Below are 55,527 nucleotides of genomic sequence, written 5' to 3'. Positions count from 1 at the left end.
CCCGATTTCGGGGTGGACGACTACGATTTCGACGGTTACCCCGATTTCGCAATCAGCGTGCCCGCAGGGATGGTTAACTCGGTCTACCACCTGTATCTCTATCGCCCCGCCCTGCAACGTTTCGAGCGACTGCGCATGCCTGCAGCCCTGACTCAGCGAGCCAACTGCAGCCAGCTGTCGGAGCTTGAGCCGAAGGCGAATGAGCGTGCGCTGTACAGCCGCTGCCGCAGCGGGCCGCGCTGGTATTTCGACGCTTACCGCTTCGACGTATCGGGCACGCCCTGGCTGTATAAAACGCTGCAGGTGCGTCACGACTACGACCCGGAAGCTCCCGTATTTTTCCCGGTCTTCGAAAAGACCTTCGACCTGCAGGGCGAGATCATCGCCAGCCGAGCGCTCGATGACGACGATCGGGCGCAAACCTGGACGGTTCCGAACGCGCGCCTGTATCTCCACAGACAGCCTAACGACGCCAGCAGAAGCAACGCCTACCTGATCGAGGGCGACGTCTGCGAAGTGCTCGATCAACAGGACAACTGGCTGTTGATTCGTTACCTCTCACGCAAAGGCCCACTGGAGCGTTGGGTATCGCTCGACGAGGCATACAGCCATCAACCTTGAACCTGCCTCCTTCTTTTTTATTACCTGAACATGATCCAGCAGGCGCGCTGGCGGGTATAAGCTGCATGAGGATTTCTCAGGCCGGCGGATGATCCATGGCAGTTCGCGATTTCGACTATGAAAGCACCCTGGAAGCCTGTGCTCGCCAGGACGAGCGAGCCTTTCAGGCGCTCTATCGGCAGGAGGCCGGGCAACTGCTGGGCCTGGCCATCAGCATGCTGGGCCGGCGCGATATTGCCGAGGATTGCCTGCATGACGCCTTCGTGCGCATCTGGCAGCACGCCGCACGCTACCACCGTGAATTGGGCAGCGGCCGAGCCTGGGTACACAGCATCCTGCGCTACCGCGTGCTCAATGCCCTGCGCAGTGGCGTGCGTCATGTCGATGTCGACGACGACTTCATCGAGCGCATGCTGGACGACAGTCCGCAGGCTGAAGCCCAGGCGCTGGAACGATCCGAACGGCGCCTGCTACGCACCTGCCTGCAGCAACTGGAAAGACCACGTCGTCACCCGATCCTGCTGGCCTTCTATCGTGGCCTGACCCACGAACAGATCGCCAGCCGCCTGAGCACTCCGCTGGGCACCATCAAAGGCCGTATCCGCGCCGGCCTGCGCGCGCTGCAGGAGTGTCTGCAAGCATGATTCCGCACAACCCAGAAGAACGCCGCGCCCTGATTGGCGAATACCTGCTCGGTCTGCTCGACGAACCTGAAGCGACCGAGGTGCGCCAGTTACTGGAAGAAGATCAGGACGCCGCTCGCATGGCCCTGGAGTGGGAGCAGCACTTTCTCGACCTGAGCGACCAGCTGCCGGCTCAGGCGCCTTCTCCAGCAGTCTGGAAACGCATCCGCCAGAGCCTGGGGCTTGCCCCTGACGTTCCGGCAGGCGACGCCAACGGCTGGTGGAACAACCTGCTGACCTGGCGCCTGACCAGCGCTGCGTTGGCGTTGGCCCTGCTGGTGGCGGTGCTGATGCCGATCATGCGCACGCCGGACCTCGGCGGCGAACGCTACACGGTGGTCCTGCAGCACCCTGGCGAGGCCGCCAAACCTGGCTGGGTCATCCAGATCGGCAGCGATGGCAGCCTGCTGCTCGACCCGCTGATCGCCGATCAGATCCCCGAGGGTCGCACCTTGCAGTTCTGGACGCTGATCGATCCAGCCGACGGCCCGCGCTCGCTGGGCCTGGTAGAAGCTGGCCAGGCGTTGCGCCTGCCCGCCGAGCAGATCGGCGCCGTCCAGGCCGGCCAGCTGTTCGAGCTGACCCTGGAACCTGCCGGTGGCTCGCCGTACGACAGACCGAGCGGGCCGGTCCAGTACATTGGTCGCGCCGTGCTGGCAAGCACCGATTGAGCCGCTCGCCGGCCCACCGGCCGGCGGTCTCCTCAACGTCTGACAGTGCGCCATAAAAATATTTTCATTCCCCGACATCCAACCTCATTGCTCGCGGGTATCGCTTACAGGTGTTTCGTCGAGGCACCTGCGAAGCCGGACAACCGGCTTCGTCTCGATGCTGAAACCGTATATGAGGAACAACCATGAAACGCATCACTACCCTCTGCACTGCCAGCCTGCTGACCCTTAGTGCCGGCATTGCCAGCGCCACCGAACTGCTGGCGCTGAGCGCCGATGGCAAACTGTTCAAGGTCGATGTTGCCAGCCTCAAGGTCACCGCCAACATGGCTGTCAGTGGCGCCAGCAACCTGCGCGGCATCGATGTGCGTCCGGCCAATGGCCAGATTTACGCACTTGGCGGCACCGATCAGCTCTACACCCTGGACGCCGCCAGCGGCAAGGCGACTGCGGCCAGCATGCTGAAGAGCGCCCTGCCCGGCAGTGGTCAGGCAGTGGTCGACTTCAATCCGGTCGCGGACCGTCTGCGCCTGATGAGCCAGGACGGCACCAATCTGCGGGTCAATGTCGACACCGGCGAAGCGGTGGTGGACGGCAAGCAAGCCTACGCAGCCGATGGGCCCTACGCCGGCAAGCAACCACAGATCGTTGCCGGGGCCTACACCAATTCCTATGCAGGCACGCAGAGCACTGCACTGTATAACGTCGATCTGGCCAGCAGCAGCCTGATGCTGCAAAACCCGCCAAACGATGGCGTACAGCAACAGGTCGGCATGATCGTAGAGGGTCTCAAGGCGGCCGCCATCGATATCGCCAGCGATGGCAAAGGCGGCAACAGCGCCTATGTGCTGACCGGCAAGACCCTGCACCAGCTGGATCTGGCCAGTGGCAAGCCCACCACGCTGGGCGAGGTTGCCGGCCTGACGGACGGAATCATCGATATCGCCGTGCTACCGGCAAAGTAAGCTAAAAAAGGCTGCGCCTGATGGGCGCAGCCTCTAGTTCGAAGCGATTACTGCTCGGCGAAAACTTCATCGAAAAGATCGTTCATCGCCTTGAACGCTCGTGCAGCCACCACAGGATGGTATTCGTTGCGCCCCGGCACGTTGGCTTTGGGGTTGGTAAACGAGTGCACGGCACCGCCATAGCTCACCAACTGCCAGTCAGTTTTGGCGGCCTTCATCTCTGCAATGAAACCGTCCACCTGCTCCTGCGGCACTGCGGGATCGTCCGCACCGTGCAGCACCAGAACCGGCGCCTTGATGTTCTTCGCGTCGTCCGGATTTGGGGTGTCCAGATTGCCATGGAAGGATACGAAACCCTTCAGTGGCGCGCCCGAACGGGCCAGTTCCAGTACCGTGCCGCCGCCAAAACAAAAGCCGATGGCGCCCAGCCTGCTGGTATCCAGCGCCACCTCCCCGCTCTGTGCCTTGAGCACCTCTACAGCCGCCTGGGCGCGTTTACGCATCAGTGGCCGATCGGCGCGTACCGCACCGGCCGCAGCGCCTGCCTCCTCGGCATTGCTGGGGCGAATGGCTTTGCCGTACATATCGGCAACGAACACCACATATTTGTCGCCTGCCGCACGAGCAGCCTTGGCTACGGTGTCTTCGTTTACCCCCATCCAGTTGGGAACGGCAAGCAGTCCCGGGCGTGGCGCGGTCACCGAGTCGTCATACACCAGTACGCCTTCGAAGGCTTCGCCATCGATATCGTAGGTAATGCTCTTGGTCACCACAGCCGCATCGGCCAGGCCGGCGAAAGCGGCGCAAAACAGGGGAGCCAGTGTCTTCTTCTGCATGGATAAGGCCTGCGTTTGAGGAAGGAAGACCCCAAACAATAGCGCTCTCGCGCGCCAATGGCCAAACCATGGGGCGATAGTTTCACACTGGAGATTTCATTCAGACTGCTGGCTGTTCGGCCCAGCGCTCCTTGATCTGCAGAATCTCCGGCATGCAACCGATGAACAGCTCAACCAGACGTGGATCGAAGTGGCGGCCACTCTGCTCACGCAACAGCCCCAGCGCCTCATCAACCGACCAGGCCCGCTTGTAAGGACGCACGCTGGTCAGTGCATCGAACACATCGGCAATCGCCACGATGCGGCCTTCCAGAGGAATCTGCTCGCCACTGAGCCCGTTGGGGTAGCCGCTGCCATCCCATTTTTCATGGTGCGACAGTGCAACCAGACGAGCCGTTCTGAGCAATCCGGAACTGTGCTCGCCGATGATTCTCGCGCCAATCTCCACATGTTGGCGCATCACCTGCCACTCGGCGTCATCGAGCTTGCCCGGTTTGCGCAGTACTGCATCGGGAATGCCGATCTTGCCGACATCGTGCATCGGCGCCGCGTGCAGCAGCTCCTCGGCGGCACTCTCGGAAAAACCCGCTGCCAGCGCCAACACCTTGGAAAAATGGCTCATGCGAATAACGTGCAGGCCCGTTTCGTTGTCCTTGTACTCAGCCGCCATGCCCAGACGCTGGACGATCTGCAGGCGGGTCTGTTTCAACTCGTCGACCCTGACCAACGACAGGTGAGTACGCACCCGGGCACGCACGATAGGCGGGCTGACGGGTTTGGTAATGTAGTCCACGGCGCCGACCTCGAACCCCCGCGCCTCGTCGTCCACATCCCCCAGCGCGGTCACGAAAATCACCGGAATTGCCTGCAATGCCGGGCTGGCCTTGAGCGCCCCGCACACCTCGTATCCGGTCATGCCCGGCATCATCACATCGAGCAGGATCAGATCAGGCCGTTCACGCTCGACCATTTCCAGGGCGCGTGCCCCCTCCTTGGCGAACAACAGCCGATAGTCGTCCTGCAGGATATGCCGCAATACCTGAAGGTTGGTCGGTTCGTCATCGACCAGCAAGAGCAGCGGACGAGTATCGGCAGCCTGAGTCATGATGGAGTCGTTTCCTCGTCTTGCAGCTGCAGCAACAGCTGATCCAAAGCCACCAGCGCCTGATCGAAATCGAAATCATCGAGCGCCTGGCGCATGTCGTTCAGGGCCGCAGCGTAAGGCGTACCGCTCACCGCGTGTTCCATCTCGGCCAGCGCCTCATCATCCAGGGCACCACGTTCCAGTGCACTGCGCAGCTGGCTTGCCTGCCGGCGCAGCTGCACCGGGTCGGCGGCCGAGGATACGACACTAGACGAATCGACCGGCACTTGAGGCACCACTTCGTTGACGGCCTGCAAGGCTTGCTCAAGTTCACCCAGCAGCCCACGCAATGCATCCTCATCCTGCCTCTCGAACGCCTGCTCGATGGTCTGTCCCAGCCGGATCAGATGAGTCAGTGCCAGATTACCCGCAGCCCCACGCAGGCGATGCGCCAGCGCGCGGCCTTCGTCCCAGTCATGCGCCCCCGCCAGCTGACTCAAGCGCGCCACGAGTGTCTGCTGCTCGCCGATAAAGCTGCTGATAGCCTGCGCCATACGCAGCGGGCCGCCCCACAGGTGACTACCGCGTACCCAGTCGAACAAGCCGTCCTCTGTAGTCCTGGACGCATTGACGACAGCACTGGGTATGTCGGTCAGCCCCAGCAATCTGGCCATTTCCCATAGCAGCGCCGTCATATCCAGCGGTTTCGACGCGAAGGCATTCATCCCGGAGTCCAGGGCCGCCTGCCGGTCATGATCGAGGACGCTTGCGGTCAAGGCGATGATAGGCACGGCCTCGCGCTGCTCCATGGCCTCCAGCTGACGAATCCGTCGTGAGGCCTCCAGACCATCGACACCAGGCATCTGGACGTCCATCAGGATCATGTCGAAGCGCTCCTCGCCGAAGGCCTGCAGCGCACTTTCACCGTCAGCGACACAGCGCACCCGGTGCCCGAAACGCTGCAGGTTCAGTTGCAGCAGTTCGAGATTCTGCGGCACGTCATCTGCTGCAAGGATGTTCAGCTTGCCGAGATCCGGCAGCTCTGTGCGCTGTTGCGGAGCCAGCTGCCTGCCAGCCTGCAGCGGTAACTCGACACTGAAGCAGCTGCCCTGCCCTTCGCGGCTTTCCACCTTCAGGCGACCGCCCATCAACTCCACCAACTGGCGCGAGATGGTCGTTCCCAGCCCCGTACCGCCGAAGCGTCTGCTCATCGAGGCGTCGGCCTGGGCGAAAGGCTCGAAGATCTTCTCCAAGCGATCAGCGGCAATGCCGATACCCGTATCGATTACCGCCAGACGCATCGCCCCAGGCTCACCAGAAATTTTCAGGCGAACCTCGCCCTGCTGCGTGAACTTGACGGCGTTACCCAGCAGATTGGTCAACACCTGCTGTAAACGCAGCGGGTCACCACAGAAGAAATCACCGATCTCGGCGGGATAATCCAGATGCAGCTGCAGCCCCTTGCTCGCCGCGCTCAACTGCTGGGTCGCGCAGACCTGCTCACAGAGTTCGCGCAGGGAAAAGTCCAACTGTTCCAGTTCGATCGCTCCGCGGTCGAGCTTGGCGGTATCGAGGATGTCATTGAGCAACCCCAGCAGTGATCGTGAAGAGCGCTGCACCGTGGTCAGATGACGCCTCTGCTCGCTGGAAAGCGTCGTTTCCAGCAACAGGTCGGTGAAACCGATAATCGCATTCATCGGCGTACGGATTTCATGGCTCATATTGGCCAGGAAACTGCTGCGTGCCGCTGCCGCCGCCTCAGCGCGATCGCGCGCCGAGCGTAACTCCTGCTCCATCAAGCGCCGCGGGGTCAGATCGGTGGCCAACTTGACCACCTTGAACGGCTTGCCGTCTGTATCGAGAATCGGGTTGTAGCTGGCTTGAATCCAGACCTCACCGCCCCCTTTGCTGATGCGGCGGTACTCACCCGTGCGGAAATGCCCGGCACGCAACTCCTCCCACACCTGGCGATAGGCGTCACTGGCAACCAGTTCGGGGTCGCAAAACATGGCGTGATGGTGTCCAACCACCTCATCCTTGCGATAGCCGAACATTGCCAGGGCGTTGTCGTTCATATCGAGGATGTTGCCGTCGAGATCGAACTCGATCAGCGCCATCGCCTTGCTGATCGCAGTGACCTTGCCCTCATACTCGGCATTGCGCAGCTTGGTCTCGGTCTGGTCGAGCAATACACCATCGATCCAGTGCGGCACACCATTCTCATCGCAGACAGCGCTACCGCTTTCCCAAATCCAATGCTCGTTGCCGCTACGATCGAACAGGCGGTACTCGACCGTGTAGTTGTGCCCCTGCTCGATGGCCGCCACCACCTCATTAGCCACTCGCTGATAGTCATCAGGGTGATACATGTCAGCAATCGAGCAACGGCGGTTGATGAAGTCGTCGGCGCTCCACCCCGTCAGTACCTCGGCAGCATCGCTGATGAACAGCATGGTCCAGTCACGATCCAGCAGACAACGGAATGACACCCCAGGAATATTGCTGATCAGGGAGCGATATTGCAGTTCGCTGTCACGCAGCGCTTTTTCCATGCGCTGCCGCTCGCTGATATCGGCGATGAAAACCACGAACAACGGGCGACTTCCGCTATGGGTGATGCCGATGCTGATACGTATGGGCTTCTCGTCGCCATCGCGTGTCAGCCCCGTCAGTTCCAGCTCACCGTTGGGCAAGGAAAGACGGCCTGTCCTGAGATAGTCCGCCAGCCTCCCCTCTACATCAGCGACAAGACGTGTTGGCACCAATGAGCGGATATGCATCCCCACCATCGCCTCCGGCTCCCAACCGAAAAGGCGGGTTACCGCCCGGTTGGCCGAACGCACCATGCCCTCATGATCGATGGTCACGATGGCGTCCAAAGCGGTATCGAAGATCGAGCGCAGATGTTGCTCACTGGCCTTGAGCTGGTGGCTCATACGCCGGTACCGCAGGAGCGTATTGACTGCGACCACGAATACGGTCAGCGCAACGGTCAGCAGTGTGATGGCAGTGGCGATATAGCCGTTATCGACAACCGCCATGGGCACAGCCGATTCGGGTGTGCCGACGAAACGCGCAGCAGCCATACCGGTGTAATGCATGCCACTGATGGCCAGTCCCATGACCAGTGCACTGATCAGCAGAGCCCAGAGTGCAGGCAGGCGCCCCTCGAGGCCAAAGCGCACCCATAGGGCAATGATTGCGAGCACCACAGCCACGATTATGGACAAGGCAAACATCCAGGGGTCATGGCGCAACAACGGCGCCATCTGCATGGCCTCCATGCCGCAATAGTGCATGGCTCCGATTCCTGCGCCCACCAGCACGCCACCGACGCTCAACTGCAGCAGGCTCAGATTGCGCCGCGCCAGCAAACTCAGAGCCACCCAGGATGCGCCCAGACTGGGTAGCATCGACAACAAAGTGATGCCCAGATCGAAACGCACGGCAGCGCACAGCTTGAACGCCAGCATGCCAAGAAAATGCATCGCCCATATACCGCCACCCAGGGCAAAAGAACCGGTGGCGATGGTGATCTGCCGGGCAATCGGATGGTCGCTGTTGCGCGCCTCACCTGCGAGCTGCAACGCCATGCCTGCGGCGAATACGGATATGGCCAACGAAAGCAACACCAGCACGGGATCGTAACTGCTGAGTATCAGGACAGCGGGGTCTGCACCCATGACGAAGAACAGTTCGAGAATCGACATACAACCCCAGGAGCGCCAACAGACCACGGGCGAAATGCCATCATCTGAAACGACGGGATAGCGCTTGTCAATTGCAGTCGGTCTATCGCGTCCATAAAAAAGCCCGCCGAAGCGGGCTTTCCACAAGCGTAGCCGGTCAGGCGGACAATTCCACCAACAGCTTGTTCAGGCGCTGCACGTATGCGGCAGGATCCTTGAGGCTGTCACCCGCCGCCAGCGCAGCCTGGTCGAAGAGGATGTGCGAGAGATCGGCGAAGCGATCTTCGTCCGGCTCGGCATCCAGGCGCTCGATCAGCGGGTGCCCCGGGTTGAACTCGAAGATCGGCTTGGAATCCGGCACCTTCTGCCCGCTGGCTTCGAGAATCTGGCGCATCTGCAGCCCCAGGTCCTGCTCGCCGATGGCCAGAATCGCCGGCGAATCGGTCAGACGGTGCGACACGCGCACCTCGGCGACCTGCTCACCGAGCGCGCCCTTGAGGCGCTCTACCAACCCCTCCTTGGCCTTGGCGACTTCTTCCTGGGCCTTCTTGTCCTCTTCCGAGTCCAGCGTGCCCAGGTCCAGATCACCGCGTGCCACGTCGACGAACTGCTTGCCGTCGAACTCGGTCAGGTAGCTCATCAGCCACTCGTCGATGCGGTCGGTGAGCAGCAGCACTTCGATGCCTTTCTTGCGGAAGACTTCCAGATGCGGGCTGTTCTTGATCTGCGCGTAGGATTCGCCAGTGAGGTAGTAAATCTTGTCCTGGCCGTCCTTGGTACGGGACAGGTAATCGGCCAGCGATACCGACTGCTCGTCGCCCTCACCAGTGGTAGAGGCGAAACGCAGCAGACCGGCAATCTTTTCCTTGTTGGCGAAGTCTTCTGCCGGGCCTTCCTTGAGTACCTGGCCGAAGGTCTTCCAGAAGCCCTTGTAGTCGTCCGGCTTGTCCTTGGCCAGCTTCTCCAGCATGTCCAGTACGCGCTTGGTCAGTGCCGACTTCATCGAGTCGATGACCGGGCCGGACTGCAGGATCTCACGAGAGACGTTGAGTGACAGGTCGTTGGAGTCGACCACGCCCTTGATGAAGCGCAGGTACAGCGGCAGGAACTGATCGGCCTGGTCCATGATGAACACGCGCTGCACATAGAGCTTGAGACCCTTGGGCGCTTCGCGCTGGTACAGATCGAACGGCGCGCGCGCCGGCACGTACAGCAGCGAGGTGTACTCCAGCTTGCCTTCGACCTTGTTGTGGCTCCAGCTCAGCGGATTCTCGAAGTCATGGCCGACGTGCTTGTAGAACTCCTGGTACTCCTCGTCCTTGATCTCGGTACGCGGACGCGTCCACAGCGCGCTGGCGCGGTTGACGGTTTCCCACTCCACTTCGGCCGCGGCTTCTTCGCCTTGCTGCTCCTTGGGCAACTCGATCGGCAGCGCGATGTGGTCGGAGTATTTCTTGACCACGTTACGCAGGCGCCAGCCGTCGGCGAACTCTTCTTCACCGCTCTTGAGGTGCAGCACGATGCGTGTACCGCGCTCGGCTTTTTCCACGGTCGCGATGTCGAACTCACCCTCGCCTTGCGACGCCCAGTGCACACCTTCAGCGGCGGGCAGGCCAGCACGGCGGGTAAACACCTCGACCTTGTCAGCGACGATGAACGCCGAGTAGAAGCCCACACCGAACTGACCGATCAGGTGCGAATCCTTCCTCTGGTCGCCGGAGAGGTTCTTCAGGAAGTCGGCGGTGCCGGACTTGGCGATGGTGCCGAGGTGGGCGATGACTTCATCGCGGCTCATGCCGATACCGTTGTCCTCGAGGGTAACGGTCTTGGCTTCCTTGTCGAAGGACAGGCGAATCTTCAGTTCGGCGCCGCCCTCGAGCAGCTCGGGCTTGGCCAGCGCCTCGAAACGCAGCTTGTCGGCCGCGTCGGAGGCGTTGGAAATCAACTCGCGCAGGAAGATTTCCTTGTTCGAGTACAGGGAATGGATCATCAGGTGCAGCAGCTGCTTCACCTCGGTCTGGAAGCCCAGGGTTTCTTTTTGAGTTTCCACACTCATGCTCTTCTACTCCATCTGCAGGACAGGAACCGCTTCAGCGGCGGATGTCATGCAGATGGGGGCAATCCGATGGATTTCAAGGGCCTAGGCTGTGCCGGCGTTTGCCACGCTGCAGCGTCGCTGCCTAGGGCTCGAGCAACTCCAGGCGAGCAATTTCCTGCGGCAGGAAACTGAAGCTGGCTTGACCGCCGCCGCTTCCCAACTGCTGATTGAGGCGGATGCTGCCATCGTCATCGACACCGACGAAGCGTCCTTCGACTGTGCCACCGTTGGCTCGGCTGAGGCGCATACTGAGGTTGCGATACTGCTCCGGATTGCGCTGCAGACGCGCCAGGCTGAAGCGCTGACGACGGTCAACCGGTCGACTGATGCGCTCCTCTCTGGGCGCGACTTCGGGCCGTTGCTGCGACTGCTCGGCAACTTTGGGCAGCGGAGGGAAGCGATCGCCCTCAACGACCCAGCCCTGGCTGGAGCGCTTGTGCAGGCGGATGGGCAGACGCTCGTCACGTTGATCAATCCGCGCCTCTAGCGCTAACTCCAGAGTGTCGCCCTGGAAAGTGAGTGGTGGCAACGTCAGGTTCTGTACATCACGACTGGCAAAGCGTCGCTGCAGATAGTCGTGCAGGACATAGGCAATGGTATCGCGCGAGTCGAAACGCAGATCGACCTGACCATCGGCGTAGCGCAGCCGGTCGCGATAAAGCTCTACCCTGCCACTCAGGCTGGTTTTGAAACGCGGCGGCAGTACCAGGTGGAAGTCCCCCACCAGGCGGTTCGGAGCCTGAGGCTGCAGATCCAGATGCAAGGTATAACCACGGCTCAGGCGGCGCGCCTCAGGCAAATCCTGCTCCGGAAGCAGCCAGCTCAGCTCGACTTCCGGCAAGTCGCCACTGTCCTGCGGCAGGACATCGACACGCACCGGGCCATCCACGGGCTGAGGCAGACGAATGCTCAACTCGCGCAACGCGAAAAAATCGAGCCCTTCACGAAGACTCAGCACGCCGTCGATCAGTTCGCCCTGCTGCGGACGGAATGGCTGACCATTGAGCTCCCCGGCCAGATCGATTGCCAGCTCGGCCGGAACCTGCACTTCAGGCTTCAGCCAGTCGAGGCTAGCGATTGCGGCAAGCCGCTCGGCATCCTTGCTGGCCAGCAGCGTCAGCCCGACTACCAGCGGGATCACACCCAGCCCGATCAGCATCATCGCGCTGCGCGCCCGCGCCCAGTGGCGCACGATATAGATCAGTGTGATCGGCGGCAGCAGGCTTCCCCAACCCCACAGCAGGCTGGTGGCAAATGCCCGCATCACCAGCCAGACCAGACCGGCCAGCATCAACAGCAGACCACCGATTATCAGCAACGCATCCATCTACAGATTCCTTGTCGTCATTTAGCTGCGCTGCCGATCAATCGTGCCGAGCAAGATCATCTCGACTGGCTCAGGGCTCGTCGACCTTGAAATGGGCTCGGGCGGTGGCAATCGGCTCGGTCTGGCTGGTCTGCCAGGCGTTGATCGCTACGTTGGCGACCCATCGCCCCTGGCGCCAGACCTGGCACTGCGCATAGGTGTCACGATAATGGCCGGCGCGCAGGTAATCTATCGAGAAGTCGATGATTTTCGGCAAATGTGGAATTCCCATGAACATCAGCAGATGCAACATCGCGGCATGCTCCATGAAGCCGGCGATCACCCCGCCATGCAAGGCCGGCAAGACCGGGTTGCCGATGCAGTCGTGATTGGCCGGCAAGCGAAACACCATGTCATCGCCCAGGCGCAGGCACTCGATGCCCAGCAGCTTGGCGTAGGGAATCAGATTGATCAGCGGATCGTAGTCATTTTGCTGATGCGCACGTGCCACCAGCTGTTCCAGGTTCAGCTCCGTCATGCCGCACCACCTTGCTGAGCGCTTTGCTGCAACTCGCCGCCAGCCTGCACAGACTTGCCCATGCGCATGAAGGCGCCGACTACATGGGCGATGGGTTGCGCCGGATCATCCTGATAGGCGTAACCACGCGTGAAGATCACATTGGGCGTCACACGATAACACTCGGCAAATCCGAACACGTCCTTGCCCGGCTCGGCCGGATGCATGTAGTCGATGCGCAGATCCAAGGTTGGGCAAATCTCGAATTCCGGCAATACGCAGACAGTTGAAATCCCACAAGTGGTGTCCATCAGCGTGGTGATCGCGCCGCCATGAACAACGCCCGTGTCGGGATTGCCGACAATATGCGCTGCATAAGGCAAACGCAGGATCAGCCCCTCGCCATCTGCCGACTCGACACTCATGCCGAGCACCTGACAATGGCGCAACGCAGAGAGAAACCGCTGCGCTCGCGCCAGGATCGATTGTTCACTCATTTTTCTACTCCCGACGCCGCCACCCTGAAATCGCAAAACAGCCCTGACCGCTCTGGAAGACAGCCGGGCGAAGCTTGGGCGAATGATTGGTTGGCTATGAAAAGGCTGCGCATCATAGCGTCTTGCACCTGGACTCTCACTCGTTCTGCCTCGCCGATTTACGGCGAAGGGAACTTGCACAGGGATTCGATGCTCAGAATGGGTGTGCGCTTTTGGGGTCAGCCCAGGCACCTAATAACTTTCACACATGGAGTGAAGACTGTGAACAAACCTCTGACTTATGCCCTTCTGCTTGCCACTGCCCTGGGTCTTGCTGCCTGCGAGAAAACCCCGGAAGACAAGATGGAGTCAGCCAAGGAGTCAGTCTCCGAAGCCATGGACAACTTGGGCGATGCCGCCAGCGAGACGGGTGAAGCCATCGAACAGAAAACCGACGAGGCCCTGGGCAACGAGCCCACTACCGGCGAAAAAATCGAAGATGCGGCCAGCGATGCGGCCGACGCCATCGAAGATGCTGGTGACGAGGCCAAAGACGCCGTTGACGGCCAGTAAAGCCTCAGCCGCAAACGAAAAGGCCCGCTATGCGGGCCTTTTTCATTTCAGGGCGGGGCTGATCATCAGCAACAGGCTGCAGGCCAGGCCAACCACCCAGACCAGACTGCGTTGCCAGTGCATATCCCACCAGTAGAACAGCATGTACAGCACACGACTGACGACGAAGGTCACCGCCAGAACATCGATCAGAAAACCATAGGTCTGCGTGACATGCGCCATCAGCACACCCACAGCGAACAGCGGAAAGGCCTCGATGCTGTTCAGATGCGCAGCCAGCGCACGCGCACCGAAACCGGTGAGTCGGGCCTGCTGAGCACGCGGATGACGGTTGTCATAGCGCCCACCGCCTTCCTCGGCCATGGCCTTGGCCACTGGTGCCTTGGCAATGAAGATCAACAAGGCGCTGATGAACACGCACCAGAATGGCAGGCTCATTCACTCTTCTCCTTGGCCACTTCAGCGGCCGGTGTCGGGGTATAGACCATCACTTCCAGCACATCCGAATGGAACTCGCGGCGGTAAAGAATCAACACCACCCCAGCGGTAATCAGCATGAAGAACCAGGGATTGATGAACCAGGCCAGTGTCGACATGCCGAAATAATAGGCGCGCAAACCGAAGTTGAACTGGTTGGCGGCCATCGAGATGACCCGCGCCGTACGCTCGGCGAACGCCTTGCGCTCCTGCTCGGTGACATGTCGTTCACCCACCATCGGCGCGGAACCCACCAGCACCGCGGCGAAGTTGTACTGGCGCATGCACCAGCTGAAGGTGAAGAAGGCGTAGACGAAAATCACCCCCAGGCACAGCAGCTTGATCTCGGACAGGCCGCGGCTGGCCTGTTGCACGAAGGGAATGTCGGCCAGCAGCGACAGCGCTCGATCCGAGGCACCAAGTACGGTGAGGATACCGGCCAGGATGATCAGCGTACTGGAGGCAAAGAACGAGGCATTGCGCTCCAGGTTGCCGATCACGTTGGCATCGGCAATGCGGTTTTCACGCAGCAACATGCGGCGCATCCAGTCTTCACGATACAGATGCAGCACGCTGGCCAGGCATGGCGTGGTGCGCCCCTTCCATGAAGCGTAACGGGTATAACCGCCCCAGCACAGAACGAACCAGAGCACCGCGAGAAGATGGGGCAGATAGGGATAGCTGTCGAACATGCCAACTCCTTGTATGACTGCCGCGAATTATAGCCAGAGCGCTGGATGACTTGTTCGACAAAAAGGCCGCCTCGTGGGCGGCCTTGCTTTGCTTGCAGTACGGCTCAGGCTGTCGCGCTCTGGCGCAGACCGAGAATACGATCCAGCAGTGCCACCAGTGCCAGCGTAATCGCGACCGGCACCAGCCAGCCGAGGCTCTGCCCGGCGAGCGGCAGTTGGCCGAACCATGCCGGAACCTTGTCGGCCCAAGGCGTGGCGGCAATACCATCGGCCACCCCGAAAATCAGCGTTACCGCCATCACGGGCACGAACACCAGGCGCTGAGAAACCCAGAGCCGATTGGCCAGGCTCAAAGCCACCAGCACGATCGCCAGTGGGTACAACCCCACCAATACCGGAATCGAAAAGCTGATCAGCTGGGTCAGGCCCTGATTGGCCACGATGAGGCTGAACAGGCCGAAGACGATGACCACGCTGCGATATGAGACCGGCAGCAGCTTGCTGAAGAACTCACCACAGGCGGTCAACAGACCGACTGCAGTGGTCAGGCAGGCCAGTGTGATGACCACCGCCAGCAGCAGGCTACCCGTGGTGCCGAACGTGTGCTGAACATAGGTAGTCAGCACCTGCACGCCGTTTTCTGCGTCGCCCGCGATGCCCTGGCTGGTGGCGCCCAGATAGAACAACGCCAGATACACCAGAGACAGGCCGATAGCAGCGATAACGCCGGCAATCACGGAATAACGCGTGACCAGGCCGGCATCGCTGACACCACGATCGCGAATGGCACTGGCGATGACGATGCCGAACACCAGCGCACCCAGGGTATCCATGGTCAGATAGCCCTGCAGAAAGCCCTGCACCAACGGCGCGTCACGATAGCTGTCCGCCACCACGCCAATCTCGCCAGCCGGCGCGAACAGCGCAGCGCCGCCCAGAACCAGCAGCGCGGCCAGCAGTACCGGCGTGATGAACTTGCCGATGCGGTCGACCAGTTGACCGGGGTTGAGCGAGAGGAAAAGCACAGCAGAGAAATAGGCCAGGGTGTAGATCAGCAGTGGTGTGCCTTCGTTACCGGCGAACGGCGCGATACCCATCTCGAATGACACCACCGCTGTACGTGGCGTGGCGAACAGTGGCCCGATAGCCAGATATACCGCCACTGCCAGAACTGCACCAGCGACCTTACCCAAGGGTGCAGTGAGCAGATCCATACCGCCACCGACACGGGCCAGGGCCACAACGGTCAGCAAGGGCAGGCCTACACCGGTCAGGAGAAAGCCGAGAGCGGCGGGCAACAGATTCGCACCGGCTGCCAGACCGGCGCTAGGGGGGAAAATGATGTTGCCAGCGCCGAGGAACAGCGCAAAAGTCATGAAACCAAGGGCCAGGAGATCCGAGCCTTTCAAACGAGTCATAGAGAGGAGTACCACAGGCAGAAAATCGAAGAGTTGCGGGGGTTTCCTGAAGGATCTGGGAAACGTCGCCCGAGCGTTTGGCTCGAACCACTGCGGGTATCGCCAGGCGCTTGTGGCACCACGGACACGATAAGGCGCGAATACTAACGAAAACGACGTAGCAGCAGCACAGTTGCCAGACAAGCTGTCGAACTGGCGTAACTGCCTGTCGCCTGAACAAAAGTTGCCGTGCCCCCCTGGCATCACACTTCACCCGCCGCGCGCTCTGGTGCTTCGTGCTCTTGTACAGAAAAGCATCGCCGCCAAAACAAAAAGGCCACCCGAAGGTGGCCTTTTTGCGAGAGTCAGCAACGCTTAGGCGTTTTTGACTTCCCAACCGGTCAGCTCGGCCAGGGCCTTGCCGATGTCGGCCAGGGAACGCACGGTTTTCACACCAGCGTCCTGCAGCGCAGCGAATTTCTCGTCTGCAGTGCCTTTGCCGCCGGAGATGATGGCGCCAGCGTGGCCCATGCGCTTGCCGGGAGGCGCAGTCACACCCGCGATGTAGGAAACTACAGGCTTGGTGACGTTGGCCTTGATGAAGGCAGCGGCTTCTTCTTCAGCGGAACCGCCGATCTCACCGATCATGACGATCGCTTCGGTCTTCGGATCGTCCTGGAACAGTTTCAGGATGTCGATGAAGTTGGAGCCCGGGATGGGGTCGCCACCGATGCCCACGCAGGTGGACTGGCCGAAGCCGGCGTCGGTGGTCTGCTTCACGGCTTCATAGGTCAGGGTGCCCGAACGGGACACGATGCCGACTTTGCCTGGCAGGTGAATGTGACCCGGCATGATGCCGATCTTGCACTCGCCGGGAGTGATCACGCCCGGGCAGTTCGGGCCGATCAGACGTACGCCCAGCTCGTCGCACTTGACCTTGGCTTCCAGCATGTCGATGGTCGGAATGCCTTCGGTGATGCAGACGATCAGCTTGATGCCGCCGTTGGCAGCTTCCAGGATCGAGTCCTTGCAGAACGGAGCCGGAACGTAGATCACGGACGCTTCAGCGCCGGTGGCTTCTACAGCTTCCTTGACGGTGTTGAACACCGGCAGGCCCAGGTGAGTGCTACCACCCTTGCCCGGAGTCACGCCGCCGACCATCTTGGTGCCGTAGGCGATCGCTTGTTCGCTGTGGAAGGTGCCCTGCGAGCCGGTGAAGCCCTGGCAGATGACCTTGGTGTCTTTATTGATCAGGATGCTCATTACTTACCCTCCGCGGCCTTGACGACTTGCTGGGCAGCGTCGGTCAGGCTGGTTGCCGCGATGATGTTCAGACCGCTGTCGGCCAGGACCTTGGCGCCCAGGTCAGCGTTGTTGCCTTCCAGACGGACGACCACCGGGATCTTCACGCCGACTTCTTTCACGGCGCCGATGATGCCTTCGGCAATCATGTCGCAACGAACGATACCGCCGAAGATGTTCACCAGAACGGCTTTGACGTTGTCATCGGAGAGGATGATCTTGAACGCTTCGGTCACGCGCTCTTTGGTCGCGCCACCACCTACGTCGAGGAAGTTGGCCGGCTGACCGCCGTGCAGGTTGACGATGTCCATGGTGCCCATGGCCAGGCCAGCGCCGTTGACCATGCAGCCAATGTTGCCTTCCAGCGCGACGTAGTTCAGTTCCCACTTCTGTGCATGGGCTTCACGTGGATCGTCCTGGGACGGATCGTGCATGGCGCGCAGCTTGGGCTGACGGTACATGGCGTTGGAGTCGATGTTGATCTTGGCGTCCAGGCAGTGCAGGTTGCCATCAGCCTTGATCACCAGCGGGTTCACTTCCAGCAGTGCCAGGTCGTAGTCCTGGAACAGTTTGGCCAGGCCAACGAAGATGTGGGTGAACTGCTTGATCTGATCGCCTTCCAGGCCCAGCTGGAATGCCAGCTCGCGACCCTGGTACGGCTGAGCGCCAACCAGCGGATCGATGGTGGCCTTGAGGATCTTCTCAGGGGTTTCGTGAGCCACTTTCTCGATGTCCACGCCACCTTCGGTGGAAGCCATGAACACGATGCGACGGCTGGAGCGGTCCACTACAGCGCCCAGGTACAGTTCCTTGGCGATGTCGGTGCAGGATTCGACCAGGATTTTGCTGACCGGCTGACCGTTGGCGTCAGTCTGGTAAGTCACCAGACGCTTGCCCAGCCAGTTGGCAGCGAAGGCCTTGGCGTCTTCTTTGCTCTTGACCAGCTTAACGCCACCGGCCTTACCGCGGCCACCAGCGTGGACCTGAGCCTTGACGACCCACTCGCTGCCACCGATTTTTTCGCAGGCTTCTGCGGCTTCTTCCGGGGTGTCTACCGCGAAGCCCTTGGATACAGGCAGGCCGTATTCAGCGAACAGCTGCTTACCCTGATACTCGTGAAGATTCATGCTTGTCTACCGTCTTCGTTTAGGTATTGCGCATTCGGCGCTGTACTTGTGATACCGCGCCACCTGTGACTGCCGAGGCAGTCCGCCAGGCATTCCGCAGCGAGTCGAGCTCGATGCGGGCCACCTGACGTGGTTCTGCTTGCAAACACCACCGCAGCGATGAGGCGATTACGCGACGCCCCGTCTACTGCAGCGGCTTACAACAACTACTCAGGTGGCCAGCCGCTGCCGGCCACCTTGCACGCTTAGCGCTTCTTGCGGTTGGCGATGTGGATCGCGCCACCGTTCACTGCCAGAGCCGCTTCATGCAGCGCTTCGGACAGAGTCGGGTGGGAGAAGACCATCATGCCTAGGTCTTCGGCGCTGGTGCCGAATTCCATACCGATGGCGCCCTGCTGAACCAGTTCAGCAGCGCTTGGGCCAATCACGTGAACGCCCAGTACGCGGTCGGTATTGGCATCGGCGATGACCTTGACCAGGCCGCCGGTGTCGTTGGCTGCCATGGCGCGGCCGCTGGCAGCGAACGGGAAGGTACCGATGTTGACGGCAACGCCCTCGCCTTTCAGCTGCTGCTCGGTCTTGCCGACCCATGCAATTTCCGGATGGGTGTAGATCACGGATGGGATCAGGTCGTAGTTCATCTGAGCCTTGTGGCCAGCGATGCGCTCGGCAACCATCACGCCCTCTTCCGAGGCCTTGTGCGCGAGCATCGCGCCACGTACCACGTCACCGATGGCATAGACGCCCGGAACGCTGGTTTCGCACTGATCGTTGACGTAGATGAAACCACGCTCGTCCAGATCGACGCCACTGTCGGCGGCCAGCAGATCGGTGGTCACCGGGCGGCGGCCCACGGCCACGATCAGCTTGTCGAACACCATCTTCTGCTCGCCATTGGCGTCAGTGAAGTTGACGGTGACCTGCTTCTTCTTGACTTCCGAACCGGTGACGCGAGCGCCCAGGCGGATATCCAGGCCCTGCTTGGTCAGGGTCTTCTGCGCTTCTTTGGCGATCTGCTCGTCGGCAGCGGCGAGGAACTTGTCCATCGCTTCCAGCACGGTGACTTCAGCACCCAGGCGAGCCCATACCGAGCCCAGTTCCAGGCCGATCACACCAGCGCCGATAACGCCCAGTTTCTTCGGTACGCTCTGGAATTCCAGGGCGCCAGTGGAGTCGACGATGACGTCCTGATCGACCGGAGCTGGCGGGATTTCGACCGGCTTGGAGCCCGAAGCGATGATCACGTGAGCCGCTTCAACCACCTGGCTTTTGCCGTCGCTGCCGGTGACTTCAACCTGCTTGCCGGCCAGCAGTTTGCCGTGGCCTTCGAGCAGGGTCACGCCATTGGCCTTGAACAGGCCGGCAACACCACCAGTGAGGTTCTTGATGATGGTGTTCTTGCGCGCCACCATGGCCGGAACGTCGATGGTCACGCCCTTGGCTTCGATCCCGTGTACGGCAAAGCCTTCTTTCGCTTCATGGTACTTCCAGGAGCTGTCCAGCAGCGCCTTGGACGGAATGCAACCGACGTTCAGGCAAGTGCCGCCGAGAGCGACCTTGCCGTCCTTGCCCTGGTACTTCTCGATGCAGGCAGTCTTCAGGCCGAGTTGCGCTGCTTTGATGGCGGCTACATAGCCACCAGGGCCGGCACCGATGACTACCACGTCGAATTTCTGGGTCATAACGTATTCCTTCTCGAATAAACCGGACGGCCCTGAGAACAGGGCCGCCGTGGAGGAGACTGGCTTTTAGATTTCCAGCAGCAGGCGAGCCGGGTCTTCAAGCAAGTTTTTGATGGTCACCAGGAAGGTCACGGCTTCCTTACCATCGATCAGGCGGTGGTCGTAAGACAGCGCCAGGTACATCATCGGACGGATCACCACCTGACCGTTGATGGCCATCGGACGCTGAACGATGTTGTGCATGCCCAGGATCGCAGCCTGCGGCGGGTTGACGATCGGGGTCGACATCATCGAACCGAAGGTACCACCGTTGGTGATGGTGAAGGTGCCACCGGTCATTTCTTCGATCGACAGTTTGCCGTCTTTGGCTTTCTTGCCGAAGGTGGCGATGCCGCTTTCGATTTCAGCCAGGCTCATTTGCTCGGCGTTGCGCAGTACCGGCACCACCAGGCCACGATCGCTGGACACGGCAACACCGATGTCGGCGTAGCCGTGGTAAACGATGTCGTTGCCGTCGATGGAGGCGTTGACTGCCGGGAAACGCTTCAGCGCTTCGGTAGCCGCCTTGACGAAGAACGACATGAAGCCCAGACGCACGCCGTTGTGGGACTTCTCGAACAGGTCCTTGTACTTCGAACGCAGCGCCATAACTTCGGTCATGTCGACTTCGTTGAAGGTGGTCAGCATGGCCATGGTGGACTGAGCTTCGACCAGGCGCTCGGCAATCTTGGCGCGCAGGCGGGTCATCGGCACACGCTTCTCGGTACGATCACCGGTAGCAACTACAGCAGCGGCAGCGGCCGGGGCGGCGGCTGGCTTGGCAGCAGCAGCTGGGGCGTTTTTCTTGGCTTCAACAGCGGCGACCACGTCTTCCTTGGTCACACGACCACCTTTACCGGTGCCGGCGATGCTGTTCGGGTCGATACCGTTTTCTTCGGCCAGCTTGCGCGCGGCCGGCGAAAGGATGGCGTCGTCACCAGCGGCGGCAGCCGGCGCGGCGGCTTGAGCCGGTGCAGCAGCGGCCGGAGCGGCAGCCGGAGCAGCGGCAGCAGCGCCACCTTCGGTCAGCTTGCCCAGCAGCTCGTTGGAAAGAACGGTGTCGCCTTCGTTCTTGATGATTTCAGCCAGGACACCATCGGCCTCGGCCAGGACTTCGATCACCACCTTGTCGGTTTCGATGTCAACGATCAGCTCATCGCGCTTGACCGCTTCGCCCGGCTTCTTGTGCCAGGTGGCCACGGTGCCGTCGGCAACCGATTCCGGGAAGGTTGGGGCTTTGATCTCGATAGCCATTGTATGCGTTTCCTTAAATTCGGTTTACCGGTAGGCGGCACCTGCCACCTACCGGATGAAGGCGTTAAACAGTAAAGGCGTCCTGCAGCAGTTTTTCCTGCTGCTCGGCGTGCATCGAGGCGTAACCGCAAGCCGGCGCTGCCGAGGCATCACGGCCAGCGTACTCGAGGAACAGAGCCTTCTTGTGCGCAGTGGCGACGCGACGCATGTGATGCTGACTGCAGTACCAGGCGCCCTGGTTCATCGGCTCTTCCTGACACCAGACGATGTGCTTGAGGTTCTTGTACTGCGACAGAACTTCGGCCAGATCGTCTTCCGGGAACGGATAGAGCTGCTCGATACGCACGATGGCGATGTCTTCGCGGTTCTCGGCACGGCGCTTCTCCAGCAGGTCGTAGTAGACCTTGCCGCTGCACAACACCACGCGCTCGACCTTCTTCGGATCGAGAGCGTCGATTTCTGGAATAACGGTCTGGAACGAGCCTTCGGCCAGATCGTCCAGAGTCGAGATGGCCAGCTTGTGGCGCAGCAGCGACTTCGGCGTCAGCACGACCAGCGGCTTACGCAGCGGACGGATCACCTGACGGCGCAGCATGTGGTAGACCTGAGCCGGGGTGGTCGGCACGCACACCTGCATGTTGTGCTCTGCGCACAGCTGCAGATAACGCTCCAGACGCGCCGAGCTGTGCTCAGGCCCCTGCCCTTCATAGCCATGCGGCAACAGAACGGTCAGACCACAGAGGCGGCCCCACTTGGTTTCACCACTGGAGATGAACTGGTCGAACACCACCTGGGCACCGTTGGCGAAGTCACCGAACTGCGCTTCCCAGATCACCAGCGCATTCGGCGTGGTGGTGGAGTAACCGTACTCGAAGGCCAGTACTGCTTCCTCGGAGAGGTAGGAGTCGTACAGCTCGAACTGCGGCTGACCCTCGTACAGGTTCTTCAGCGGAACGTAGGCGCTGGCGTCCTTCTGGTTGTGCAGCACCGCGTGGCGGTGCGAGAAGGTGCCACGACCGATGTCCTGACCGGTCATACGGATCGGGTGACCTTCGACCAGCAGGGTGGCGTAAGCCATGGTCTCGGCGAAGCCCCAGTTGATCGGCAAGCCACCGGCGCCCATCTTCTGACGATCTTCGAGAATCTTCGAGACCTGACGCTGAACGACGAAGCCTTCTGGAATTTCCAGCAGCTTGGAGGACAGATCCTGCAGGGTCTTCAGATCGAAGCGGGTGTCGTGACGCGCGGTCCAGGCGTGGCCCAGATACGGACGCCAGTCGACGAACAGCTCCTTGTTGGGTTCCTTGACCAGGCTCTTGACCACGTGCTGACCGTTATCCAGCGCAGTACGGTAATCGTCGATCTTGGCCTGCACCTCATCACTGCTCTGTGCCCCGGCCGCGACCAGGGAGTCGGCATACAGTTCACGGGTGGTGCGCTGCTTGGAGATCTGCTGATACATCAGCGGCTGAGTACCACTCGGCTCGTCGGCCTCGTTGTGGCCGCGACGACGGTAGCAGACCAGGTCGATGACCACATCGCGCTTGTACTGCATGCGGTAGTCGACAGCCAGCTGGGTGACGAACAGTACGGCTTCCGGATCATCGCCATTCACATGGAAGATCGGCGCCTGGATCATCTTCGCCACGTCGGTAGCGTACTCGGTGGAGCGCGCATCTTCCGGACGGCTGGTGGTGAAGCCTACCTGGTTGTTGATCACGATATGGATGGTGCCGCCAGTCTTGTAGCCGCGGGTCTGCGACATCTGGAAGGTTTCCATGACCACACCCTGACCGGCGAAGGCCGCGTCACCGTGGATGGAAATCGGCAGTACCTTGTCACCCGAAGCGTCGCTGCGACGGTCCTGACGAGCACGTACCGAACCCTCGACCACTGGAGAGACGATTTCCAGGTGCGACGGGTTGAACGCCAACGCCAGGTGCACTTCGCCACCCTGGGTCATCACGTTGGACGAGAAGCCCTGGTGATATTTCACGTCACCGGAGGACAGGCCCTCGGTCTTCTTGCCTTCGAACTCGTCGAACAGGTCGCGCGGGTTCTTGCCGAAGGTGTTGACCAGAACGTTGAGGCGGCCGCGGTGGGCCATGCCGATAACGATTTCCTTGGTGCCGTAGGACCCGGAACGCTGGATGATTTCGTCCAGCAGCGGGATCAGACTCTCGCCGCCTTCCAGACCGAAACGCTTGGTGCCCGGGTACTTGGTGCCCAGGTATTTTTCCAGACCTTCGGCAGCGGTCACGCGCTCGAGCACGTGCGCCTGCACCTCGGCGGAAAACTGCGGACGACCACGCACGCTTTCCAGGCGCTGGGCAAACCAGTTGCGCTGGCCGGAATCGACGATATGGGTGAACTCGGCACCGATGGTGCGACAATATGTCTGCTGCAGCGCATCGCGAATTTCGCGTAGCGTTGCTTCTTCTTTGCCGATGTACAGTTCGCCGGTGCGGAAAGTGGTGTCCAGGTCAGCATCGGTCAAACCATAGTGGTTGATCGACAGATCAGACGGCGCAGTACGAACCCACAGACCCAAGGGATCGAGCTGGGCAGCCTGATGGCCACGCATGCGGTAGGCCTGGATCAGGCGCAGCACTTCCACCTGCTTCTTCTCATGCTCGCTGCTGACGGCCCCGGCGGAAACCGGCTGAGCACGACGCGCATTCTTGGCGAGCAGGATGAAGTGATCTCGAATGGTCGAGTGCGATACGTCCGTGGCAGTACTGCCGTCGGTCGGTAGCTTCTGGAAGTAAGTGCGCCACTCTTCTGGCACAGCGTTGGGATCGTGCAGGTAGAGCTCGTAGAGCTCTTCCACGTAGGCAGCGTTGCCACCGGATAGGTGGGCACTGTCCCACATGCGCTGCATCACGCTTTCTTGCATGCTTGGTCACCCTCGGTAAGGGGACACCACCGGCGTGAAATCCGCATGGCCCGATCAAAAGTCATGATGCTGCGACTCCGATAAAGCCACTTGGGTTCCCGCAGATAGTCCGGGTACCAGCCCGGATGCCCCTGCTGGTCGTCATATTTTTCGAGTATGAGCCGCGGCTTTGTGGGCTGCGGCTCTGGCTTTACTGCGAGGCCAGCCCTGAGCCGGACTCGCAGGTGTTACAGGTATAGCAACTTGCGAATCAGGTACCGCTCTGCAGCAGCATGTTGCGTACGTGACCGATGGCCTTGGTCGGGTTCAGACCTTTCGGGCAAACATTCACGCAGTTCATGATGCCGCGGCAGCGGAATACGCTGAACGGGTCATCCAGCGAAGCCAGACGTTCGGTGGTCTTGGTGTCGCGGCTGTCGGCCAGGAAACGGTAGGCCTGCAGCAGCGCAGCGGGACCGAGGAACTTGTCGGGGTTCCACCAGAAGGACGGGCAGCTGGTCGAGCAGCAAGCGCACAGGATGCACTCGTACAGACCGTCGATCTTCTCGCGATCAGCCGGGCTCTGCAGACGCTCGATGGCCGGAGCCGGCGTATCGTTCTGCAGGAACGGCTGCACCTTCTCGTACTGCTTGTAGAAGATGCTCATATCAACCACCAGGTCACGAATGACCGGCAGACCCGGCAGCGGACGGATCACCAGCTTGCCACCCTTGAGCCCGGCAGCGGACAGCGGAGTGATACAGGCCAGGCCATTCTTGCCGTTGATGTTCATGCCATCGGAGCCGCAAACGCCTTCGCGGCAGGAGCGACGATAGGAGAAACCCTCGTCCTGCTCCTTGATCAGCGCCAGCACGTCGAGGACCATGATGTCCTTGCCGTGCGTATCAACCTGGAAGTCCTGCATGAAGGGCGCAGCGTCCTTCTCCGGGTTGTAGCGATAAACACTGACTTGCAACATATCGGTCACCCTTAATAAGTCCGAACCTTGGGTTCAAACGCCGGAACGGTCTTCGGCGCGAAGTTGACGTCACGCTTGGTTACGCGCTTCTCGCCCGGGAAGTAGAGCGAGTGGCACAGCCAGTTCTGGTCGTCACGCTCTTCGAAGTCCTCACGAGCGTGAGCACCACGGGACTCCTTGCGGGTTTCGGCAGCGATGGCGGTCGCTTCAGCCACTTCGAGCAGGTTCTGCAGTTCCAGCGCTTCGATACGCGCGGTGTTGAAGGCCTGGCTCTTGTCGGCAATCTTGACCTTGGCGATGCGCTCGCGCAGGTCGGCCAGCTGAGCGATACCCTTCTGCATGTATTCGCCAGTACGGAACACGCCGAAGTAGTTCTGCATGCACTGCTGCAGCTCACGCTTGAGCGGGGCAACGTCTTCACCAGTGGTGCGCTCGTTGACGCCGGACAGACGCGCCAGCGACTGCTCGATGTCGGTCTCGCTGGCACCGCGGGTTTCGACACCCTCCTTGAGGGCTTTTTCCAGGTGCAGACCGGCAGCGCGGCCGAATACCACCAGGTCGAGCAGCGAGTTGCCGCCCAGACGGTTGGCACCGTGTACCGATACGCAAGCCACTTCACCTACCGCGAACAGACCTTCGATGATCTTGTCGTTGCCGGTGGCGTCCTGGGTGATGGCCTGACCATGAATGTTGGTGGCGATGCCGCCCATCATGTAGTGGCAGGTCGGGATAACCGGAATCGGCGCAACCACCGGGTCGACGTGAGCGAAGGTCTTGGACAGTTCGCAGATGCCCGGCAGACGGCTGTGCAGCACTTCTTCGCCGAGGTGGTCGAGCTTCAGCAGTACGTGGTCCTTGTTCGGGCCCACGCCGTTGCCGGCGATGACTTCCTTGACCATGGAACGGGCAACCACGTCGCGACCGGCCAGGTCTTTGGCGTTCGGAGCGTAACGCTCCATGAAGCGCTCGCCATGGGCGTTGATCAGGTAACCACCCTCACCACGGCAGCCTTCAGTGACCAGCACACCAGCGCCGGCGATACCGGTCGGGTGGAACTGCCACATTTCGATGTCCTGCACCGGCACGCCGGCACGCAGGGCCATGCCCACGCCGTCACCGGTGTTGATCAGGGCGTTGGTGGTGGAGGCGTAGATACGGCCGGCACCGCCAGTGGCCAGAACCACGGCCTTGGAACGGATGTAGACGGTCTCGCCTGTCTCGATGCAGATGGCGATGACACCGACGATGGCGCCGTCCTGGTTCTTCACCAGGTCAACGGCGTACCACTCGTTGAGGAACGAGGTACCGGCTTTCAGGTTGGCCTGATACAGGGTGTGCAGCAGGGCGTGACCGGTACGGTCAGCCGCGGCACAGGTACGGGCAGCCTGGGTCGGGTTCTCCGGGCCCTTGGACTGACCACCGAACGGACGCTGGTAGATGCGGCCTTGCTCGGTACGGGAGAACGGCAGACCCATGTGCTCGAGCTCGAACACGGCTTCCGGGCCCACGGAACACATGTATTCGATAGCGTCCTGGTCTCCGATGTAGTCGGAACCCTTGACGGTATCGTACATGTGCCAGCGCCAGTCATCGTTCGGGTCGGCCGACGCGATGGCGCAGGTGATGCCACCCTGAGCGGATACGGTGTGCGAACGGGTCGGGAACACCTTGGTGACCACGGCGGTCTTGTGGCCGCCCTGAGCCAATTGCAGCGCAGCGCGCATACCTGCGCCGCCGCCACCTACGATGATGGCGTCATAAGAAAGAGTACGGATGCTAGCCATGAATCAGAAACCCCACAGAATCTGCACGCCCCAGACGAAAAACGCGAACATGGCAATGCCACACGCAGCCTGGAACAGGAAACGCACAACGGTCGCCGACTTGCCCAGCGCCATCGGCGTCAGGTAGTCAGTGGAGATGGTCCACATGCCGACCCAGGCGTGCACACTGAGTGCAACCAGCGCCAGCAGACTGAAGATGCGCATTGCGGTATTGGAGAACAGGCCGTGCCATTCGGCGTAGCCCATGCCCGGATTGCAGATCACATAGCCCAGCAGAAACAGCGTGTAAGCCGCGAGAACGACCGCAGAAACGCGTTGCGCCATCCAGTCATAGAGGCCCGAACGCGAGAAGTTGGTGACATTAGTTACCATATCCATACCCCCAGCAGCACGATCACGATCGCAGCAACAGCGATGACAATTTTCGAGCCCAGCTTGCCGCCTTCCAGCGTCTCACCGATGCCCACGTCCATGATCAAGTGGCGCACACCGGCCACCAGGTGGTACAGCAGAGCGGACAGAAGACCCCAGATCACGAACTTGGCCAGCGGACTGGTCAGGCATTCCTTCACCTGGGCGAAGCCCTCCTCGGACGTCAGCGACTTGTCGAGACCGAACAGCAGAATGGCGATACCGACAAAGAGGATGACACCGGAGATACGGTGAAGAATGGAGGTGTAAGCGGTGACTGGGAGCTTGATAGTCCTAAGGTCTAGGTTTACAGGTCGTTGGCTATTCACGGCTTTTTATCACACTGAGAGCCCCTAAACTTCAGGGCAAAGTTGTTGGGAAGTGCACTGGTCAGGTACCCATCACCCAAGGAGTGACGACCGCCTATACAGGGCGGCTAAACCCCCAGCGGTCGGGCGCAGAGTATAGACAGTTAGCAGACTAATGACAATGCAATGCCCTACCCCAAAAAGCGCATTGCAGCCTTTAAATAAAAGGCGTAAATAGCGGCCTTTTTTCATTGAAAACCCCGCCTAAACCCTTCTACTACCTAGGTTCTCGCAAATTGACTTTAGGATTTATCCCACTATAGTGGTGCGGGCCCTGCGTGGGGGGTCGTCTGATGACTTCAAGCATAACTAGGAGGCCACATATGGCTGACAAAAAAGCGCAGTTGATCATCGAGGGCAATGCCCCCGTCGAACTGCCCGTTCTGACCGGCACTGTTGGTCCCGATGTAATTGATGTGCGGAGCCTGACCGCCACGGGTCGGTTCACATTTGATCCTGGTTTCATGTCGACCGCCTCTTGCGAGTCGAAGATCACCTATATCGACGGCGATAAAGGGATCCTGCTGCACCGCGGCTACCCGATCGAGCAACTGGCCGAGCAATCCGACTACCTGGAAACCTGCTACCTGCTGCTCAATGGCGAACTGCCGAGCAAGGAAGAGAAGGCCAAATTCGTCAGCACCATCAAGAACCACACCATGGTTCATGAGCAGCTGAAGACCTTCTTCAACGGTTTCCGCCGTGACGCCCACCCGATGGCCATCATGTGCGGCGTAGTCGGCGCCCTGTCCGCCTTCTATCACGACTCGCTGGACATCAAGAATCCGCAGCACCGTGAAGTGTCCGCCATGCGCCTGGTCGCCAAGATGCCGACCATTGCCGCGATGACCTACAAGTACTCCATGGGCCAGCCCATGATGTACCCGCGTAACGACCTGAACTACGCGGAAAACTTCCTGCACATGATGTTCAACACCCCGTGCGAGATCAAACCGATCAGCCCGGTGCTGGCCAAGGCCATGGACAAGATCTTCATCCTCCATGCCGACCACGAGCAGAATGCCTCCACCTCCACCGTACGCCTGGCAGGTTCCTCGGGCGCCAACCCGTTCGCCTGTATCGCAGCCGGTATCGCCGCCCTCTGGGGCCCGGCGCACGGCGGTGCGAACGAAGCCGTACTGGCCATGCTGGACGAAATCGGTGACGTGTCGAACATCGACAAGTTCATCGCCAAGGCCAAGGACAAGGACGATCCGTTCAAGCTCATGGGCTTCGGTCACCGCGTCTACAAGAACTTCGACCCACGCGCCAAGGTCATGAAGCAGACCTGCGACGAAGTACTGGCCGAACTGGGCATCAACGACCCGCAGCTGGAACTGGCCATGAAGCTCGACGAGATCGCGCGTAACGATCCTTACTTCAAGGAGCGTAACCTCTACCCGAACGTGGACTTCTACTCGGGCATCATCCTCAAGGCCATCGGCATTCCGACCAGCATGTTCACCGTGATATTCGCCCTGGCGCGTACCGTCGGCTGGATCAGCCACTGGAAGGAAATGCTCTCCGGCCCGTACAAGATTGGCCGCCCGCGCCAGCTGTACACCGGTTACGAGCAGCGTGACCTGCCGGCCGACCGCGGCTGACACAGAGCGGCGCAAAACGAAAAAGGCTGCCAATCGGCAGCCTTTTTTATTTTCTTTACCCCACTCTCAGCTCAGCGCCCTTCGACCTGGGCACGCAAGCCCTGCAACGTCTGCAATGGCGCGTCAACGACGAAACTGTTGGCCAGCCATGAGGGAACGCTGCCGCCCGGTTCGGTATGCACCTCGTAGGTCACTTCCACCCTCCCCTCACCCTGCGGCTGCAAGTGCCAGAGACCCTCGACCCGCTGCACCCGCACAAAGTCACTATTCTCCGGCAAGCCCTGCGGCCGGGCCTTGAGCAAGCGCGTGACAGCGCCATCGGCCTCAATGCGTGTCGTCACTTCTATCACCGAGTCCCGCGCCTTGACCGGCCAGGGCATTTCGAAGCGTGTATACACCTCGCTTACATCACCCTCGCTCTTGAGCAAGCGCTGTTGCTGACAACTGAATATCCAGGCACAGGAACCCTCGACATCCTCTTGTGCAGCCTGCACGGCAGCCACATCTGCATCGATAGTCACCACACCGCGATAGGCCTTGTACTTGGAGCCGGGCACATCAGCGAGATAGACCTTCACGCCATCCTCGTCACGCTCCAGTTGCCACTGCCGCTCGGCAGCATTTGCAGTGCTCGCACACAGCACCGCGACCAATAGGGACATACGCATCATGTTCGGACCTGTACCCTGAATAATGTTCGCGTTTTGACCGTGCAAGCGGAAGCCGGGTTCACTTCTTCAAGCTGTCGCCTGCTCCAGCCAGCCCAGCATGCGGATAGCTTCATCCCGACTCTCGCCGCATAGTTGCTCTTCAGCCTTGAAGCCCCCGCACACCGCAGGCCGTTCCGCTCGCCCGAACAGGGCGCAGAGATAGCCAACGGAAAGATGAATGCAGCGCACCCCTGCCGGCTTGCCTTCAGGCATACCGGGGATGGGCGAACTGATAGAAGGTGCGATGCAGCAGGCACCACAACCGGCACGGCACTCCATGGAAAACCTCGACGACACGGAACGAACGGCGCGATCCTAATGAGACACGCCCCGCCCGTCGAGATCTTTGGTTATCAGCGGTTACGCTGCAAGCGCGCCAGCAGGCTGGAGGTGTCCCAGCGTCCACCACCCATGCCTTGCACGTCAGCGTAAAACTGGTCGACCAGGGCCGTCACCGGCAGTTGAGCACCGTTGCGGCGTCCCTCCTCAAGCAGGATCGACAAGTCCTTGCGCATCCAGTCGACGGCGAAGCCGAAGTCGAACTCGCCAGCCAGCATGGTCTTGTAGCGATTTTCCATCTGCCAGGACTGCGCCGCCCCTTTGCTGATCACATCAACTACCGCCTCTCCGTCGAGACCGGCGCACTGAGCAAAATTCAGCGCCTCCGACAGCCCCTGAACCAGCCCGGCAATACAGATCTGATTGACCATCTTGCTCAGCTGGCCGCTGCCCGCAGGGCCCATCAGACGCATCATCCGCGCGTAACCCTGGATGACCGGCTCTGCCACGGCATAAGCCTCAGCCTCGCCACCGACCATCACCGTCAGCACGCCATTGACGGCACCGGCCTGACCACCAGACACCGGCGCATCGAGAAAGCCCAGACCACGTTCGGCAGCGACAGCCGCGAGCTCACGGGCAACATCAGCCGAAGCAGTGGTGTGGTCGACCAGAATCGCGCCAGGCGCCATGCCGGCGAAAGCGCCCTGCTCGCCCAGGACCACGCTACGCAGATCGTCGTCATTGCCTACGCAACACATCACCAGCTCAGCACCCAGCGCAGCCTCGCGCGGCGTCGATGCGCTATTGCCTGCGTATTCGCCCAGCCATTGCTCGGCCTTGCCCGGGGAGCGGTTATAGACCGTGACCTGATGCCCGTTGCGAGCCAGATGCCCGGCCATCGGATACCCCATAACACCCAGACCGATAAATGCGACCTTTGCCATGACAACCTCCGTAGGACATAGGCCGCAGAGCCTAACATGAGGTTTGCTCTGGCCGAAAAGGCCTTACATACTGCCAGCGGATCAGCCCAGACAGGGCATCATGATGGTAAGGAGCGCCAATGGGACATTGGTTGGTCATCGATCTGGAAGCCACCACCGATGAAGGCGGCTGGCCAATGGAAGAAATGGAAATCATCGAGATCGGCGCCAGCCTGGTTGGCGCGGATGGTCACGAACGCGATCACTTCCAGCGCATCGTCAAACCACAAAGGCGGCCGTGCCTGACTGACTTCTGCCGCCAACTCACCCACATTTCCCAAGCCGATGTCGATGGGGCCGCGCCACTGCCCCAGGTCTGGGCGCAGTTCGAGCGCTGGTTGACGCAACATGCACCGCGCCTGGTCGGCTGGAGCAGCTGGGGCGATTACGACCGCCGCCAGCTGCAACAGGAGTGGCAGCAGCACCAGTTGCACAGCTTGTTGAACGATGTCCCGCACCTGAACCTCAAGCAGGCCTTCGCCAAGGCACGCCAACTGCAACGCCCGGTTGGTCTGCACAGCGCATTGCAGCTGGCCGGCATGCAGTTCCAGGGGCAGCAGCATCGCGCCCTGGAAGATGCCCGCAACACCGCTCGCCTGCTGCCGCTGATACTCCCCATCAAAGGGTGATGACGAAAAAAAGGCGCTTGGGCATACTGGCGCCCCTTTTATGGCCTGCCATCCGTGGCGGCCACGTCGCTACGCGACGTTGAAATGGCTCCCCGCAATTTATTCCACCCCTTTCCGAGGAATCGCAGATGTTCAAGGTCAACGAGTACTTCGACGGCACCGTCAAATCCATCGGTTTCAGCACGGCTGAAGGTCCGGCCACCCTCGGCGTGATGGCCCCGGGCGAATACGAGTTCGGCACCAGCCAGCTGGAAGTGATGCACGTCGTGGCCGGCGCCTTGACCGTCAAACTGCCGGGCAGCGACAGCTGGACCACCTATGAGGCCGGCAGCCAGTTCACCGTCGAAGCCAACAGCAAGTTTCAGCTGAAAGTCGCCGTGGATACCGCCTACCTCTGCGAATACCACTAAGCCGTATCGCGTTGCAGAACCGGCCCCAGCGGCCGGTTTTTTCGTTGCCCATCACTCAGGACCTGCTCATGCCACGCACCGCCATACTCGTTCCCATTGCCCTGCTCGTGGTGGCCATGGTCTCGATTCAGAGCGGCGCATCGCTGGCCAAGAACCTGTTCCCGCTGGTCGGGGCCGAGGGCACCACGACCCTGCGCCTGGTACTCGGCGCGATCATCCTGTCGCTGGTTATGCAACCCTGGAGAGCGAAGCTGGAGCTGCGCAAATGTCATGCTCTGCTTGCTTACGGCCTCGCGCTCGGCAGCATGAACCTGCTGTTCTACATGTCGCTGCAGAGCATCCCGCTGGGCATCGCCGTAGCACTGGAATTCACCGGTCCGTTGGCGCTGGCACTGTTTTCCTCGCGACGTGTGCTGGATTTCGTCTGGGTGGTGCTAGCCGTCGCCGGCCTGTGGATGCTCCTGCCCACCGCTGCAACGCAAAGCGCTATCGACCCATTGGGCGCCGCCCTCGCACTTGGCGCAGGTGTGTGCTGGGCGCTGTACATCATCTTCGGGCAGAAAGCAGGCGCCCAGCATGGCCGCCACACCGTCGCCCTGGGCACCTGGGTCGCAGCGCTACTGGTGCTGCCTATTGGCCTGTGGCACACCGGGGGCGAGCTGATCAGTGTCGATCTGCTGCCAATCGCGCTAGGCGTGGCCGTAATGTCCTCAGCATTGCCCTACAGCCTGGAAATGGTTGCCCTGACACGCCTGCCAGCACGCACCTTCAGTGTGTTGATGAGCCTGGAACCAGCGGTAGCCGCGATGTGCGGCCTGGCATTTCTCGGCGAGAAACTGCTCTGGGGGCAGTGGCTGGCCGTAGGCGCCATCATCATCGCCTCGGCTGGTGCCGCTGCCACCATCAAGCCCAAGAGCTAAAAGCCTCCTACGTTTTTCAGCGGCCTGACTAGTTACCGAATTGCAGCTCTGCCAACCGCGCATAGAGCGGGCTGGTCTCGATCAACTCGGCATGACGACCAACCGCAGCCAAGCGCCCATGCTCGATTACCGCAATGCGATCAGCCTGTTTCACCGTGGCCAGACGATGCGCGATCACCAGCGTCGTACGCCCGGCCATCAGCGACGGCAAGGCCTGCTGGATCAGATGTTCGCTTTCGGCATCCAACGCGCTGGTCGCCTCGTCCAGCAGCAGAATCGGCGCATCGGCCAATAACGCCCGAGCAATCGCCAGACGCTGACGCTGCCCACCAGACAGCCCCAGCCCTGCTTCACCGAGTTGAGTCTGATAGCCCTGGGGCAGGCGCTGGATGAATTCATGGGCGTGCGCGGCGCGGGCAGCGGCTTCGACCTCGGCCTGACTGGCATCAAGACGGCCATAACGAATGTTGTCCTCGACCGAGCCAAAGAACAGCGCCGGGTTCTGCGATACCAGGGCGAAGCTCGCGCGCAGCTCACGCGGGTCGAGCTGATCGACTGCCACCCCATCAATGAGGATTCGCCCTTGCTGCGGGTCGAAGAAGCGCAGCAACAGATCGAACAGGGTCGACTTGCCCGCACCGGAAGGCCCGACCAACGCCAGCGTTTCACCGGCCTCCACCTGCAGGTCGATCCCGTCGATTGCGTAGCTGTCCAGACGCGAGGGATAGGCGAAACGTACAGCCTGCAGGTCGATGCGCCCCTGCACTGGCTGCGGCAGATGTAGGGGCTGCTCTGGCGCGACGATGGCGTTGCGCGAACGCAACAGTTCGCCGATACGTTCGGCCGCCCCGGCCGCGCGCTGCAGTTCCCCGATCACCTCGCTCAGCGTACCGAAGGACGAGCCGACGATCAGGCTGTAGAACACGAATGCAGCCAGCTCGCCACCGGAGATACGCCCGGCGATGACATCCATGCCGCCGACCCAGAGCATCACCCCTACCGCACCGAGCACCAGCACGATCACCACCGTGATCAGCCAGGAGCGCTGGGCGATGCGCTTGCGTGCAACGTCAAAAGCTGCCTCGGCGGACTCACCGAAACGCCGTTTGTCTTCGTCCTGGTGGTTGTAGGCCTGTACGGTCTTGATCTGCCCCAGCACCTCGCCGACGTAACTGCCGACATCGGCCACGCGATCCTGACTCTGCCGTGACAGCGCCCGTACACGTCGCCCGAACAGCAGAATGGGCGCCACCACCAGCGGCAAGGCCAGCAGCACGATGCCGCTGAGCTTGGGGTTGGTCACCACCAGCAGGATGCCGCCGCCGATGAGCATGATCAGGTTGCGCAGTGCCATCGACAGTGACGAGCCGATCACCGACTGCAGCAAGGTGGTATCGGCGGTCAGGCGTGATTGAATTTCCGAGCTGCGGTTGCTTTCGTAGAAGCCGGGGTGCAACTCGATCAGATGATCGAACACCCGCCGACGGATGTCGGCGACCACCCGCTCGCCGATCCACGACACCAGATAGAAACGTGTGAAGGTACCCACGGCCAGGGCCAGTACCAGCACGAAGAACAGCAGCAGGGAGTGACGCAGCGCGGCCGGCGATTGCGTAGCCAGGCCCTGATCCACCAGCAGCTTGATGCCCTGCCCCATGGACAGGGTGATGGCCGCCGTGAACAGCAGCGCCAGCAGTGCGCCCAGCACCCGGCTGCGGTAGGGCGCGATGAAGCGCCAGGCCAGGCGTATGGCGCCACGCTGGCGAGAAGAAAGCATTGATGTCATGACCAGTCTCAGGAGTCAGCAGCTGAGGGGGCTTCGGCCAACCAAGCCACTGCGCACAAAGCCAGCGCAGCCAGGTTGGTGGAAAGCGGATTGAACGCCTGAATCAACAGATGGGGGCTGAGCAGCACGACATCAAGCAGCAGCACCAGCAATGCCACACCGGCAACCAGCAACGGCCAGCGCTGGCGGCGCATCGTCAGCAGGACGATACCCAGCAGTATCTCGAACACACCGCCGATACGGGCGATCAGTTCTGGCGCGAACAGTGGGTGATCAGGGAGCCCATGGGCGCCGATCATCGCCACCTCGTCGGGGCTGAGCCAGAGGATCTTCGGCGCCAGCCCATGCCAGATGAACACCTGCGCCAGGGCCAGGCGCGCGAACCAGGCGATCGGCGCCAGGCGCGACTCAGTCATGCAGGAAACGCTCGGCATGATCGGCCGCAGGCAACAAACAGACATCATGGCGGCCGAACAGGCGGTAGCGATTCAGCGCAATCCGGTCATAGCACCAGTCACGCAGCGGCCTGGGTACCAGGCGTAGCCAGCGCAACCCTCGCCATGGCCAGGGCAGCTTGGCGAGAATGCGCAGCAGCGCGGATGAGCGCACGTGCAGGCCCTGCTCGTCGATCAGCGCCATGGTGTCGAAGTGATCGGTCGGCAGGCCATACCAGGCCAACAACGCCTGGCCCTGCGCGGACTGCACCGAGGCCAGGCGAAAGCGTCGCTCAGGGTCATGACGGATGAGGAACTTCGCCCAGCCGTTGCACAACGTGCAGACGCCATCGAACAGCACGACGCGCTCTCCGGCGGCCAAACCTGGCGGTAGATGAGCCTGCGTCATCGCTCGGCACTCGCCTGTTGCGCCAGCGGGCGATAATGGCCGGTGATACGGAAGGCGAACAGAATGTCCTCTTCCTGCGTGCCACGGCCGATGTTGTGCAGCACCAGCGGCACATCACCTGGCGCCTGGCGGTCACTGACGACACCGATATGGGTGAGCCCACGCCCCAGATCCCAGGTGACGATGTCACCAGCTGCGTAGGCGCTTGCCTCCCGGCTGACTGGCAAGGACCAGCCCTGGCGCGCGAACCAGGTCATCAGGTTCGGCACGCGGCGATGGTCGATATTGCTGTCCGCCCGCTTCAGCCCCCAGTTCTGCGGGTACACCGCGAAGTTGCTGCGCATGTCGCGGTGCACGGCCTCTTGCAGATCCAGTCCCTGCTGGCGCAACGCCCGAATCACCACATCGGTGCAGACTCCGGTGGTCATGGGTACGTCGCCACCCGGGTAGCTCAGGCGCCGATAGGCCGGATCGTAACTCAACGTGACGCCCACCTGCTTGCGTGCATCCAGCACCAATTTGTCAGCTTCTATGGCTTGCGCGGCGAATGCCAACGACCCAATCAGCAGTGCGATAACTACCCGCATTTCGATCTCCTATCGACTGAGGGGATAGAGCAATTCTTCCTTGTAGCCCGCCCATACCCTTATGGCATCGGGAAAAACATCGTCCAGCGCCACATCACCGCTATCGACCAGCAGCGGGCGGCCCTCCAGCGTGCTCAGTTTGCGTTTGGTGGCGACCACTCGCAGACGTTCCAGGCCTACCGCACGCAATACACGCGGACTGATCTGCTGATTGCCACGACCGATGATATGCCCCTGACCGCCAATAGCGGTCACCAGGACGTAGGCGGGATGTCCGGCGACCAGAGCGAACAGTTCGGCTTCGTTGACGTCGCGGGCGATCACGCGACCATCCTCGATCACGTCCACGCCGAGTAGCGTGGTTTCCAAGCCCAGGCTCTGCGCCAGACCATGCAGAGTCGACCCAGGGCCGAAGACATAACGCACGCCAGGCTCCCACTCCACTTCCAGCCAGGCGGCCAGATCGGCCAGCACCAGCTCTTCGGACTCCATGCCACCCTGCTTGACCGCCTGCAGGTAGCCGCCCTCCTGCGGCACGCACAGCTCGCCGTACCAGCGGGCGGTAACGCGCCCCTCTCGCAAGGCGCTTTCATCGATATCGCGTACTTCACCACTGGCCAAGCGCACCAGGCCACCTTCAACCAGGCGCGCAGTCAGCTCGCCCGCGGCACGCGGGCTGATGGCATAAACACCGGACTGAATCTTCACTCCAGCGGGAATGCCCAACACCGGCTGCCCTTCCCTCACCACCGCGCAGACATCGCGCGCCGTCCCATCACCGCCGGCAAAGAGGATCAGCGCCACGCCGGCATCCTGCAGTTGCTGCACGGCACAGCGAGTATCCTCGGCAGTGGTCGGCTGCGCATCAAGCGCTCCCAGCAGGCGATGCTCGAAGCCCATCTGCGCCAACAGATCACCGCCCATGGGGCCAGGGTAGCTGACAAACTCGATACGCTCGCGCAATGCCAGCAGTTGCTCCAGCGCGGTGCGTGTGCGCTGCGCAGCTTGCGCCCCGACACCCAGCGCCAGTGCCTGTTCAGCCATGCCATCACTCCCTTTGAAAGCTGCAGGCCCACCCAGCCCAGCCAGTGGATTGATGATCAGACCAATATGAAAACGCCCCATGTATTCCTCATTCCACACAGGCTGGCACGCAGCCTGCTTCACGATTTTTGCAATGTGTTTAGTGACGGAGTTCCGCCGCCGCAGATGTCACCGTGCCTTCATCTGGCACTTCTAGAATGGCGCGCATCACTGATGAGGAGACAGGCCATGAGCTTGCAAGACCACGCCGCCCAACGCCCCAACGCAGCCGCCCAGCAATTGCCAGTCGGGGGCTTCATCATCGACGGTGAAGGCCGCGAAGTGCCCATCACCGAAGACATGATCCAGCGCGCCTGCAACGCACTGGAAGAAAGTCACCAAACCAGCGACAGGTCGGATTGAGTCGCATGCCAGACGCTATCGAGCCTGGCGTACAGGCTCAATCGCGCGGTACCAGCTTCAGCGACAACGAGTTGATGCAGTAACGCAGCCCGGTAGGACGTGGGCCATCGGGAAACACATGCCCCAGGTGAGCGTCGCACTTGGCGCATTTGACCTCGATACGGTGCATGCCATGACTGAAATCATCGAGACTGGCAATCACCTCGTCATTGACCGGCTGAAAGTAGCTCGGCCAGCCACTGCCGGAGTCGTACTTGGCATCCGAGTCGAACAGCGCCTCACCGCAGCACGCGCAATGGTAGATACCCGGCGTCTTGCTGTCGTGGTACTCGCCAGTGAACGGCCGCTCCGTGCCACCCAGGCGGCACACGTGAAATTGCTCCTGCGACAGCTCTTCGCGCCAGGCTTCCAGGGGTTTGTCGACTTTATTCACGGGAAGGTTTCCTCTTTCAGCATTCAGGCAAGCGGTGGCGAAGACTCATTCTCATGATCACGGCGTGCACGAATAACAGGCCATTGCTTGGGCACAGGCAACGCCGCGTGGGCGCGCAGACAAGAAAAAAGCCGGACTGATACCTTTGCCGCGATCAGGTCGCCACGTATGATTCGACCCCAGTCTGTCACCCACGTTACAGGCTGCCAAGATTCACCGCAGGGAGAATTTTGCAGCGTGCTTCAGTGGGCTTTTCATCGATCGGGATCCCCTACATGCAGGTCAGCAAATCGAACAAGCTCGCCAACGTCTGCTATGACATCCGCGGGCCAGTGCTCAAGCACGCCAAACGCCTGGAAGAGGAAGGCCATCGCATCCTCAAGCTGAACATCGGCAACCCGGCGCCGTTCGGTTTCGAAGCCCCGGAGGAAATCCTCCAGGACGTCATCCGCAACCTGCCGACCGCCCAGGGCTACAGCGACTCCAAGGGCCTGTTCAGCGCGCGCAAGGCGGTGATGCAGTATTACCAGCAGAAGCAGGTCGAAGGCGTCAGCATCGAGGACATCTACCTTGGCAACGGCGTCTCCGAGCTGATCGTCATGGCCATGCAGGCGCTGCTCAATAATGGCGACGAAGTGCTGATCCCGGCGCCTGACTACCCGCTGTGGACCGCTGCCGTGGCCCTGTCCGGCGGCAAGCCGGTGCACTACCTGTGCGACGAGCAGGCCGGCTGGTTCCCCGACATCGCCGACATGCGCGCCAAGATCACGCCGAACACCAAGGCGCTGGTATTGATCAACCCGAACAACCCCACCGGTGCGGTGTATTCCAAGGAAGTGCTGCAGGACATCGTCGAGTTGGCCCGCCAGCACAACCTGGTGATCTTCTCCGACGAAATCTACGACAAGATTCTCTACGACGAAGCCGTGCACATCAGCACCGCCTCGCTGGCACCGGACGTGCTCTGCCTGACCTTCAACGGCCTGTCCAAGAGCTACCGCGTGGCCGGCTTCCGTTCCGGCTGGGTGGCCATCTCCGGGCCCAAGCACAAGGCGCAGAGCTACATCGAGGGCCTGGATATCCTGGCCAACATGCGCCTGTGCGCCAACGTACCGAGCCAGCACGCGATCCAGACCGCCCTCGGCGGCTACCAGAGCATCAACGACCTGGTACTGCCCAACGGCCGCCTGCTGGAACAGCGCAACCGCGCCTGGGAACGGCTCAACGACATTCCCGGCGTCAGCTGCGTCAAGCCCATGGGCGCGCTGTACGCCTTCCCCAAGATCGATCCGAAAGTCTGCCCGATCCACAACGACGAGAAGTTCGTCCTCGACCTGCTGCTCTCGGAAAAGCTGCTGATCGTCCAGGGCACCGCCTTCAACTGGCCATGGCCGGATCACTTCCGCGTGGTCACCCTGCCCCGCGTCGATGACCTGGAGCAAGCCATCGGCCGCATCGGCAACTTCCTCAGGGGCTACAGCCAGTAAAAGGAAATCAATATGGCCCAGGCCAGACGCTACCTACTTACCGGCGCTAGCTCAGGCATCGGTGAGGCGCTGGCTCGTCAGTTGGCGAGCAAAGGATACGATCTGGCTCTCGCAGCTCGCCGCGAAGACAGCCTACAGCGGTTGGCCGCCGAACTTCGCCAGATACAAGGTCGCAAAGTCATCGTGCTGCCATTGGACGTAACCGACTATTCGGCCTGCCAGCGGGCTGTCGGCCTGGCCCGTGATGCTCTCGGCGGGCTGGATGGCCTGATTGCCAACGCAGGCATTGGCCTTGCGGGCAAAGCAGGTAGCGGTCACTTCGAACGCTATCAACAGACGCTGGAAACCAATCTTATTGGCGCTGTCGCCTGCCTGGACGCAGCCACCGAGCTGTTTCGCAAGCAAGGTCACGGCCACCTGGTTGCCATTGCCTCGGTCGCTGGCAAACGCGGCCTACCTGGCTCAGCAGGCTACTCGGCGAGCAAAGCGGGGTTGATCTCTCACATGCAATCGCTGGAGCTTGAGTTGTATGGTAGCGCCATCGATACCACCACTCTCATGCCGGGCTATATCGACACGCCGATCAACCAGAACGGTGGCCCGAGACCTTTTCTGATCGACGTAGAAAAAGGTGCCCGCCTGATAGCCCAGCATATCGAGAAACGCAGTCGCAAGGCCTACGTACCGGGTTGGCCCTGGGCTGTGATCGGCTATGTACTGTCCTGGCTGCCGACCCCTCTGCTAGCAAGGATGTTGTGAGCATGGACCTGCAGATCGACGACTTCTACAAGGATGCAGCCAGTGGCCTGCTGATGCTCTACCAGGCCTTCCCGCGCAAGATGGCGCTGTACGTGGAAGACCTGATCGGCCGCGAGGAGCCGGACGAATTCGGCCTGCCCAGCAAGCGTCACCAGGCTTGCCTGGGCGCCCTGCTATGGCTGGCTGAAGAAGGCTACCTGCGCTACGAGTCGACCATCGCCTACGATGCCCTGGACCAGGCGGTGTTGAGCGAGAAAGGCTTCGTGCGCCTGTCGCGCTCTATTCCCCATGCCTTGCGCGAAGGCGAAGTACTGCCGCCCAGCGTGCGCCGCGTACACGCCACCCTGGCGTTCCAGCTGCGCGAAGCCCTGGCGCAGCAGCACGGCGAGCGCACTGCGCGCCTGCTCCGCCTGCTGTTCGAGAGCACTCTGCCGGGTCAAGAGACATAGTTTGAAATAGTCAGCGGTTGAAACCCCCAGGGGGGCGCCCTTATATAGCCGGCATTACTCGTACGTCTTTCCCGTGAGGAGTCTGTTCACACCATGATGCGCATTATGTTGTTCCTGGCCACCAACCTGGCGGTCCTGGTTATCGCCAGCATCACTCTTAAGCTGCTGGGGGTCGACCGCTTCACGGGCCAGAACCACGGTAGCCTGCTGATCTTCTGCGCCGTGTTCGGCTTCGCCGGCTCGCTGGTGTCGCTGTTCCTGTCCAAGTGGATGGCGAAGATGAGCACCGGCACCGAGATCATCACCCAGCCGCGTACCCGTCACGAACAGTGGCTGCTGCAGACCGTCGAGGAGCTGTCCCGCGAAGCCGGCATCAAGATGCCGGAAGTGGGTATCTTCCCGGCCTACGAGTCCAACGCCTTCGCCACCGGCTGGAACAAGAATGACGCGCTGGTCGCCGTCAGCCAGGGCCTGCTGGAGCGCTTCTCGCCCGATGAAGTGCGCGCCGTACTGGCCCACGAGATCGGCCACGTGGCCAACGGCGACATGGTCACCCTGGCGCTGATCCAGGGCGTGGTAAACACCTTCGTCATGTTCTTCGCACGCATCTTCGGCAACTTCGTCGACAAGGCGATCCTGAAGAACGAAGAAGGCCACGGCATCGGTTACTTTGTGGCGACCATCTTCGCCGAGCTGGTACTGGGCATCCTGGCCAGCATCATCGTCATGTGGTTCTCGCGCAAACGTGAGTACAAGGCCGACGAAGCCGGCGCCCGCCTGGCCGGCACCAACTCGATGATCGCTGCACTGCAACGCCTGCGCGCCGAACAGGGCGTGCCGGTGCAGATGCCCGACAGCCTGACCGCCTTCGGCATCAACGGCGGCCTGAAGAACGGCCTGGCCGGCCTGCTGATGAGCCACCCGCCGCTGGAAGACCGTATCGAGGCGCTGCGTCGCCGAGGCTGATCCAAAGCGGCAAAAGAAAAGGCGACCCCAGGGTCGCCTTTTTCATTGCTCGGCCGAATCAGCGGCGCGTCAGGTGAAACACCGCCTCATCCACCGCCTGGAGCTGGTTCTCGACGAAACGCGGATTACCACTCAGTACATCCTTGCGCTCGACCTCCTGCAGTGTCCAGCCCTCGGCAAAGAGGCGCTCGACCTCGGCATCTTCGACCGAGAATGGCGGACCATCCATGCGCAGCTGGTCGTAGACCAGGGTCACCAGCAATCCTTGGCAGGCTGCGGGCAGTATCGCCTGCAGGTGAGCCACGTAGCGCTCACGCATCTCGGGCGGCAAGGCAATCAACGCCGCCCGGTCATAGAAGGCCTGACAACCGGCAACGTCCTCGTCAGTCAGAGCGAAGAAGTCGCCGCAGAGAATCTGCAGATTGCCCGCGCCATAAACCTTGAATGCACCACGCTGCGACACCTGCGGCTGCACATCGCGCTCGGCGAAGAAATCCTGCACGGCGCGCTCGGCCAGCTCCACACCGATCACCCTATGGCCCTGCTCAGCCAACCAAGCCAGATCCAGGCTCTTGCCACACAGCGGCACCAGCACCGCCGAGGTTGCAGGCAGCTCCAGAGCAGACCAGTGACGGCGCAGGTAGCCGTTGACTTTCTCCTGATGAAAACCGATCTGACTGCGTGCCCAACGGTCCTGCCAGAATGCCTCGTGCATTGATAACCCTCCATGTAATCCGATAGGAATGCTCAATAATTTATGCTGGATATCGATATGTCCAGCAACGAAGATGGCAACATCCTACTTCAGGAGTCCAACTTCATGCTGCCCTCACTGTTCATTTCCCACGGTTCTCCCATGCTGGCTCTGGAGCCTGGCGCCAGCGGTCCGGCGCTGGCAAAACTGGCTGCGGAGCTGCCCAGGCCAAAGGCGCTGCTGGTGGTTTCCGCGCACTGGGAAAGCCAACGGTTACTGCTGACCGCAGGCGAACATCCCAGAACCTGGCATGACTTTGGTGGTTTTCCACCGGCACTCTACGAACTGCAGTATCCGGCACCCGGCGCCCCGGATCTGGCGAGAGAGATAGCGCAGAGCCTCAACGATGCGGGGTTGCCAGCCGAACTCGACGCACAGCGCCCATTCGATCATGGCGCCTGGGTGCCACTCTCGCTGATGTATCCCGATGCGGATATCCCGATGGTGCAACTGTCATTGCCCAGCCGTCTCGGGCCGCAACTGCAGACCCGTGTAGGCCGGGCACTTGCCGGACTGCGCGCACAAGGCATATTGCCCATCGGCTCCGGCAGCATCACCCACAACCTCGGGGAGCTCGACTGGCGCGCAGGCCCGGATGTGATCACGCCCTGGGCCAAGGACTTCCGTGACTGGATAGTGGAAAAGCTGCAGGCAGACGACGAGCAGACATTGCACCACTACCGCCAGTTGGCACCACAGGCCGCGCGCAACCACCCAAGCGACGAACACCTGCTGCCACTGTTCTTTGCCCGCGCCGCAGGCGGCGCCTTCGCCCTCGCGCACACCGGATTCACCTATGGCTCTCTGGGCATGGATATCTATCGATTTGGCTAGATAACCGGCTTCAGCGGCTGAAATGAAAAGGCCCGTCATCGACGGTAATGTTGTTCACATAAGAATTGGTCGGACACGATTAGTCCCCTCGCCCCTTTGGGGAGAGGGTTAGGGAGAGGGGAAACTGGCAGTTTTGCGGCATTTTCAGCCCTCTCCCCCAGCCCCTCTCCCATAAATGGGAGAGGGGAGCCAACGTCTGCAACCTTAAATGAACAGCATTACGTCATCGACGGGCCTTTTCACACGCTCAATCGAGACGTACCAGAATCCTGCCAACCATGCCCCCGGCCAGTATCCGCTCGATAGCCGCAGGCAAATCGGTCAGGCCAACCTCCTGGCACAGCCCGGAAAGGTCGAGCTTCCACTGCAGCGACAGCTTGTCCCACATGGAGGCCTTGACCACCAGCGGCAACTCGACCGAATCCACCCCCAGCAGATTGACCCCGCGCAGGATGAACGGCAGCACGCTGGCCTGAAACCCCACGCCGGCAGTCAGTCCGCAGCAGGCCACGCTGCCACTGTGGCGCAGCGACTTGACCACATTGAACAGAATGTCACCACCCACCGTATCCACCGCAGCGGCCCAACGCTCCTTGAGCATCGGCCGTTCACTACCTTGCTGCAATTCCTCGCGACTGACGATTTCGTCGGCACCAAGCCCGCGCAGGAAGTCAGCCTGTTCGGCCTTGCCCGTGGCAGCGGCGACGCGATAACCCAGTTGCTTGAGCAGTACTACGGCAATGCTGCCGACCCCACCAGTAGCCCCGGTAACCAGCACGATCCCTGACTCCGGGGTAACACCAGCCTGCTCCAGCTTGTCCACGCACAGCGCGGCAGTCAGACCGGCAGTGCCGAGAATCATGGCATCGCGCAGCGGCAGCCCCTGCGGACGCTTGATTGCCCAGGCCGCAGGCACGCGGATGTACTGGCCGAAACCGCCTGCGGTGTTCATACCCAGGTCGTAGCCGGTGACGATCACTTCGTCGCCCACAGCAAACTCGGCAACGCTGGAAGCCTCGACCACGCCAGCTGCATCGATACCCGGTGTATGCGGGTATGCCTTGGTCACGCCGCGGTTGCCACTGGCGGACAAGGCATCCTTGTAATTGAGCGAGGAGTAGCGCACGCGGATCAACAGCTCGCCCTGCGGCAACTGCTCGACATTGCGCTCGACCACTTCACGCAGGTAACCGCCGTCGGTGTTCTCACTGACCAGCAAGGCCTTGAACTCAGTCATCACCCTCTCCTCTTGTCACTGTTCGCGCTGCGCTCGACGCAGCCAGTCATGAACGAAGCGTTACCAGAAGCGCTGCTGGTTGAGCCGGCTCAACCAGGTCAGGACAAAGCGGTCCAGCGCCATGCTGGCGGCCAGTCCGACACGCTCCTGCAGACTCTTTTTCTGAGCGAAATGCAGGTGGAACAGTTCAGCTTCCGCAGCACACTCGGCCAGATACTGATCGCTGGTCTTGAGCTCATCCACCAGCAGCCGCTCCTGCGCTGCCATGCCCAGCCATACCTCGCCAGTGGCGATGGCGTCGATGTCCAACTGCGGGCGATAACGGGCGACGAAGCCCTTGAACAGCTCGTGCGTGCTCTCCAGATCCTCCTGGAATTTCTCCCGGCCCTTCTCGGTGTTCTCGCCGAATACGGTCAGGGTACGCTTGTATTCACCAGCGGTGAGCACTTCGAAGTCGATCTCGTGCTTCTTCAGCAGGCGATGCACGTTAGGCAGCTGCGCCACCACGCCGATGGAGCCGAGGATGGCGAATGGCGCGCTGAGAATCTTCTGACCGATGCAGGCCATCATGTAACCGCCGCTGGCCGCGACCTTGTCCACGCATACAGTCAACGGGATGCCGGCATCACGGATACGCACCAATTGCGAAGAGGCCAGGCCGTAGCTGTGCACCATCCCGCCACCGCTTTCCAGACGCAGCACCACTTCATCGTCGGCCTTGGCCATGGAGAGCAGCGCAGTGACTTCATGGCGCAGGTTCTCGGTAGCAGACGCCTTGATGTCGCCATCGAAGTCGAGCACGAACACCCGCGGCTTGGACGGCGGCGCTTTCTTCTCCTGCTTGGCCGCCTTGGCTTCGGCCTTGCGTGCAGTCTTGAGCTGATCCTTCGACAGAACGCTGTGCTCGAGGCGCTCGCGCAGATCCTTGTAAAAGTCGTTGAGCTTCTGCACTTGCAGCTGACCGCCGCTGCGCCGCCCCTTGCCACGTGACGCAGCAACTGCCACCAGCACCGCAACGATGGCGACCACCAAGGTCAGGGTTTTCGCCAGAAAGCTGGCGTACTCACTAAGAAACTCCACGAATCCCCCTTGGGTAATACAGCGGCGCCCGAGCGCACAAAGGCTCAAGCATACCGGCGCGACAGCTCGTCGGCCAAGCTGGATGACTGATCAGCGATGCCATACGAGCATTTCAAACAAGCGTATGTTTTTTAATTGACAGCCCCCAAGCTTCCTCATAACCTCGCGAAAACCTTCAACGTGCCGGGACCAATACGGACGTGGGCAGCATTTATCTGATTCGACATGGCCAAGCTTCATTCGGTGCAGACGACTACGACGTCCTGTCTCCCGTCGGCGTCCGCCAGGCCGAAGTGCTGGGCGAACACCTCGAGCAACTCGGTATCAGCTTTGACCGCTGCGTCAGCGGCAGCCTGCGCCGCCAGCAGCATACGGCAAACGCTGCCCTGCAACGCATGAGCAGCGCTCCCGTACTGGACATCGATGAAGCCTTCAACGAGTTCGATGCAGACGCCGTTATTCGCACCCTGCTCCCCGACTTGCTGCCAGAGGAACCCGAGGCGCTGCACATCCTGCGTAACGGCGCGCAGAACCGTGCCGAGTTCCAGCGCCTGTTCGCCAAACTGATCAAGCGCTGGGTATCCGGTGAACACGACAAGCCCGAGCTGCAGAGCTGGCAGGCCTATGTTCAGCAGGTAGCCGGCGGCCTGCAGCGCGTTCTCGCCCAGGCCCATAGCAAACAGAACATCGCCATTTTCACGTCCGGCGGCACCATCACCGCCCTGCTGCGCCTGATCACCGGCGTACCGGCAGAGAAAGCCTTCGAACTGAACTGGCAAATCGTCAACACCTCGCTCAGCCATCTGAAATTTCGTGGCAGCGAGGTAACTCTGGCTTCCTTCAACAGCCATGTGCATTTACAGCTGCTGAAGACGCCGGAGCTCATCACCTACCGATGAGCTCCAGCCCACTGCGGCCGCACGGCTGCGCGAAAAACCTGAAAAAAGGATAAGACCATGAGCGTTGCTGACATCGTCCAAACCATGCAATCCAAGTTCAACGCCAGCGCCGCTGCGGGCCTGGATCTGGTATTCCAGTTCAACATCGAAGATGGCGAGAACTATGCACTGATCGTCAAGGATGGCACCTGCGCCCTCGAGCAAGGTGACAACCCGGACGCCAACGTGACCCTGATCATGGACAGCGAAACCCTCAAGGGTATCGTCAGCGGCGAGACCGACGGCATGCAGGCTTTCATGGCCGGCAAGCTGCGCGCCGAAGGCGACATGATGCTGGCGATGAAGCTGGGCGAACTGTTCCCGGTCTGATCGGCGAGCTGAGCGCAAGACACGAAAACCGGAGTCCTGTACTCCGGTTTTTTTGTGCCTGCACGCTGACGAACCGCTCAGCTCGAAGATGACTGATCAGGCAGTTTGATCGTGGTGCAACACGCCCGCCTATAACGGCGCGTATTGCTTGTGGCAGCCAGGGTGCAGCATTAGATTAGCCAATTATCTAGGGAACCCATCATAAGTAGAAGGGATAAGTATGGCGCTCACTGACCAGTCCACCCGCATCCGCTCAGGCGAAGAACTCGATGCTAATGTTATCGATGCCTACCTAAAAGCCCACATTCCTGGCCTGAGCGGCGAAGCCAGGATCAGCCAGTTCCCTGGTGGCGCTTCCAACCTGACCTACCTGATCGAGTACCCGCAGCAGGAGTTCGTCCTGCGTCGCCCGCCTTTCGGTCACAAGGCCAAGTCGGCCCATGACATGGGCCGCGAGTACCGTATCCTCAACCAGCTCAACGCGGGCTTCCCCTACTGCCCCAAGGCCTACGTGCACTGCACCGACGAGTCGGTGATCGGCGCCGAGTTCTACGTGATGGAGCGGGTCAAGGGCATCATCCTGCGCTCGGACATGCCGGCCGAACTGAACTTCAGCCCGGAGCAGACCGGCGCGCTGTGCAAGAGCTTCATCGACAAACTGGTGGAGTTGCATAACGTCGATTACAGCGCCTGCGGCCTGGGCGACCTGGGCAAACCCGAGGGTTACGTCGAGCGCCAGATCAAGGGCTGGAGCGATCGCTACGAGAAAGCCCTGACCCCGGATGCCCCGACCTGGGAGCCGGTTAAGGCCTGGCTGAACGACAAGATGCCGGCTGACCATCACAAGCCAGGCATCGTGCACAACGACTACCGTTTCGACAATGTGATCCTTGATCCGAACAATCCGATGCAGATCATCGGCGTACTGGACTGGGAGATGACCACCATTGGTGACCCGCTGATGGACCTGGGCAACACCCTGGCCTACTGGATCGAAGCCGGTGACCCACCACCGGTACAACTGATGCGCCGCCAGCCGAGCAACGCACCAGGCATGCTGACCCGCCAGCAGTTCGTTGATTACTACGCCGAGCAGGCTGGCATCGAGATCAACAGCTTCGATTTCTACTACACCTACGGCCTGTTCCGCCTGGCCGGCATCGTGCAGCAGATCTACTACCGCTTCTACCACGGCCAGACCCAGGACAAGCGCTTCGCCCAGTTCATTCACATGAACAAGCTGCTGGAACAGATGTGCCTGCAGGTCATCGGCAAATCCACTCTCTAACCCCGGGGTAATTACAATGTCCAAGACCCAACTGTTCGACCTCGACGGCAAGATCGCCTTCGTTTCCGGCGCCAGCCGCGGCATCGGCGAGGCCATCGCCAAGCTTCTGGCTCAGCAAGGCGCTCATGTGATCGTCTCTAGCCGCAAGATCGAAGGCTGCCAGGCAGTGGCCGATGCCATCATTGCGGAAGGCGGCAAAGCCACCGCAATCGCCTGCCACATTGGTGAGATGGAGCAGATCGCCAACGTGTTCGCGCAGATCAAGGAACAGTTCGGCCGCCTCGACATTCTGGTCAACAACGCCGCAACCAATCCGCAGTTCTGCAACGTGCTGGACACCGACCTGGGCGCCTTCCAGAAGACCGTGGACGTGAATATCCGCGGTTACTACTTCATGTCCATCGAAGGCGGCAAGCTGATGAAGGAGAACGGCGGTGGCAGCATCATCAACGTCGCTTCGATCAATGGCGTATCCCCCGGCGAATTCCAGGGTATCTACTCGGTGACCAAGGCCGCCGTGATCAGCATGACCAAGGTGTTCGCCAAGGAATGCGCGCAGTTCGGCATTCGCTGCAATGCGCTGCTGCCAGGCCTGACCGACACCAAGTTCGCCTCCGCGCTGACCAAGAACGATGCCATCCTCAAGCACGCTCTGCAGCGTATCCCGCTCAAGCGCGTGGCTGACCCGAGCGAGATGGCCGGCACGGTGCTGTATCTGGCCAGTGACGCATCCAGCTACACCACCGGTGTGGCGCTGAACGTGGACGGTGGCTTCCTCTCCTGAGGCCCAGCTTCGCCCCCCTCTCCCGCTTGGGGGAGAGGGCTACGGCATGCGGCCACAACACTCTCTCCCGCCCTTCGGGCACCCTCTCCCATGAACGGGAGAGGGGCATCAGATGGCCGCTTCGCGGCCGCTACCAGTCCTTCAGCGCCGCCTCCGCAGCAGGATTCATCGGCTCCGCCAGCAGCCCCGTCGGCGTCAGTGTCACACTGAATACCGCATCCGCGGCGATGGGCAGATAGGTCACCCGCAGCGCCTGCGGGTCGAACAGCAGCAGGTCGCGTTGACTCAGGCGCAGCCAGCGCCAGAGATCCACACCATAAGGGCTCTCGGCCAGCTGAACTCGGCCATGTAGAGCCAGTGCCTGCTGTTCTATGGCAAGAAAGCGCCCGGACAGCCGCTCAAGACGATAGCCAGGCTCCATGCCGATCAGCTCGGCAAGTCCCTTCCAGCGAATCAGTCGACCATCGAGCTGCCACATGTCACCTTCCAGAATGACAGTTCGCTCACGCCCCCCTTCCAGCACGCTGACCTGATAACGCTGCGGGCCATCGGCCTTGAAACTCAGGGTCGCCAGAGGCTTGCCTGGCTGCAGCGGCTCGTAGCTATACAGATCGTAAGCCACCAGGCCAATCAGCCCAGCAAGGGCAAGAAATGCCAGGCCACAGGTACCACGCAACCAGCCGAGGAACCAGCCTGTATTGAGCAGGATGCGCAATGCCACCAGTAGCGCCAGCACGGCCAATAGCGCCACGGCCCAGGCCAACCCGTCGTATTGCATCGAGTGCGTTCCTTATCAGACGAAATCCCGGCATTATGCGCAGCTCTTCCTGCGACGAACAGCCGCCAGGCTGCGCACTTGCCCACAAGTCGACACTTTATATGCCCTTCGCTCTCGAACTCGCTATCGACCCCAGTACGTTGGCCATTCTGGCTCTGGTCGCATTCACGGCCGGTTTCATCGATGCAATCGCCGGCGGAGGGGGCTTGCTGACCATCCCGGCATTGCTTACCGCCGGCCTGCCACCTCATCTGGTACTGGGCACCAACAAGCTGTGCGCCACCTTCGGTTCAGGCACTGCTGCACTGACCTTCTACCGCCGCAAGCTGTTCGATCCCAAACAGTGGCGCAATGCCCTGCTGGCGACGCTGGTCGGCGCCCTGCTCGGCGCCATTATCGCCCACTGGATGCCCGCAGCCTGGCTCAACCAGATGCTGCCAGTCGTCGTGTTCGCCTGCGGCATCTACCTGCTGTTCGGGCGCATGCCTGAAGCGCCGGCCGAGCACGACCTGCCCATCGCCCGAGGACGGCAATGGCCACAAGGACTGGGGCTCGGCCTGTACGACGGCGTAGCCGGTCCGGGCACGGGAGCGTTCTGGACGGTCAGCAGCCTGTTGATGTACCCGCTGGACCTGGTACGCGCCAGTGGTGTGGCACGCACCATGAACTTCGTCAGCAACGCCGCAGCACTGGTGGTATTCATCGCCTTCGGCCAGGTGGCCTGGGTACTTGGCCTGAGCATGGGCGCAGCGCTGATGGTCGGTGCCTTCCTCGGCGCACGCACAGCCATCAAGGGCGGTTCGAAGTTCATACGCCCGGTATTCATTCTGGTGGTGCTGGCACTGACAGCGCGCCTGGTCTGGCAACACTGGTTTGGCTAATTCCGGTGGGCCATCCAGGCTTCAGCCGCGAAGGGGCTGAAGCCGCTACTGGATAAGGCGCTCTAGGTCGACAGCAGAGGATCGGACAGGCCCAGACGACGCGCCACGTAGAGATCGATCAGGTAACGCGCGATGGAGCGCGAGGCCGGCAGCGGCGGCAGATCGTCGACACGGAACCAGCGTGCGTCCTCGATTTCGTCCTCCTGCATGACGATCTCGCCGCCCGCATACTCGGCATGGAAGCCCAGCATCAGCGAGTGCGGGAACGGCCAGCCCTGGCTGCCGATGTATTGCAGGTTATGCACCTCGACACCGACCTCCTCACGCACTTCACGCGCAACACTGTGTTCAACCGACTCGCCCGGCTCGACGAAGCCGGCCAGGGTGCTGTAGATCCCAGTGACGAAACGCGGCGAACGCGCCAGCAGAACCTCGTCACCGCGCGTAACCAGAACGATCATGCTCGGCGAAATGCGCGGGTAGTGCTGCGACTCGCAGTTGTCGCAGCGCATCGCTCGCTCGCCAGGCAACTGGCGGGTCGCAGCCCCGCAGCTACCACAGAAACGGTGCTCGGCATACCAGGTGCCAATCTGCGCGGCGTAAGCCAGCATGCGGAAGGTTTCGGCTTCGCCCTGCAACATGAACTGACGCAGGCTCTGCCAGCTGCAGCCTTCCAGCGTGGTCGAGGGTTTGACCTGAACGAGGAACACCGCATCGTCGCCGAAATAACCGATCCCCTGCTCACCGACAATCGCCAGATCCTGACGCTTGATCCAGTCGCGCGGAAACAGCACACCGTTGCTGTCGGCGAGAAAGTGCTGCTGGTTGTACAGCAGCGCCCAACCACCCGACTGAGCGGGATCGAGGAAAGTGTTGCGCCAGACCATCAGGCCGCCACCGGCATGCCCAACGCCTTGACGCTTTCCTCAGCCAGATCGAGCACGCTGGGGCGTGTCTCGGGACGCATGACAGCTCCAGCCTCCAGGTAGTATTCGAGGCTGCTGAGGGCATCAGCCAGGGTTTCCAGCATCTGCTCGGAGGGCATCTGTCCAGACTCGATCATGCGCGTCTGGATGTAATCGGCGCAGGCACCAACCAGATTCGCAGCACGACGCTGCTCGAGGAACCACAAGCCACCACGTACGGCCTGCAGGCTGAACGGCACGTTGGCCAGGTGCATCTTGTCGCCGCCCGCCTCCAGGTAAGCAGTGATCGCTCGCTTGGCCAGGGCCAGGCCGGCTTGCGCCTCATCGACCACGACAATACGCGCCTCATTGAGTTGGTGATGGGCAAAGGAGTCGGCTTCGTTGCCAGGCTCAGCGGCAGCAGGTCGGACATCCCGGCCATCGCCGCGCTCGAGGCTGGCCACCATACCCTCGACGTAAAGCACCGCATCGGCGAGTTTGTGCAGCTGCTCGGGTTGCGGCGGAGTATCTGCGTTCCAGGCGGCAACCACCGGCAACTGGGCGCTGAGTGAGTTACCAGCAGAGTTCAGACCGACCATGCCCAGGGTTTTGGACAGTTTGCCCAGCAGCGCATGCAGAGTGCCCAACGTCTCACCCTGCAGGGTGCCGCGCTCGAGCAAGTCGAGCATGTCCTTGACGCTGGCCAGCTCCTCGCGGATCGCCGAAGACAGCGAGCGCATCACCGCCTTGCCAGGTCCTGACAGACGCTGATATTCCTCTTCAAGCAGGTGATCGGTGAACGGCAATGGGGTAAGACCGAATACCTCGCGCATGGCGCTGGCATTGGGGCCGTGGCTGTCGGCGAGTGCAACGAGGTACAGCAGCTCCTTGAGCAAACTGCGCGGGGCTTCGTACTGCGGATTGCTCAGCATCAGCTTGAGTTCGCGATCGACCCGAGAAAACAGCTGTTTACGCGACTTGCGCGGCAGCAGTTGACCGTCACACTGAGCCTCGATGGCGGCCGAACCGATCCAGCACATGCGGCCGCGAGGCTCATTGGCGAACAGGCTGTCCAGACGCGCCATGGCACGCACCATCAGCTTGAGGCTGGCCTGTGGATTCTGCTCACGAATGAAGCCCAGCAGACCGACCTGGTACATATGCCGCAGGCGCTTACCTTCACTCAGCTTGGCTGCACCGTCGAGTGGCTGCGTGGCGGTGTGCGGACGGGCGTGATCGAGGCGCACGCTGAAGAAGAAGCTTTCCGGCAAGGCCTGCTGGGCCCCGGCCTGACGCAGATCATTGATCGCCGGCAGCAACAACTCGGGCATTTCCTGGCGATGGGCGTCGACGTTCTCCAGGTAGCGGCGCAGCACATGCAAGGCATTGCTCAGCGCTGCCAGCTGCGTATCACGCTCTTCACCCGCACCGACCGGAATATCGGTGGCCTGGTCCAGCACTTCCTGAGCCAGCAACTCGGCGCCGGCCAACTCGATCAAGTTGAGCGTGCCGCGCACCTGCTGCAGGCTTTCCACCGCCTGTTGCAGCAGGCTGCCGTTGTGGCGCTCGGCAATGAAATGCTCCAGGCTCTGCTCGGCCTCTTCCATGGTGACGAACAGCTCGTCGCGCACCAGACTCAGGGACGTGGCTCCACTTACCATGCTCTATGCACCTCGCGGTTCGCTCGCATCAAACGACAGTGGAACGGCATCAGTCGGCGAACTCCGGCTTCTGCTTGCTCATGTGCGCGGTCATCGCCAGACGCAGGTCTTCCGACTGCAGCATGGCCGCGTTCCAGGTAGCGATATATTCGAGCCCATCGTCGACCCGGTGATCGCGCATGTAGCGAATCATTTCCTTGGTTCCTCGTACCGCAACCGGCGACTTGCCGGCGATCTCCGCGGCAATGCCCATAACGCCTTCCAGCAGTGCCTCCTGACTTGCGTAGGTGCGATTGACCAGCCCGATACGCGCAGCCTCGGCGCCATCGATGCTGCGCCCAGTGAAGGCCAGCTCGCGCATCATGCCATCACCGATGATGCGTGGCAGACGCTGCAAGGTGCCGACATCGGCCGCCATGCCCATGTCGATCTCCTTGATCGAGAACTGCGCATCGGCCGTCGAATAGCGCATGTCGCAGGCGCTGATCAGGTCGATTGCACCGCCGATGCAGTAGCCCTGAATGGCCGCCAGCACCGGTTTGCGGCAGTTGTCGACGGTATTGAAGGAGGCCTGCAGCTCGAGAATCTTGCGGCGCAGGGCATCGGCGTTACGCCCGACATCCTTGCCCAACTGGGCACCGACCGAGGCCAGCAGCATCAGGTCGATACCCGAGGAGAAATGTTTGCCCGCACCCGAGAGCACCACGACTCGCACCGCATCTGTGGCATCGACCCAGTTGAAGATCTCGATGATCTCTCGCCAGAAATCGGCGTTCATCGCGTTGACCTTGTCCGGACGATTGATCTGCACGTGGGCGATCTTGTCCACCAGGTCGACGCGGAAGGCTTTGTAGTCGGACATGGCAGGCATCCTCAGCCGCGGCTCGGCACAATAATTATTTTGTGATTAATAACCGAGCAACTATAACAAGCACGCCATAAAAGTCGATGCTTGCCAGTGTGACGCAGGGCACGCCCCGGATGTTAACGAACGCTTTGAATATCTGTGGTAAGGGTTTGATCTGCCGAGATTCCTGCTCCTCGGCAGATACCCCCTCGATCATTCCACCAGGCAATCCACGCAGTACTGCCCCGCTTCGCTTTGCAACCCGTGCACATCGATATCGAAGCCTGGAAATGCCTGGTCGAACGTCCGCGCGAAAGCCAGATAGTCGAGAATCGAGCGAGTCGCCGCAGTGAAGCGTTCGCCAGGCATGATCAATGGAATGCCTGGCGGATAAGGCACCAGCATCACCGCCGCAATACGCCCCTGCAACTGATCGATGGGCACCGCCTCGACCTCGCCGCGCACCAGCTTGTCATAGGCGTCGGCCGGCTTGATCGCCACCTCCGGCAGCGCCGTGTACATGCTCTTCAATGCCTTGGCCGTGGCGTTGTCGCGGTAGCAGCCATGCAGCGCATCGCACAGATCGCGCAAACCCATGCCCTGGTAGCGCCCGCCGCCGGCATGGGCGATGGAAGGCAGCGCATCGATCAACGGCAGATTGGCGTCGAAACTGCGCTTGAACTCCAGCAGTTCGGTCAACAGCGTGCTCCATTTTCCCTTGGTGATACCCATGGAGAACAACACCAGGAAGGAGTAAAGGCCGGTCTTTTCCACCACCAACCCCCGCTCCCAAAGGAACTTGCTGACCACAGCGGCGGGAATGCCCTGCTGCTCCAGCTTGCCTGCGGCATTCAAGCCGGGCATGACCAGCGTAACCTTGATCGGGTCGAGCAACACGTAATCGTCGGCCAGGTCGCCGAACCCGTGCCAATCGGCACCTGGCTGTAGCACCCAATCGGCCGTGGCCAATTCATCGGTGCCATCGACCGCTCCGGGCTGCCAGATACTGA

At 61.1% G+C, this 55,527-nt stretch carries 56 protein-coding genes (2 of these 56 cut by a window edge); 20 read left to right on the top strand and 36 right to left on the bottom strand.

Annotated features, from left to right (window positions below):
- The 4 genes from ACJRW5_RS08735 to ACJRW5_RS08720 form a co-directional block, all read left to right on the top strand.
- Positions 1-621, top strand: partial view of an XAC2610-related protein gene (locus ACJRW5_RS08735; RefSeq protein WP_484570132.1) — the 3' portion only. 189 nt of this gene lie to the left of the window's left edge; only the last 621 of its 810 coding nucleotides appear in the window; the start codon falls outside the window, past its left edge; its stop codon occupies positions 619-621.
- A gap of 95 nt (positions 622-716) precedes the next feature.
- Positions 717-1,265 carry a sigma-70 family RNA polymerase sigma factor gene (locus ACJRW5_RS08730; RefSeq protein ID WP_484570131.1) on the top strand — a complete coding sequence of 183 codons (549 nt, stop codon included), beginning with the start codon at positions 717-719 and terminating at the stop codon, positions 1,263-1,265.
- On the top strand, positions 1,262-1,975 hold the full coding sequence (locus ACJRW5_RS08725; RefSeq protein WP_484570130.1) for an anti-sigma factor: 714 nt from the start codon (positions 1,262-1,264) through the stop codon (positions 1,973-1,975). The genes ACJRW5_RS08730 and ACJRW5_RS08725 overlap by 4 nt, the downstream gene beginning before the upstream one ends.
- Positions 1,976-2,160: 185 nt before the next feature.
- The gene (locus ACJRW5_RS08720) at positions 2,161-2,940 is read left to right on the top strand and encodes a DUF4394 domain-containing protein (RefSeq protein ID WP_484570129.1); all 780 of its coding nucleotides are present in this window, start codon (positions 2,161-2,163) and stop codon (positions 2,938-2,940) included.
- Between the two features lie 47 nt (positions 2,941-2,987).
- Here ACJRW5_RS08720 and ACJRW5_RS08715 read toward each other — a convergent pair whose 3' ends face one another.
- The 7 genes from ACJRW5_RS08715 to ACJRW5_RS08685 all read right to left on the bottom strand — a co-directional run bounded on the left by ACJRW5_RS08715 (position 2,988) and on the right by ACJRW5_RS08685 (position 12,967).
- Positions 2,988-3,776 carry a dienelactone hydrolase family protein gene (locus ACJRW5_RS08715; protein WP_484570128.1) on the bottom strand — a complete coding sequence of 263 codons (789 nt, stop codon included), beginning with the start codon at positions 3,774-3,776 and terminating at the stop codon, positions 2,988-2,990.
- A gap of 100 nt (positions 3,777-3,876) precedes the next feature.
- Entirely contained in the window at positions 3,877-4,881 is a 1,005-nt protein-coding gene (locus ACJRW5_RS08710) for an HD-GYP domain-containing protein (protein WP_484570127.1), read from the bottom strand.
- Positions 4,878-8,570 (bottom strand): PAS domain S-box protein, encoded by a 3,693-nt coding sequence (locus ACJRW5_RS08705; RefSeq protein WP_484570126.1) that lies wholly within the window; start codon positions 8,568-8,570, stop codon positions 4,878-4,880. Before ACJRW5_RS08705 ends, ACJRW5_RS08710 begins: the two co-directional genes overlap by 4 nt.
- A 136-nt stretch (positions 8,571-8,706) precedes the next feature.
- The gene (gene htpG, locus ACJRW5_RS08700; protein ID WP_484570125.1) at positions 8,707-10,605 is read right to left on the bottom strand and encodes a molecular chaperone HtpG; all 1,899 of its coding nucleotides are present in this window, start codon (positions 10,603-10,605) and stop codon (positions 8,707-8,709) included.
- Between the two features lie 124 nt (positions 10,606-10,729).
- Complete coding sequence (locus ACJRW5_RS08695; protein ID WP_484570124.1) at positions 10,730-11,974, bottom strand: MFS transporter; 1,245 nt, start codon at positions 11,972-11,974, stop codon at positions 10,730-10,732.
- Positions 11,975-12,044: 70 nt separating this feature from the next.
- Entirely contained in the window at positions 12,045-12,491 is a 447-nt protein-coding gene (locus tag ACJRW5_RS08690; protein ID WP_484570123.1) for a PaaI family thioesterase, read from the bottom strand.
- Complete coding sequence (locus ACJRW5_RS08685; protein ID WP_484570122.1) at positions 12,488-12,967, bottom strand: PaaI family thioesterase; 480 nt, start codon at positions 12,965-12,967, stop codon at positions 12,488-12,490. The genes ACJRW5_RS08690 and ACJRW5_RS08685 overlap by 4 nt, the downstream gene beginning before the upstream one ends.
- A gap of 261 nt (positions 12,968-13,228) precedes the next feature.
- On the opposite strand from ACJRW5_RS08685, the gene ACJRW5_RS08680 reads away from it, so the two are divergent.
- Positions 13,229-13,519: a hypothetical protein gene (locus ACJRW5_RS08680; RefSeq protein WP_484570121.1), complete on the top strand. Its 291-nt coding sequence runs from the start codon at positions 13,229-13,231 to the stop codon at positions 13,517-13,519.
- A gap of 42 nt (positions 13,520-13,561) precedes the next feature.
- Here ACJRW5_RS08680 and ACJRW5_RS08675 read toward each other — a convergent pair whose 3' ends face one another.
- From ACJRW5_RS08675 to sdhC, 12 genes are all read right to left on the bottom strand, one after another.
- The gene (locus ACJRW5_RS08675) at positions 13,562-13,957 is read right to left on the bottom strand and encodes an MAPEG family protein (RefSeq protein WP_484570120.1); all 396 of its coding nucleotides are present in this window, start codon (positions 13,955-13,957) and stop codon (positions 13,562-13,564) included.
- Positions 13,954-14,688, bottom strand: coding sequence for a DUF599 domain-containing protein (locus tag ACJRW5_RS08670; protein WP_484570119.1), 735 nt, complete (start codon positions 14,686-14,688; stop codon positions 13,954-13,956). Before ACJRW5_RS08670 ends, ACJRW5_RS08675 begins: the two co-directional genes overlap by 4 nt.
- 104 nt (positions 14,689-14,792) lie before the next feature.
- Positions 14,793-16,106, bottom strand: a complete 1,314-nt coding sequence (brnQ, locus tag ACJRW5_RS08665; RefSeq protein WP_484570118.1) for a branched-chain amino acid transport system II carrier protein — start codon at positions 16,104-16,106, stop codon at positions 14,793-14,795.
- Positions 16,107-16,460: 354 nt separating this feature from the next.
- On the bottom strand, positions 16,461-17,348 hold the full coding sequence (sucD, locus tag ACJRW5_RS08660; RefSeq protein WP_484570117.1) for a succinate--CoA ligase subunit alpha: 888 nt from the start codon (positions 17,346-17,348) through the stop codon (positions 16,461-16,463).
- Positions 17,348-18,514, bottom strand: coding sequence for an ADP-forming succinate--CoA ligase subunit beta (sucC, locus tag ACJRW5_RS08655; protein WP_484570116.1), 1,167 nt, complete (start codon positions 18,512-18,514; stop codon positions 17,348-17,350). Before sucC ends, sucD begins: the two co-directional genes overlap by 1 nt.
- A 245-nt stretch (positions 18,515-18,759) precedes the next feature.
- Positions 18,760-20,196 carry a dihydrolipoyl dehydrogenase gene (gene lpdA, locus ACJRW5_RS08650; RefSeq protein WP_484570115.1) on the bottom strand — a complete coding sequence of 479 codons (1,437 nt, stop codon included), beginning with the start codon at positions 20,194-20,196 and terminating at the stop codon, positions 18,760-18,762.
- A 66-nt stretch (positions 20,197-20,262) separates the two neighbouring features.
- A complete protein-coding gene (odhB, locus tag ACJRW5_RS08645; protein ID WP_484570114.1) occupies positions 20,263-21,489 on the bottom strand; it encodes a 2-oxoglutarate dehydrogenase complex dihydrolipoyllysine-residue succinyltransferase in 1,227 nt (408 codons plus the stop codon).
- Between the two features lie 64 nt (positions 21,490-21,553).
- Complete coding sequence (locus ACJRW5_RS08640) at positions 21,554-24,385, bottom strand: 2-oxoglutarate dehydrogenase E1 component (protein WP_484570113.1); 2,832 nt, start codon at positions 24,383-24,385, stop codon at positions 21,554-21,556.
- Positions 24,386-24,635: 250 nt separating this feature from the next.
- Complete coding sequence (locus ACJRW5_RS08635; RefSeq protein ID WP_484570112.1) at positions 24,636-25,343, bottom strand: succinate dehydrogenase iron-sulfur subunit; 708 nt, start codon at positions 25,341-25,343, stop codon at positions 24,636-24,638.
- 11 nt (positions 25,344-25,354) lie between these two features.
- Entirely contained in the window at positions 25,355-27,127 is a 1,773-nt protein-coding gene (sdhA, locus tag ACJRW5_RS08630; protein WP_484570111.1) for a succinate dehydrogenase flavoprotein subunit, read from the bottom strand.
- 3 nt (positions 27,128-27,130) lie between these two features.
- Positions 27,131-27,499: a succinate dehydrogenase, hydrophobic membrane anchor protein gene (gene sdhD / locus ACJRW5_RS08625; RefSeq protein WP_484570110.1), complete on the bottom strand. Its 369-nt coding sequence runs from the start codon at positions 27,497-27,499 to the stop codon at positions 27,131-27,133.
- The gene (sdhC, locus tag ACJRW5_RS08620; RefSeq protein WP_484570109.1) at positions 27,493-27,867 is read right to left on the bottom strand and encodes a succinate dehydrogenase, cytochrome b556 subunit; all 375 of its coding nucleotides are present in this window, start codon (positions 27,865-27,867) and stop codon (positions 27,493-27,495) included. Before sdhC ends, sdhD begins: the two co-directional genes overlap by 7 nt.
- 362 nt (positions 27,868-28,229) lie before the next feature.
- Here sdhC and gltA point away from each other — a divergent pair, with 362 nt between their 5' ends.
- Positions 28,230-29,510, top strand: a complete 1,281-nt coding sequence (gene gltA / locus ACJRW5_RS08615; RefSeq protein WP_484570108.1) for a citrate synthase — start codon at positions 28,230-28,232, stop codon at positions 29,508-29,510.
- Positions 29,511-29,581: 71 nt separating this feature from the next.
- Here gltA and ACJRW5_RS08610 read toward each other — a convergent pair whose 3' ends face one another.
- The 3 genes from ACJRW5_RS08610 to ACJRW5_RS08600 form a co-directional block, all read right to left on the bottom strand.
- The gene (locus tag ACJRW5_RS08610) at positions 29,582-30,181 is read right to left on the bottom strand and encodes an START domain-containing protein (protein ID WP_484570107.1); all 600 of its coding nucleotides are present in this window, start codon (positions 30,179-30,181) and stop codon (positions 29,582-29,584) included.
- 66 nt (positions 30,182-30,247) lie between these two features.
- On the bottom strand, positions 30,248-30,499 hold the full coding sequence (locus ACJRW5_RS08605; protein ID WP_484570106.1) for a YkgJ family cysteine cluster protein: 252 nt from the start codon (positions 30,497-30,499) through the stop codon (positions 30,248-30,250).
- A gap of 74 nt (positions 30,500-30,573) precedes the next feature.
- Positions 30,574-31,446 carry an NAD(P)-dependent oxidoreductase gene (locus ACJRW5_RS08600; protein WP_484570105.1) on the bottom strand — a complete coding sequence of 291 codons (873 nt, stop codon included), beginning with the start codon at positions 31,444-31,446 and terminating at the stop codon, positions 30,574-30,576.
- 119 nt (positions 31,447-31,565) lie between these two features.
- Between ACJRW5_RS08600 and ACJRW5_RS08595 the strand changes: the two genes are divergently transcribed.
- The 3 genes from ACJRW5_RS08595 (at position 31,566) to rhtA (ending at position 33,444) form a co-directional block, all read left to right on the top strand.
- Positions 31,566-32,114, top strand: a complete 549-nt coding sequence (locus tag ACJRW5_RS08595) for a 3'-5' exonuclease (RefSeq protein ID WP_484570104.1) — start codon at positions 31,566-31,568, stop codon at positions 32,112-32,114.
- 128 nt (positions 32,115-32,242) lie between these two features.
- Positions 32,243-32,524, top strand: coding sequence for a pyrimidine/purine nucleoside phosphorylase (gene ppnP, locus ACJRW5_RS08590; RefSeq protein WP_484570103.1), 282 nt, complete (start codon positions 32,243-32,245; stop codon positions 32,522-32,524).
- Positions 32,525-32,592: 68 nt separating this feature from the next.
- The gene (rhtA, locus tag ACJRW5_RS08585) at positions 32,593-33,444 is read left to right on the top strand and encodes a threonine/homoserine exporter RhtA (RefSeq protein ID WP_484570102.1); all 852 of its coding nucleotides are present in this window, start codon (positions 32,593-32,595) and stop codon (positions 33,442-33,444) included.
- A 28-nt stretch (positions 33,445-33,472) separates the two neighbouring features.
- Here rhtA and ACJRW5_RS08580 read toward each other — a convergent pair whose 3' ends face one another.
- Genes ACJRW5_RS08580 through ACJRW5_RS08560 form a run of 5 tightly spaced genes read right to left on the bottom strand, consistent with a single transcriptional unit; the run spans position 33,473 to position 37,785 of the window.
- On the bottom strand, positions 33,473-35,230 hold the full coding sequence (locus ACJRW5_RS08580) for an ABC transporter transmembrane domain-containing protein (RefSeq protein WP_484570101.1): 1,758 nt from the start codon (positions 35,228-35,230) through the stop codon (positions 33,473-33,475).
- An 8-nt stretch (positions 35,231-35,238) separates the two neighbouring features.
- A complete protein-coding gene (locus tag ACJRW5_RS08575) occupies positions 35,239-35,646 on the bottom strand; it encodes a DoxX-like family protein (RefSeq protein WP_484570100.1) in 408 nt (135 codons plus the stop codon).
- Positions 35,639-36,073 (bottom strand): thiol-disulfide oxidoreductase DCC family protein, encoded by a 435-nt coding sequence (locus ACJRW5_RS08570; protein ID WP_484570099.1) that lies wholly within the window; start codon positions 36,071-36,073, stop codon positions 35,639-35,641. The genes ACJRW5_RS08575 and ACJRW5_RS08570 overlap by 8 nt, the downstream gene beginning before the upstream one ends.
- Positions 36,070-36,660, bottom strand: coding sequence for a DUF1287 domain-containing protein (locus tag ACJRW5_RS08565; protein ID WP_484570098.1), 591 nt, complete (start codon positions 36,658-36,660; stop codon positions 36,070-36,072). The genes ACJRW5_RS08570 and ACJRW5_RS08565 overlap by 4 nt, the downstream gene beginning before the upstream one ends.
- Positions 36,661-36,669: 9 nt before the next feature.
- Positions 36,670-37,785 (bottom strand): ATP-NAD kinase family protein, encoded by a 1,116-nt coding sequence (locus ACJRW5_RS08560; RefSeq protein WP_484570097.1) that lies wholly within the window; start codon positions 37,783-37,785, stop codon positions 36,670-36,672.
- A gap of 147 nt (positions 37,786-37,932) precedes the next feature.
- Here ACJRW5_RS08560 and ACJRW5_RS08555 point away from each other — a divergent pair, with 147 nt between their 5' ends.
- Positions 37,933-38,106 carry a PA1571 family protein gene (locus ACJRW5_RS08555; protein WP_484570096.1) on the top strand — a complete coding sequence of 58 codons (174 nt, stop codon included), beginning with the start codon at positions 37,933-37,935 and terminating at the stop codon, positions 38,104-38,106.
- Between the two features lie 37 nt (positions 38,107-38,143).
- On the opposite strand, the gene msrB is transcribed toward ACJRW5_RS08555, so the two are convergent.
- Entirely contained in the window at positions 38,144-38,539 is a 396-nt protein-coding gene (gene msrB, locus ACJRW5_RS08550) for a peptide-methionine (R)-S-oxide reductase MsrB (protein ID WP_484570095.1), read from the bottom strand.
- A gap of 275 nt (positions 38,540-38,814) precedes the next feature.
- Between msrB and ACJRW5_RS08545 the strand changes: the two genes are divergently transcribed.
- The 4 genes from ACJRW5_RS08545 to htpX all read left to right on the top strand — a co-directional run bounded on the left by ACJRW5_RS08545 (position 38,815) and on the right by htpX (position 42,200).
- Positions 38,815-40,026: a pyridoxal phosphate-dependent aminotransferase gene (locus ACJRW5_RS08545; RefSeq protein WP_484570094.1), complete on the top strand. Its 1,212-nt coding sequence runs from the start codon at positions 38,815-38,817 to the stop codon at positions 40,024-40,026.
- A gap of 12 nt (positions 40,027-40,038) precedes the next feature.
- Complete coding sequence (locus ACJRW5_RS08540; RefSeq protein WP_484570093.1) at positions 40,039-40,785, top strand: SDR family NAD(P)-dependent oxidoreductase; 747 nt, start codon at positions 40,039-40,041, stop codon at positions 40,783-40,785.
- A 2-nt stretch (positions 40,786-40,787) separates the two neighbouring features.
- Positions 40,788-41,234, top strand: a complete 447-nt coding sequence (locus ACJRW5_RS08535; protein ID WP_484570092.1) for a hypothetical protein — start codon at positions 40,788-40,790, stop codon at positions 41,232-41,234.
- Between the two features lie 93 nt (positions 41,235-41,327).
- Positions 41,328-42,200, top strand: coding sequence for a protease HtpX (gene htpX, locus ACJRW5_RS08530; RefSeq protein ID WP_484570091.1), 873 nt, complete (start codon positions 41,328-41,330; stop codon positions 42,198-42,200).
- 58 nt (positions 42,201-42,258) lie between these two features.
- On the opposite strand, the gene ACJRW5_RS08525 is transcribed toward htpX, so the two are convergent.
- Entirely contained in the window at positions 42,259-42,915 is a 657-nt protein-coding gene (locus tag ACJRW5_RS08525) for a thiopurine S-methyltransferase (RefSeq protein WP_484570090.1), read from the bottom strand.
- 105 nt (positions 42,916-43,020) lie between these two features.
- Between ACJRW5_RS08525 and ACJRW5_RS08520 the strand changes: the two genes are divergently transcribed.
- A complete protein-coding gene (locus ACJRW5_RS08520; RefSeq protein ID WP_484570265.1) occupies positions 43,021-43,788 on the top strand; it encodes a dioxygenase family protein in 768 nt (255 codons plus the stop codon).
- Between the two features lie 247 nt (positions 43,789-44,035).
- Here ACJRW5_RS08520 and ACJRW5_RS08515 read toward each other — a convergent pair whose 3' ends face one another.
- On the bottom strand, positions 44,036-45,025 hold the full coding sequence (locus tag ACJRW5_RS08515; RefSeq protein WP_484570089.1) for a YhdH/YhfP family quinone oxidoreductase: 990 nt from the start codon (positions 45,023-45,025) through the stop codon (positions 44,036-44,038).
- A 60-nt stretch (positions 45,026-45,085) separates the two neighbouring features.
- Positions 45,086-46,105 carry a protease SohB gene (sohB, locus tag ACJRW5_RS08510; protein ID WP_484570088.1) on the bottom strand — a complete coding sequence of 340 codons (1,020 nt, stop codon included), beginning with the start codon at positions 46,103-46,105 and terminating at the stop codon, positions 45,086-45,088.
- A gap of 200 nt (positions 46,106-46,305) precedes the next feature.
- On the opposite strand from sohB, the gene ACJRW5_RS08505 reads away from it, so the two are divergent.
- The 4 genes from ACJRW5_RS08505 (at position 46,306) to ACJRW5_RS08490 (ending at position 49,445) form a co-directional block, all read left to right on the top strand.
- Positions 46,306-47,004 (top strand): histidine phosphatase family protein, encoded by a 699-nt coding sequence (locus ACJRW5_RS08505; RefSeq protein WP_484570087.1) that lies wholly within the window; start codon positions 46,306-46,308, stop codon positions 47,002-47,004.
- 57 nt (positions 47,005-47,061) lie between these two features.
- Positions 47,062-47,373, top strand: coding sequence for an SCP2 sterol-binding domain-containing protein (locus ACJRW5_RS08500; RefSeq protein WP_484570086.1), 312 nt, complete (start codon positions 47,062-47,064; stop codon positions 47,371-47,373).
- 220 nt (positions 47,374-47,593) lie between these two features.
- Positions 47,594-48,661, top strand: coding sequence for a phosphotransferase family protein (locus ACJRW5_RS08495; protein WP_484570085.1), 1,068 nt, complete (start codon positions 47,594-47,596; stop codon positions 48,659-48,661).
- A 16-nt stretch (positions 48,662-48,677) separates the two neighbouring features.
- Positions 48,678-49,445: an SDR family oxidoreductase gene (locus ACJRW5_RS08490; protein WP_484570084.1), complete on the top strand. Its 768-nt coding sequence runs from the start codon at positions 48,678-48,680 to the stop codon at positions 49,443-49,445.
- A 130-nt stretch (positions 49,446-49,575) separates the two neighbouring features.
- Here the strand turns inward: ACJRW5_RS08490 and ACJRW5_RS08485 are convergent, their stop codons facing one another.
- Positions 49,576-50,223 carry a hypothetical protein gene (locus ACJRW5_RS08485; RefSeq protein WP_484570083.1) on the bottom strand — a complete coding sequence of 216 codons (648 nt, stop codon included), beginning with the start codon at positions 50,221-50,223 and terminating at the stop codon, positions 49,576-49,578.
- A gap of 101 nt (positions 50,224-50,324) precedes the next feature.
- On the opposite strand from ACJRW5_RS08485, the gene ACJRW5_RS08480 reads away from it, so the two are divergent.
- Positions 50,325-51,104, top strand: coding sequence for a TSUP family transporter (locus tag ACJRW5_RS08480; RefSeq protein ID WP_484570082.1), 780 nt, complete (start codon positions 50,325-50,327; stop codon positions 51,102-51,104).
- Between the two features lie 62 nt (positions 51,105-51,166).
- Here ACJRW5_RS08480 and nudC read toward each other — a convergent pair whose 3' ends face one another.
- From nudC to ACJRW5_RS08460, 4 genes are all read right to left on the bottom strand, one after another.
- Positions 51,167-51,991, bottom strand: a complete 825-nt coding sequence (nudC, locus tag ACJRW5_RS08475) for an NAD(+) diphosphatase (RefSeq protein ID WP_484570081.1) — start codon at positions 51,989-51,991, stop codon at positions 51,167-51,169.
- The gene (locus tag ACJRW5_RS08470) at positions 51,991-53,670 is read right to left on the bottom strand and encodes a FimL-related protein (protein WP_484570080.1); all 1,680 of its coding nucleotides are present in this window, start codon (positions 53,668-53,670) and stop codon (positions 51,991-51,993) included. Before ACJRW5_RS08470 ends, nudC begins: the two co-directional genes overlap by 1 nt.
- A 49-nt stretch (positions 53,671-53,719) precedes the next feature.
- Positions 53,720-54,532, bottom strand: coding sequence for a crotonase/enoyl-CoA hydratase family protein (locus ACJRW5_RS08465; protein WP_484570079.1), 813 nt, complete (start codon positions 54,530-54,532; stop codon positions 53,720-53,722).
- Between the two features lie 198 nt (positions 54,533-54,730).
- Positions 54,731-55,527, bottom strand: the 3' end of a protein-coding gene (locus ACJRW5_RS08460) for an Orn/Lys/Arg family decarboxylase (RefSeq protein WP_484570078.1). The gene runs 1,447 nt beyond the window's last position; only the last 797 of its 2,244 coding nucleotides appear in the window; the start codon falls outside the window, past its right edge; the stop codon is at positions 54,731-54,733.

It is taken from the genome of Pseudomonas pichavaramensis, assembly GCF_050473265.1.
Classification (GTDB): Bacteria; Pseudomonadota; Gammaproteobacteria; order Pseudomonadales; family Pseudomonadaceae; genus Aquipseudomonas.
Note: the sequence above shows the minus strand (reverse complement) of the source record. Positions and strands in the feature narration are given on the sequence as shown.

What these genes read in the sequence shown, in the direction of transcription:
- brnQ (WP_484570118.1), bottom strand. Translation starts at nt 16,106, where the DNA reads ATGACTCGTTTGAAAGGCTCGGATCTCCTGGCCCTTGGTTTCATGACT.
- ACJRW5_RS08610 (WP_484570107.1), bottom strand. Translation starts at nt 30,181, where the DNA reads ATGATGCGTATGTCCCTATTGGTCGCGGTGCTGTGTGCGAGCACTGCA.
- ACJRW5_RS08690 (WP_484570123.1), bottom strand. Translation starts at nt 12,491, where the DNA reads ATGACGGAGCTGAACCTGGAACAGCTGGTGGCACGTGCGCATCAGCAA.
- ACJRW5_RS08675 (WP_484570120.1), bottom strand. Translation starts at nt 13,957, where the DNA reads ATGAGCCTGCCATTCTGGTGCGTGTTCATCAGCGCCTTGTTGATCTTC.
- ACJRW5_RS08540 (WP_484570093.1), top strand. Translation starts at nt 40,039, where the DNA reads ATGGCCCAGGCCAGACGCTACCTACTTACCGGCGCTAGCTCAGGCATC.
- ACJRW5_RS08565 (WP_484570098.1), bottom strand. Translation starts at nt 36,660, where the DNA reads ATGCGGGTAGTTATCGCACTGCTGATTGGGTCGTTGGCATTCGCCGCG.
- ACJRW5_RS08705 (WP_484570126.1), bottom strand. Translation starts at nt 8,570, where the DNA reads ATGTCGATTCTCGAACTGTTCTTCGTCATGGGTGCAGACCCCGCTGTC.
- gltA (WP_484570108.1), top strand. Translation starts at nt 28,230, where the DNA reads ATGGCTGACAAAAAAGCGCAGTTGATCATCGAGGGCAATGCCCCCGTC.
- ACJRW5_RS08535 (WP_484570092.1), top strand. Translation starts at nt 40,788, where the DNA reads ATGGACCTGCAGATCGACGACTTCTACAAGGATGCAGCCAGTGGCCTG.
- ACJRW5_RS08485 (WP_484570083.1), bottom strand. Translation starts at nt 50,223, where the DNA reads ATGCAATACGACGGGTTGGCCTGGGCCGTGGCGCTATTGGCCGTGCTG.
- ACJRW5_RS08725 (WP_484570130.1), top strand. Translation starts at nt 1,262, where the DNA reads ATGATTCCGCACAACCCAGAAGAACGCCGCGCCCTGATTGGCGAATAC.
- ACJRW5_RS08595 (WP_484570104.1), top strand. Translation starts at nt 31,566, where the DNA reads ATGGGACATTGGTTGGTCATCGATCTGGAAGCCACCACCGATGAAGGC.
- rhtA (WP_484570102.1), top strand. Translation starts at nt 32,593, where the DNA reads ATGCCACGCACCGCCATACTCGTTCCCATTGCCCTGCTCGTGGTGGCC.
- ACJRW5_RS08570 (WP_484570099.1), bottom strand. Translation starts at nt 36,073, where the DNA reads ATGACGCAGGCTCATCTACCGCCAGGTTTGGCCGCCGGAGAGCGCGTC.
- ACJRW5_RS08470 (WP_484570080.1), bottom strand. Translation starts at nt 53,670, where the DNA reads ATGGTAAGTGGAGCCACGTCCCTGAGTCTGGTGCGCGACGAGCTGTTC.
- ACJRW5_RS08480 (WP_484570082.1), top strand. Translation starts at nt 50,325, where the DNA reads ATGCCCTTCGCTCTCGAACTCGCTATCGACCCCAGTACGTTGGCCATT.
- ACJRW5_RS08555 (WP_484570096.1), top strand. Translation starts at nt 37,933, where the DNA reads ATGAGCTTGCAAGACCACGCCGCCCAACGCCCCAACGCAGCCGCCCAG.
- sucD (WP_484570117.1), bottom strand. Translation starts at nt 17,348, where the DNA reads ATGAGCATCCTGATCAATAAAGACACCAAGGTCATCTGCCAGGGCTTC.
- ppnP (WP_484570103.1), top strand. Translation starts at nt 32,243, where the DNA reads ATGTTCAAGGTCAACGAGTACTTCGACGGCACCGTCAAATCCATCGGT.
- sdhD (WP_484570110.1), bottom strand. Translation starts at nt 27,499, where the DNA reads ATGGTAACTAATGTCACCAACTTCTCGCGTTCGGGCCTCTATGACTGG.
- odhB (WP_484570114.1), bottom strand. Translation starts at nt 21,489, where the DNA reads ATGGCTATCGAGATCAAAGCCCCAACCTTCCCGGAATCGGTTGCCGAC.
- htpX (WP_484570091.1), top strand. Translation starts at nt 41,328, where the DNA reads ATGATGCGCATTATGTTGTTCCTGGCCACCAACCTGGCGGTCCTGGTT.
- htpG (WP_484570125.1), bottom strand. Translation starts at nt 10,605, where the DNA reads ATGAGTGTGGAAACTCAAAAAGAAACCCTGGGCTTCCAGACCGAGGTG.
- ACJRW5_RS08600 (WP_484570105.1), bottom strand. Translation starts at nt 31,446, where the DNA reads ATGGCAAAGGTCGCATTTATCGGTCTGGGTGTTATGGGGTATCCGATG.
- ACJRW5_RS08520 (WP_484570265.1), top strand. Translation starts at nt 43,021, where the DNA reads ATGCTGCCCTCACTGTTCATTTCCCACGGTTCTCCCATGCTGGCTCTG.
- sdhA (WP_484570111.1), bottom strand. Translation starts at nt 27,127, where the DNA reads ATGGCTAGCATCCGTACTCTTTCTTATGACGCCATCATCGTAGGTGGC.
- ACJRW5_RS08710 (WP_484570127.1), bottom strand. Translation starts at nt 4,881, where the DNA reads ATGACTCAGGCTGCCGATACTCGTCCGCTGCTCTTGCTGGTCGATGAC.
- ACJRW5_RS08670 (WP_484570119.1), bottom strand. Translation starts at nt 14,688, where the DNA reads ATGTTCGACAGCTATCCCTATCTGCCCCATCTTCTCGCGGTGCTCTGG.
- ACJRW5_RS08605 (WP_484570106.1), bottom strand. Translation starts at nt 30,499, where the DNA reads ATGGAGTGCCGTGCCGGTTGTGGTGCCTGCTGCATCGCACCTTCTATC.
- ACJRW5_RS08635 (WP_484570112.1), bottom strand. Translation starts at nt 25,343, where the DNA reads ATGTTGCAAGTCAGTGTTTATCGCTACAACCCGGAGAAGGACGCTGCG.
- ACJRW5_RS08715 (WP_484570128.1), bottom strand. Translation starts at nt 3,776, where the DNA reads ATGCAGAAGAAGACACTGGCTCCCCTGTTTTGCGCCGCTTTCGCCGGC.
- ACJRW5_RS08560 (WP_484570097.1), bottom strand. Translation starts at nt 37,785, where the DNA reads ATGGGGCGTTTTCATATTGGTCTGATCATCAATCCACTGGCTGGGCTG.
- ACJRW5_RS08685 (WP_484570122.1), bottom strand. Translation starts at nt 12,967, where the DNA reads ATGAGTGAACAATCGATCCTGGCGCGAGCGCAGCGGTTTCTCTCTGCG.
- ACJRW5_RS08515 (WP_484570089.1), bottom strand. Translation starts at nt 45,025, where the DNA reads ATGACTGAGTTCAAGGCCTTGCTGGTCAGTGAGAACACCGACGGCGGT.
- ACJRW5_RS08545 (WP_484570094.1), top strand. Translation starts at nt 38,815, where the DNA reads ATGCAGGTCAGCAAATCGAACAAGCTCGCCAACGTCTGCTATGACATC.
- ACJRW5_RS08730 (WP_484570131.1), top strand. Translation starts at nt 717, where the DNA reads ATGGCAGTTCGCGATTTCGACTATGAAAGCACCCTGGAAGCCTGTGCT.
- sucC (WP_484570116.1), bottom strand. Translation starts at nt 18,514, where the DNA reads ATGAATCTTCACGAGTATCAGGGTAAGCAGCTGTTCGCTGAATACGGC.
- lpdA (WP_484570115.1), bottom strand. Translation starts at nt 20,196, where the DNA reads ATGACCCAGAAATTCGACGTGGTAGTCATCGGTGCCGGCCCTGGTGGC.
- ACJRW5_RS08525 (WP_484570090.1), bottom strand. Translation starts at nt 42,915, where the DNA reads ATGCACGAGGCATTCTGGCAGGACCGTTGGGCACGCAGTCAGATCGGT.
- ACJRW5_RS08495 (WP_484570085.1), top strand. Translation starts at nt 47,594, where the DNA reads ATGGCGCTCACTGACCAGTCCACCCGCATCCGCTCAGGCGAAGAACTC.
- ACJRW5_RS08490 (WP_484570084.1), top strand. Translation starts at nt 48,678, where the DNA reads ATGTCCAAGACCCAACTGTTCGACCTCGACGGCAAGATCGCCTTCGTT.
- ACJRW5_RS08640 (WP_484570113.1), bottom strand. Translation starts at nt 24,385, where the DNA reads ATGCAAGAAAGCGTGATGCAGCGCATGTGGGACAGTGCCCACCTATCC.
- ACJRW5_RS08720 (WP_484570129.1), top strand. Translation starts at nt 2,161, where the DNA reads ATGAAACGCATCACTACCCTCTGCACTGCCAGCCTGCTGACCCTTAGT.
- ACJRW5_RS08465 (WP_484570079.1), bottom strand. Translation starts at nt 54,532, where the DNA reads ATGTCCGACTACAAAGCCTTCCGCGTCGACCTGGTGGACAAGATCGCC.
- nudC (WP_484570081.1), bottom strand. Translation starts at nt 51,991, where the DNA reads ATGGTCTGGCGCAACACTTTCCTCGATCCCGCTCAGTCGGGTGGTTGG.
- ACJRW5_RS08580 (WP_484570101.1), bottom strand. Translation starts at nt 35,230, where the DNA reads ATGACATCAATGCTTTCTTCTCGCCAGCGTGGCGCCATACGCCTGGCC.
- ACJRW5_RS08575 (WP_484570100.1), bottom strand. Translation starts at nt 35,646, where the DNA reads ATGACTGAGTCGCGCCTGGCGCCGATCGCCTGGTTCGCGCGCCTGGCC.
- ACJRW5_RS08500 (WP_484570086.1), top strand. Translation starts at nt 47,062, where the DNA reads ATGAGCGTTGCTGACATCGTCCAAACCATGCAATCCAAGTTCAACGCC.
- ACJRW5_RS08695 (WP_484570124.1), bottom strand. Translation starts at nt 11,974, where the DNA reads ATGGATGCGTTGCTGATAATCGGTGGTCTGCTGTTGATGCTGGCCGGT.